Origin of the sequence: Janthinobacterium leeuwenhoeki (assembly GCF_051380795.1) — a bacterium.
Lineage (GTDB): Bacteria > Pseudomonadota > Gammaproteobacteria > Burkholderiales > Burkholderiaceae_D > Janthinobacterium.
This window is the reverse complement of record NZ_JBNYXT010000012.1, coordinates 1-55488: the sequence shown is the minus strand read 5'-3', so window position 1 is coordinate 55488 and position 55488 is coordinate 1. Positions and strand designations below refer to the sequence as shown.

Sequence of the window (55488 nt, the reverse complement as noted above, 5' to 3'; positions counted from 1 at the left end):
AGCGGCCGCGTGCTGGTCGATGGCCTCGATTGCCACCGCGAGGGCGCCGCCGTCAAGCGCAAGGTGGGCTATCTGCCCGACACCCCCATCTTTTACGATTATTTGCGGGGCCGGGAAATCCTGCAATTCGTTGCCGAAATGCATGGCTATGCGCGCGCGGAAGCGGCCGCCCGCGCGGCGCGGCTGCTGAGCGAATTCGGCCTGGACGAAGCGGGCGAGGATTTCGCCGTCAATTACTCGCTGGGCATGAAGAAAAGACTGGGCCTGGCCTGCGCACTGATCCACGATCCGGCCGTGCTGATCCTCGATGAACCGATCAACGGCCTGGACCCGCGCGCCTCGCGCGAAGTACAGGAACGGCTGCTGCGCATCGCCGCCGCCGGCACCACCATCTTCGTTTCCACACATTTGCTCGACATGGCGGAAAAGCTGTGCAGCCGCGTGGCCATCATCCACCGTGGCACGCTGGCGGCCACGGGCAGCCTGGACGAGATTCGCCGGCAGCTGGCCAGCGACGGCAGCCTGGAAGAACTCTTCCTGCAGCTTACCGATGAAACGATCGCCGCATGACGCCGGTACCGCTCACCGCCTGGCGCGCCATCTGGCTGCTGACCCGCTTGCGCCTGCAGCGCCTGCTCAACGTCAGCGGCCGTGGCTTTTCCTTCAAGAAAAACAATAAAAGCCGCCCCGCCACGCCGGGCAAGCGTGGTGGACGCTGGCTGCTGGGTGCGCTGCTGTTACTGCCCATGCTGTTTTCCTTCGGCAGCATCGCCCGCCATAGCGTACTGAACATGCATTGTTTGCTGGACCAGGTCGCCGCCTGCCAGGCACGCGGCAGCCTGCACACAAGCGACCTCCTGCTCGATTCCGTCATCGCGCAACTGATGGCCGCGCCCTTCAGCACTGCGCTGCTCGGCGGCCTGACCCTGCAACTGGCGCTGCTGTGGCTAGTCAGCGTCTTGCTGCCGCTAGGCATGGGAGAACTGGCCAAACCGGACTGGGACCTGGAATGGCTGGTCACCTTGCCGGTCGACAAAGCCACGCTGCTGTGGGCACGAGTGCTCGAACGCACGGTCGTCAATCCGACCGGCCTGCTGGCCTTGTGGCCCAGCACCACCATGCTCGCCTGGTATTCGGGCCAGAGCTGGTTTTCTCCGCTGTCCGGGCTGGCGGCCAGCCTGCTCCTGCTGGCCCTGGCCGCCATGCTGCGTACCCTGGTCGATACGGGCCTGCGCCTGTCGCTCAGTCCGGCCCAGCTGGGCAACCTGCAAGCACTGCTCTCGGTGGCCGGGGTTTTTCCCATGTATATGGGCATGTCTTTTGGCATGGGCACGGGCGGCTTTGCCCATGGCTGGGCCGCTGCCATGCCCGCCTGGAGCAGCTGGACGCCGCCCGGCCTGCTGGTGCGCCTGCTCAATGCCGCCAGCCTGGCAGCCGCACTGTTGCCGGCCTGCCTGCTGCTGGCGCAAGTGCTGCTGTTGATGCTGCTGGGCATGGCGATGCTGCGCCGCCAGTTGCGCCACGGCGTGGCGGGCACCGGCCAGCGCGAAGCCAGCCGCAAGCCTTCCCCGGCGGCGCTGCCCGCTGGCCAGTGGCGCGCCCGCATCGGCACGGTGATCCAGCGCCGCGAATTGACCCTGCTGATGCGCGACCGGAATTTCATGGTGCAAACGCTGCTGATGCCGCTGCTGATCCTCGGCGGCCAGGCTTTTTTTTCGGGTCAGGCGCGCGACATGCACGCCCTGCTGGCCAGCCCCGCCCTGCTGGCATCGACCGGCTTTTTCCTCGGCAGCTATGTGCTGATGATGTCGGCCTTCCAGACACTGAACAAGGAAGGCGGCGCGCTGTGGCTGTTGTACACGTTTCCCGTTTCCGTTGAGCAAGCGCTGCGGCAAAAGGCGCAATTGTGGGCCGTGCTGGCCCTGCTGTATCCCCTCATCCTGTTTGGCGCGGCGCTGGCCTGGCTGCCCGCATGGCGCTGGGACATGGCGGGACTGATGCTGCTGGCCCTGGCCGGCATTCCCCTGTATTCGATGATCGCCGTGGCGCTGGGGGTGTTTGCCAGCGATCCGCTGGCCACCGAAGCGACGGCGAAGATACGCCCCACATATATGTACCTGTATTTGCTACTCACCGGCTTGTACCTCGCCGCGCTGGCGGCCGGCAGCGTGGCGCAGCAACTGGTGTTTGTCGTGCTGACGGTGGCGCTGGCCCTGGCACTGTGGCAAAAGGCGCGCGACGAGCTGCCGTACCTGCTCGATCCGGCCGCCTCGCCGCCGGCCAGGGTGTCGGCCTCGGATGGCTTGATCGCCGCCATGCTGTTTTTTATCCTGCAGACACTGGCCTTGATTCTGCTCAAGGACGCGGCCGGCGCAACGCTGGCGCACGTGGCCATCGCCTTCGGCAGCGCGGGCGCGCTCACCTATGTCCTGATACGCCTCGTCTACTGGCGCAGCAAGACGGTAGGCGTGCCGCGCATCGGGCCAGGCAGGCAACCGTGGCGCCGGGGCGCGGCAAGCGCGCTGCTGGCGGCCCTCTTCGGCATCAGCTACCTGGCCATCGTGCAAGCCAGCGGCTGGTCACCGGTGCGCACGCCGCTGGCGACCGGGGCGGGCTGGAACGGAGTCTGGCTGGCAGGATTGACGCTGCTGGCCGCGCCCTTGTGCGAGGAATTCATTTTCCGTGGCCTGATCCAGGGCGGCTTGCGCCGCTCGCTGCCCGCCTGGCAGGCGACCGGCATCGGCGCGGCCATCTTTGCCATCGTGCATCCGCCTGTCTCCATGCTGCCCGTCTTCGTGCTGGGCCTGTGCGCGGGCGCCGCCTATGAACGCAGCCGTTCGCTGCTGGCGCCCATGCTGGCGCACGCCGGCTACAACGCGGCCATCCTCGCGGTGCAACTCTATGCATGAGCATAGGCAAGTTTGCTAGAATCGCAGACGTTTCCGTCCGTATCCCAAGCAATGACTACGCACAGATCACGCATGAAGCCACGCTTGTTCGCCCCATTTATCCTCGTTACGCTGCTGAGCGGCTGCACGGTACTCGCCCTGCGCCCCAACAGCGGCGTCGAAAACCGCACGTTTACCGTGCAGGAAACCCCGCGCCTGCGCATCGACGCGCCCAAGGCGCGCATCCAGAGCCCCATGCCCAACGACCACTTCATCGGCATCGCCCTGTCCGGCGGGGGCAGCCGCGCAGCCAATTTCTCGGCCGCCTCGCTGGAGCAGCTGGAACAGTTCGGCCTCGTCAGCGGCGCCTCGGCCATCTCTGGCGTGTCGGGCGGCGCCATCGCGGGCGGCTACTATGCGCTGCATGGCAAGCAGACGGACTGGCCCTTGCTGCGCAGCAAGCTGAAAACGGATTTCTTTGGTCAGACCATCTTGAAACCCGCCAACCTGACGACGATGTTGTTGACAAACAAGACGCGCACCTCGTTCCTGTCCGACGTGCTGGACGATGTGCTGTACGACAAGAAAACCTACCAGGACTTGCCGCACGACGGCCCCATCTTCCTGGCCAATGCGACGGACGCCACCGATGGCGGCAAGCGCGTGGTGTTTTCCTACGAGTATTTCTACAGCACCCTGCATTCGCCGATCCAGGATATCCGCCTGGCGACGGCCGTGGCCACCTCGGCCGCCTTTCCCGGCGTGTTCGATTCCGTCACCTTCGAGCGTTTTCGCCCGAAAAACAGTTTCGTGCCGGAACTCGGGTCCGAATCGCGCGAATCGCCGTCCTACGTGCACCTGTTCGATGGCGGCGCGGCCGACAACCTGGGCGTGGAAACCCTGTGGGACGTGGCCCTGACGCAGCTGTACGGCAACGACATGGCCGTCGTGCCGGTGCGCCTGAACAGCAAGCCCTTCATCCTCATTTCCATCGATGCCAACGCGCCCAATTCCAGCGCCGTCTTCGAAAAGATGTCGGACGAGCGCCAGCCACTGGACCGCATCTTCAACAAGAATATCTACGATGCCGTCGACGCCCTGTTTTCGCGCCAGCGCAAGGAAAACCTCGTCAAGATGGGCTTTGGGCAAGCCCGCTTCGATACCATCACGCATGAAAACTTCGGCGACTTGAGCCAGAAGTTCGTCAAGGGCAAGCGCACTTCGGCCTTTGCCATTCCCGTGCTGTGCCGCTCCCACCTGGGCCAGTACCGCTGCGAAGTCGATGCGGCCGATCCTTTGCCGGGCCAGATCCGCACGCGGCTGGAAGGCTTTGCCTGGCATATCTCCATCGACCAGATCGCCTCGCTGGCGCTGCGCCTGGCCAGCGAGGACGCGCAAATCGACGGTGCGCGCAAGGAAGAGCGCGCCGCCCTCGTCAAGCTGCAACGCCTGGCTACGCAGACGAAAACCCATTTGAAGCTGACGGGCCCGGAGAATTGCAGCCCGGAAGTGCTGCAATCGGCCCTGTACAGCGCAGCGCGCGTGCTGATCCTCGATGACGAGGAGTCGCGCTTCGCCCTGTGCGACTACATGCTGGCGGGCCAGCTGATCAATGACGACACCGTCTGCAAGCAGCGCTATGTGCACGCCGTGCCCCGCTTCGCCATCGAAAGCGAAGATTTGCAGTACCGCAACCTGAGTTCGGACGGCAATTCCGTAAACGTGCCCATCCGCTGCAAGAAGTGAGCGCGCACAAAAAAGCCCGCATGATCGCTCGTGCGGGCTTTAGCGCAAGGATTCCTGGCGCCCGGCTGATTTAGATCAACCGACTACGCCTGCGCATGTAGCTGCGGCTTAACGCACCTTCCAGTTCCTGCTCCGTTTTATGCTGGTTCACCGTGTACAGGGCCCACAGGGCCGCCGGCGCCCAGCCGATCACAGTGCACTGCAAGATCAAGGTGGCGGCACCGGCCAGCGGGCGCCCCAGCATGAAAAATGTGAGACACGGAAGTAGCAAGGCTATCAGCAATCGCATCACGACATACTCTCCTTCAAAATAGAGCAGCGGACGAGGGCCGGTATCCGGTCCGTCCCCCGCCCGCTGCGTACTGCTCCTTAATAACGTCTGGCAAAATCGTCGCGAGCGAATGCGAGTTGTGGCCGAGAAGCGCAGCTGTGCGAAGGCACAGTGAGCATCACAGGCCGCAAATCGCGGCGCGCAGCAGATTTGGCCTGACGTTTATAGATGCACGGCAATTTGCGGCATCAAGTCGTCAAAGGTGCGACCGTTGCCGTTTTCGCCGATGGCGTGCATCTTCCATTCGCCGTTATGGCGGTACAACTTGGCCATGATCTGTGCCGTGTGAGTACCTTGCACAGACAGGTTGAAACGCGCGACTTCCTGGTTATTGCTGGCATTCAAGATGCGGCAATAGGCGTTTTCCACCTGCGAGAAGTTCTGGCCAGTAAAGCTGTTGACGGTGAAGACCAGGCTTTTCACGTTCGCCGGCACTTTCGACAGATCGACATTGATCTGTTCGTCGTCGCCATCGCCCGCGCCCGTGCGGTTGTCGCCCGTGTGAACGATACTGCCGTCCTTGCTTTTCAGCTGGCGGAACCAGACGATGTCCGACGTACCCTTGTTTTCATCGAACATGACGCACGAGGCGTCCAGGTCGACGGCTTCCGTCTTCGAACCGAAGCCAAGGAAACCCTTGGTCTTGGCCGCATCCCAGCCCAGGCCCATGGTGATACGGGTCAGGGTGGTACCAGCTTCTTTGTCCAGAGAAATCTTCTGGCCTTTGCTCAAATTGACAGACATACGCATAGCTCCTGTTTGCTTAGTTACATTGACTGCTCTTACGCCGGCTTGCTTTGGGTCCAGGCGAGGAAGGCCGCGCGGTTGCGCGAGCACACGAGGATTTTTCCCGTGCCTGAAAACTTCAGTACCATGCCCTCGCCGCTGGTCTGGCTATTGATCAAATTACCCAGAAAGCCGCCGCTGCTACCGGTCGTCATGGAAATTTCGTATTGCAGGCGGTTGTCCCAGCAAACGACGTGCGAATTATCGATCACCACGTCCTTGCCAGGCGTCACTTCCAGTATCGACATCGCGCCAAAACCGGACACCGCCAACTGGCCGCTGCCTGCCGTCTCGGTGATGAAAAAACCACCGCTCTGGGCAAACAGCGCATTGCCAAGGCTTTGCGTACGCACCTTCAATTCCACGCCAGCACTGGCGGCCACGAAGGCGCCATCGCTGATCATGTATTGTTGGGCGCCAACCTCGAGCACCCGCATCGCGCCGGGCAAGGTGGGTGACAGCAGGCAATCGCCGTCGCCCCGCATGGCCTCGATATGCTGCTGAAAGAACGACTCCCCGTTGGCAAAGGTGCGCATCAGCGCAGCGCCTATGCCGCCAGTCATCTTGCCTTTCAGCTCAAGATTGGTTTCCATCATCACCATCGCATTGGATTCGCAATAAATCTTCTCGCCCTTGGCAAGCGACACATGCAGGAACGGGTCGACGTCCCCGGTAATATTGAAAACTGGCATACAACTGTTCCTTCCTCAACTCGGTAATGATGGGGGTGGCCCGCACTGCGGACCGCCTTGACTGCTTACAACTTAAACACCTACACCAAAGGAGGCAGCCAATGGGCCCAGACCGCCTTTATAACCCTGGCCGATAGCCTTGAATTTCCAATCGGCGCCATTGCGGTAGATTTCACCGAAGACCATGGCCGTTTCCGCCGAACCGTCTTCCGACAGGTCGAAGCGGGCGATTTCCGTGTTGCCGTTGGCATTCACGCAACGTACATACGCCTTCGATACCATACCAAAGTTTTGCTTGCGCGCTTCGGCATCGTGTATCGTCACGCAGACGGCGATCTTGTCGATCTCGGCTGGCACCGTGGCCAGGTCAACGATGACGGTTTCATCATCGCCGTCGCCGGCGCCGGTGGTGTTGTCGCCCGAGTGGGTGACGGAGCCATCGCTCGATTTCAGGTTGTTGTAGAAAATCATGTCGACGTCGGCGCGTACCTTGCCGTCGGCCTTCAACAGGAACACGGAACCGTCGATGTCGAATGCGGCGCCATCGGTGGCGCGGGCATCCCAGCCCAGGCCGATGATCATTTTCGAAATGCCAGGGGCTTCCTTGCTCAGGTTGACGTTGCCGCCTTTTTGCAGACTGATTGCCATGATGTATTTCTCCTATGTGGATTGTGTATGACCAAACACCTGGCGTCCTCCACCGGCCTGACTCCCCAGGCCGGCGGCGACGCTTGCTACAACTTGCCGACAAACCGGTGTAGTCGTTTGCCGCGCATTCTTTAGGCTACTGTTGCCTTGACTGGTTCCAGCGCTTCCATCTTGCCTTCTTCGAGGGCCATCCTGCGCTTGTAGCGGATCGACGACCACAGCGAGGCGAGAATGAAGGCTACCCCGATCAGACCCGTGAAAATCTCGGGAATGTGGAACTTCATGCTGACCAACATGATCACGGCCAGGATACCGATCGCATAGTGCGCGCCGTGCTCCAGATAAACGAACTCGTCGAGCGTACCCTTGCGCACCAGGAACACCGTCATCGAACGCACGAACATCGCACCGATCGCCAGGCCCAGCATGATGATCACGACATCCTTGGTGATGGCAAACGCGCCGATCACGCCATCAAAGCTGAACGAGGCGTCGAGCACTTCCAGGTACAGGAAGCCGCCAATACCGCCACGCTTGATGATGTCGCCCATGTTGCCGTCGCCGTTATCGCCTTCCAGCAAGCCACTGATCACATCGACGCCCACGTAGGTCAGGATACCCCACAGGCCGGCCGTCAGGACCACCAGTTTCTGGCCTTCTTCGATCATCGACAGGCTGGCCATCAGGGTGCCCAGCGCGATCATCACGGAAATCGAGGAAATCTTGCCCAGCGCGCCCAGTTTTTCTTCAATACGGCCCAGCCAATGCGTTTCTTTTTCCGAGTCCAGCAGGAAATTCAGGAATACCAGCAGCAGGAAGATGCCGCCGAAGGCCGCCACTTCCGCATGGTGGTTCGTCAGGTGCATCGAGTATTGTTCCGGATTGCTCAATGCCAGATTCCATACTTCCAGCAAGCCCAGGTCCGCCGCTTGCGCCACGATGACCAGCGGGAACAGCAGACGCATGCCGAAGACGGCGATGATGATACCCACGCCCAGGAACAGGCCCTGCCAGAACTTGTCCCAGTTCTTCAGCACCGAGGCGTTGACCACCGCGTTGTCAAACGACAGCGAGACTTCCATCACGCCCAGGATCACCGCAATGCCCAATGCCGACAGCATGGTCGACACGCCGCCGTGCGTGTAACCCCACCAGGCGGAAATGCCCAGGCAGATAAATGTCACTAAAAATGACACTCTGAAATGTTTCATCGATAGTTCCCCTTTATCCAAATTCAATGAAACGTAGTATAAGGACATGTGACACATTTAAAAATGGAAGATAATGGAAGTATTACTTCGTAAAAACAGAAGATAGGATGATGCGATGAAAACGACCGGCTTCAATTACCGCCATTTGTACTTCTTTTGGGTGGTCGCCAAGGAAGGCGGCGTAACGCGCGCGGCCGAGCGCCTGGGACTGGCCGTGCAAACCATCAGCACCCAGCTGGCCCTGCTGGAAAAGGAACTGGGCAAGTCCCTGCTGCAGCCGCAGGGACGGCGTTTGGTGCCGACGGAAGCGGGCCGGCTGGCGCTCGGCTACGCGGACCAGATTTTTTTGCTGGGCGAACAGATGCAGGAAGCGCTGGCAGACACGGACGCGGAAAAGATGCGCCTGACGGTGGGCATTTCCGATTCCTTGCCGAAACTGATGGCGTATCGCATGCTCGACGCCACCCGCAGCCTGGACAAGCCCGTCAAACTGGTGTGCCTGGAAGACGAATTCGAATCCTTGCTGGCCGACCTGGCCCTGCACAAGCTGGACCTGGTCTTGACGGACCGCGCCGTGCCGGCCGGCGCCAGCCTGCGCGTCTCCAGCCATTTATGGGGCGAAAGCGCCATGAAGCTGTTCGGCATCCCCGCGCTGGCGCAACAATACCGCGACAATTTCCCGCACAGCCTGCACGGCGCACCCTTCCTGCTACCGGCGCGCAACAACGCCTTGCGCGGACGCATCGACGAATGGATGGTGCAGCAAGGCGTGCGCCCCGACGTGGTCGGCGAATTCGAGGACAACGCCATGCTCAACGCCTTCGGCCGCAAGGGCCTGGGCCTGTTCTTTGCATCGGCCAGCCTGGCGGCCGACATCGAGGAGCAATTTGGCGCCGTGCTGGTCGGTGACGCCTCGTCCCTGCGCGAGCAGTTTTATGTGATTTCCAACGAGCGCAAGATCATGCACCCGGCACTCGATGTCATTTTGGCAGCCGTGCCGAGCCGGCACTGATCAGTCGCCCAGGTCGGCAGAGATGGCCGCCAGCCAGGCCGCTTGGTCCGGCTCGCAACTGTCCACATTCGCCAGCTGGATCACGGACAGGCCCGCCTCGGGCACGCGCAACAGCAAGGCACGGAAACCCCACAGTCCGCCGTCATGGAACACCACCGTGCGCCCGCCATGCTCGATTTGCTCCAGCCCATAGCGGTAGGACCAGCTCCGGCCATCGGGGCCCGGCGTTTCCGCCAGCTGCGCGCGCAGCAGACTGGACGGATCGCGGTACTGGCGCTGCCAGTCGCGCTCCCACAGGGCCAGGTCATGCAAGGATGCATACACGCCGCCATCGCCTACCGTATTCGCATTGCCCAGGTGCTGGCGATAGCCGCCCGCCTGCGCGGCATCAACGGTATAGCTGCGCGCACGCTGGGGCATGACAGCTTGCCGGTCGACATCGAAGGCCGTGGCGTGCATGCCCAGCGGCGCGAACAGGCGTTCGCGCGCCTGCGCCGCCAGCGGCTGGCCAGCGAGCGCTGCCACCAGCTTGGCCAGCAAGATGTAATTGCAATTGCTGTAGGCATGCGCGCTACCGGGCGGAAATGTCAGATCCTCTATCCGCGCGATCAGGCGCAGCAGCAGCGCATTGTCAAAATAATCGCTGTCGTGGCGGCCCAGCTGGCACGCCAGGTAGTCGAAATAATCGGGAATGCCGCTGGTGTGATTCAACAATTGACGCACCGTGATGATGGCGCCGAATTGCCGCACTTCGGGCAGATGGGGCGCCACGTCGTCGTAGAGGCCGATGGCGCCCTGGCGCACCAGGTCGAGTACGCAGGCGGCTGTAAATTGCTTTGATTCCGACGCCAGGTAGTAGCGCGACTGCGCCGTCAGGGGCACGCCCAGTTCCAAGCACGCCAGGCCGTGATGCAGCTCCAATAAGGACTCGCCGTCGCGCTGGATCAGCGCGCTGAAACCGGGGCCGTGCGAGGGCAGGCTGGCTTGCAAGGCCAAAAAGTGGTTAACAAGATTTTTCATGGCGCGATCTTAGCATACAGGCAAGATTACTTTTGCGCCATACTCATTAGCTAATCCGATAAATCCATTCGAAAATAACGTTTGAATTATCAATCAAAAGCGATTGTAATAAAGCCTGGGACAAACACGCGCCTGTCCCTCGCTGGAAAGGCGCGATCATCATAAAAAAACAGGAGCGGCACCATGTCCACGACAGGCAAGACCATCGATATTCCCGATCTCATCAATAACAACAAGATCGGCTCCTTCCAGATCGGCATGCTGATCCTGTGCGGGCTGTGCGTCATCATGGATGGCTTCGACGTGCAGGCGATGGGCTATGTGGCGCCCGCCATCATCGCCGACTGGCATGTCAGCAAGGCCAACCTGGGGCCCGTGTTTGGCGCGGGCTTGCTGGGCATGCTGGTCGGCTCGCTCGTCTTCAGCATCACGGCCGACAAGTTCGGCCGCCGCCCCGTGCTGATCGGCTCGACCATCTTCTTCTCGCTGTGCATGCTGGTCACGCCGCTGGCGACGAACATCGAGCAATTGCAGCTGATCCGTTTTATCACGGGACTGGGCCTGGGCGCCGTGATGCCGAACGCCATGGCGCTGGCTGGCGAATACAGCCCCCTGCGCAAGAAAGTCACGCTGATGATGCTGGTCTCGTGCGGCTTTACCCTGGGCGCCGTGCTGGGCGGATTGCTGTCGGCGGCGCTGATTCCTGCATTCGGCTGGCAATCCGTGTTTTACGTGGGCGGCGTGGTGCCGCTGCTCATCGGCGTACTGATGTTCTTCCTGCTGCCGGAATCGATGCAATTTCTGGTATTGAAACAACGCAAGCTGGACAAGGTGGCGCAATGGTTGAAACGCATCGATCCGACGGTGAGTATCACGGCCGAGACGCAATACGTCGTGCACGAGAAGGAGCACAAGGGCGCGCCCGTGCTGCAATTGTTTACGGGCGGCCGCGCAAAGATGACGATTTTGCTGTGGGTCATCAACTTCATGAACTTGCTGAACTTGTATTTCCTCTCGAACTGGCTGCCGACGATTGCCAAGGAAGCGGGCCTGTCCACGGCCAACGCCGTGCTGGCCGGCACGGCCCTGCAAGTGGGCGGCACCATCGGCACCCTGGTCATGGGCCAGCTGATTGACCGCTCCAGCTTCCGCCGCATCCTGCTGCCGTGCTTCCTGGTCGCCGCCGTGGCCATTGCCCTGATCGGCCGTCCGGACGTGTCGCTGGCCTTCCTCTTCATTACCATCTTCATCGCCGGTTTTTGCGTAGTGGGCGGCCAGCCGGCCGTCAACGCGCTGGCGGCCAGCTACTACCCGACCACGCTGCGCTCGACGGGCATCGGCTGGAGCCTGGGCATCGGACGCATCGGCTCCATCATCGGCCCCGTGCTCGGTGGCGAGCTGATCCGCCTGAACTGGCCCAACAGCACGATTTTCCTCGTCGTCGCCATCCCGGCGCTGGTCTCGGCCGCCATGGTCTTTGCCATGCGCGGCAGACCGCAAACGGCCGCCGAAACGTGACGCCACCGGCCGCGCGCCCGCCGCTACCCGGCGTGGCACGCGGCTAAATTAGGCTATGGCGCCCTTCGTCGTTTAAGATGACGTTTTTACAGCCCGTCTTCCGCGCCCCCATGCACAATGCCTCGCTAGTCCTGCTCGCCCTCTTCCTGGTCGCGCTGAACGGTTTTTTTGTTGCCGCCGAGTTTGGCATCGTCACCTTGCGGCGCACACGCATCCGCGCCATCGCCAAAACGCAGGGATTGCGGGGCAGCATCCTGGCCAAGGTGCATGGCCAGCTGGACGCCTACCTGTCCGCCTGCCAACTGGGCATCACCCTCGCTTCGCTGGGCCTGGGCTGGGTCGGCGAACCGGCGTTTGCCAGCTTGCTCGAGCCGCTCTTCGGCGCCATCGGCGTCACCTCGCAAGAGCTGATCCACGGCGTCTCGTTTATCGTCGCCTTCAGCGTGATTTCCTTCCTGCATATCGTCGTGGGCGAACTGGCGCCCAAATCGATGGCCATCCGCAACCCGGAAGCCGTCGGCCTGTGGTGCGCGATTCCCCTGTATGGCTTCTACTGGGCCATGTACCCGGCCATCTACCTGCTCAACGCCAGCGCCAACTGGGTGCTGCGCATGGCAGGCCTGTCCGGCAAGGGCGGCCACGATGCCCATTACTCGTCCGAAGAGCTGAAACTGATCCTGCGCACCAGCCAGCCCGGCGAGAAATTTACGCGCGACGAGCGCAACATCCTGGCGCAGTCGCTTGATTTCGAACAGATGACGGTATCGGACCTGATGCGTCCGATCAATGAAGTGATCGCCCTGCACGCGTCAAACACCCTGGAAGAAAACCTCGACACGGTGCTGCGCAACCGCTTCAGCCGCTATCCGTATTTCGACATGAATGAAGACGATGTACTGGGCGTGGTGCACTTGAAAGATTTGTTCTTCGCCCAGCAGGCAGGCAAGCCGATCACCTCGCTCACGCCGTTTCTGCGCCCCGTGGACATCATTTCCGCACGCACGCCAGCACTGGAACTGTTCCGCCGCTTCCGCGACGGCGCGCCCCACTTTGCCCTGATCGGCGAAAAGGGCAAGCGCCCGCTGGGTTTCATCACCCTGGATAACTTGCTCGGCGCCATGGTCGGCGAAATCCGCGACGAATTCCGCCGCAATGAAAACGACTGGCTCAGGCAAAGCGACGGCACCCTGATCGGCAAGGCCAGCCTGCCCATCTTCTCGCTCGAACGCATCCTCGGCATCGATATCGAAAACGAGGAACTGGGCCTGGACGACGTGGAATCGGTGGGTGGCTTGATCATGGTCAAGCTGGGTGACATTCCGAAGCAGGGCCAGCGCATCACCTTTGTCGACTTCGACATCGTCGTCAAGAAGATGAACGGGCCCCGCATCGTGCTGCTCAAGGTGATCCCGAAGCAGGAGCGGGATCTGGATGCGGATTTAAGAGACTGATTACTTCTTGCGCGTCAGCGTATCTTTGCCCTGCGGCACGGTGGTCTCGCCCACCGTCCACGTCTGCAGCAGGCTGTACAGCACGGCCAGCAGGGTCGGGCCAATGAAAATGCCGACGAAGCCGAAGGCCAGCACGCCGCCCAGCACGCCCAGCAGCACCAGCAGGAACGGCAGGCTGCTGCCACGGCTGATCAGCATGGGTTTCACGACGTTATCCACGCCGCTGATCAGCAAACCGCCCCATACCAGCATGAAGATGCCCCAGCCCGTCTGGCCGTCATTGAACAGCCAGATGGCGGCGCCGCCCCAGATCAAGGGCGGTCCCACGGGAATCAGCGAAAAGATGAAGGTGGCCACGCCCAGCAGCGCCACGGCCGGCACGCCGGCGATCAAAAAACCCACCACCGCCACCAGGGCTTGCGCCAGCGCCGTGCCCAGCAAGCCGTACATGACACCGCGCACGGTGCGGCTGATGGTCAGGCCCACGCCGGGCGCGCTGTCGCCGATGATGCGGCCAGCGCCCGTCATCAGGGCACGGCTCAATTGCTGGCCGTCGCGGTAGAGGAAGAAGCTGACGAACACGGCCAGGCTGGTCTGCGCCAGCCCCGTACCCAGCAAGATACCGCCCGAGGCGAGGAAATGGCGCGCCGGCTCCAGCATCGTCTTGCCCAAATTCAGCAATTCCTCGCGGTCTTCCAGCAGACGCTGCAGATAACCGTCGATGCTTACGCCCACCACGGGAATACTGGCCAGCCAGGCCGGCGGATGCAGGCCGCCCGATTCCAGCGCCGTGCGCAACTGTTCATAGATGCGCGACACATTGTCGGCCAGGTTGTAGGTGACGAGGGCCAGCGGCAGCACGATGACCAGGATCAGGGACAGGGTCATGATGGCGGCGGCAAGGTTGCGGCGACCTTTCAGGCGGTCGAGCAGGAGGATATACAGGGGCCAGCTGGAAATGCCCACGCAGGCGGCAAACAGCATGGCGGCGAGGAAGGGCCGCAAGACGAAAAAGCAGCCGATCAACAGGAAGATGATGGCTGCCAGGCGGGCGTGCGGCTCGAAACGTTTATCCATGTACTGCGTATCCTGAAGATGGCGCCCGGGGCGCGATCAGGTCAGGATAGCAGAAGTTTAAGGTCGTGCGCGATGGCGGCCGGCTTTTCGCCGTGACGCACGAACAGGCGGATCTTGCCTTCGCGGTCGAAGACATAGGTGCCGGCCGTGTGGTCGACCGTGTAGCTCTCATCCGTCTCGCCCTCGACCTTGGCGTAATACACCTTGAATTCCTTGGCCACCTTGGCTGTCGCGGCCGCATCGCCATACAGGCCCACGAAACGCTTGTCGAAGGCCGGTACATATTCGGCCAGCAACGCTTGCGTGTCGCGCTCGGGGTCGACGGTGACGAACAGCACTTGCACCTGCTCCGCCTGCGGCCCCATTTCCTGCATCACCTGTGCCATGTCGGCCATGGTGGTGGGGCAGACGTCCGGGCATTGCGTGTAGCCAAAAAACATCAGCACCAGCTTGCCCTTGTAGTCGGCCAGCGTGCGCGGGTGGCCCGTATGGTCCGTCAGCGCGAACTCGCGCGCATAACCGAGGCCCGTCACGTCCGTGTTCTTGAATTCCAGCTTGGGTGCGGCCGGCTTGCCGCAGCCGGCCAGGACGGCGACCAGTGCGGTCGCCAACAACAGGGTCAGGGTTTTTTTCATGTGCCGAGGGGAATGTAGTGGTCGACCAGCAAAGCCGCGAACAGCAAGGCCAGGTAGATGATGGAATACGTAAAGGCTTTGCGCGCGATCAAGTCCGTGTAGTGACGGTACATCTTCCACGCGTAGTACAGGAAACCGGCGTTGAGCAGCACGGCCGACACCAGGTAGATCAGGCCGCTCATGCGCACGGCGAACGGCAGCAAGGTGGTGGCGGCCAGCGCGATCGAGTACAGCCAGACGTGAAATTGCGTGAATTTCAAGCCGTGCGTAACGGGCAGCATCGGCAAGCCCGAGCGCGCGTAATCGTCGCGGCGGTACATGGCCAGGGCCCAGAAGTGCGGCGGCGTCCAGACAAAGATGATCAGGACCAGCAACCACGCCTGCATCGGCACGTCGTTGGCCACGGCGGCCCAGCCCAGCGCGGGCGGCATGGCGCCGGACAGGCCGCCGATGACGATGTTTTGCGGCGTGGCCGGTTTCAGCACCATGGTGTAGATCAGGGCATAGCCGACAAAGGTGACAAAGGTCAGCCACATGGTCAGCGGATTGACGAGGTGGTACAAAATCGCCATGCCCAGGCCGCCGATCACCAGCGCGAACACCACCGTCTGCTTCACCGTGATGTCGCCCATGGCCATGGGCCGGCGCGCCGTGCGGGCCATGCGCGCATCGATTTCACGCTCGGCCAGGCAGTTGACGGCAAACGCGGCGCCGGCCAGCAGCCAGATGCCGATGGTGCCGAATACCACCGCGCGCCAGTCGGGCAACTCCTCGCTGGCCAGGAACATGCCGATGACGGCGCAAAACACGGCCAGTTGCGTCACGCGGGGCTTGGTCAGCGCCCAGTACTGGGCGATGCGGGGGGATGGTTTACGGCGGATGGTCTGAGTAGTCATTTATGCGATACGGGAAGGACTGGCTGGTGCCGAGGGCACTGGCGTGGAGGCGCAAGCGCGCTGAACATTACGCGCTACATCGAGTTGGAATTTAGCCTTGTAGTTTAACATGGTCAGCAATAACACGAGCAGCGCCGCCCCGCCGTTATGCATGACGGCAATCGACAATGGCCAGCTCAGGTAGATCGTCGCCAGGCCCGTGGCCGCCTGCAGAACCAGCACCAGCGCCACCCAGCGCGCCGTGCCGCGCAAGGACGGCAGCTTCCACGCCCGAAACACGGTATAGCCGATGCCGGCCAGCACGATGAAGGCGAAATTGCGGTGTACCCAGTGGATCGCCGTCAGCGCGGAAAACGGCAAGTAATGGCCGGCAGCCGTCTTGCCCAGTTCGCGCCACAGATGGAAACCATGTTCGAAATCCATCTCCGGTATGACTTTGCCGCCGCACAGGGGGAAATCCGTGCAAGCCAGAGTGGCGTAGTTGGTGCTCACCCAGCCGCCCAGCGCGATCTGCACCGTGAGCAGCACGAGAGAAAAAATGGCCAGCGCGCGCACGGGGCGCAGCACGGCGGCGTCCGCATCGGCGCGCAGCACGGGTTTGACGGCATGATCCTGGCGTCCGCCCAGCCACGTCAGCATGGCCAGCAAGCCCATGCCCAGCAGCAAGTGGATGGTGACGATCACCGGTTGCAGCTTCAAGGTGACGGTCCAGGCGCCGAACGCGCCCTGCAGGCAGACGAACAGGAACAGCGCCGTCGGCAGCGCCGGGGCGAACTCTGCGCGGCGGCTTTTGCGCCACTGGCGCCACGCCTGCACCATCATCGCCACGATCAGCACGCCTATGGCCATGGCCAGGTAGCGGTGCGTCATTTCGATCCACGCTTTCACCACCGTCACGGGGCCCGTCGGCATCAAGGTTTCCGCCGCCACGATGTGCTCGTGCGCGAGGAAAGGATTGGCCGAGCCATAGCAGCCGGGCCAGTCCGGACAGCCCAGGCCGGAATCGGACAGGCGCGTAAAGCCGCCAAACATGATCAGGTCGAGCGTCAGGAAGACGGCGATCCATACGAGCTTGCGGTATTTATTCGCGTCCGCGGACACCCAGACCATGGTCAGCGGCAGCAGCGCCACCAGCAAACCAGTCAAGCCCAGCTGGGCCAGCGCGGAGAGATGCATCGTCGGCATGCAGACTCCTCAACCGATCGCCGAAGCTTTGAGCAGCTTGGCGATGTCTTTCTTGATCTTGTTCGGGTCCGCGTCCTTCGGGAAGCGCATCATCAGATTGCCCAGCGGATCGATCAAATAAAAATGGTCGCTGGTCTTGCCGCCCGGCTCCACGGGCAACCAGGCTTTCAAGGCGTCGTTATTCACGCGCAGCATGCTGGTGCCATCGAATTCGCGCATCACGAGGGTATCGAGCGGCTGGGCATCCGTCACCAGCCAGACCCGTTCCAGGCGTTCGCGTTCCTTGCCCTGCATGAGGCGCAGTTGTTGCATGTCAAACAATTGCTTCTTGCATGCTTCCTGGCAATCGGATGGCCCTGTTTGCAGCAGCACCCACTTGCCCTTGAATTGCGCCAGCGGCGACGCCTTGCCGTCCAGTTCCGCCACCTGCAGCTGGGCTTCGGGAATCGGATACAAACGCGGGTCGATCAGGGCGCCATAGTTATTGCGGCCCGTGGGCTTGATGATGTAATACGTGAAATACGAAGCGATGATGGGAAAGGCGCACACGGCCACCACCGCCAAGAGTTTCCAGCGTCCCGTATTTTGTGCCTTTTTATCGCTGCTGTCTTGCGTTGCTTCAGGGCTGTTTGTTTGCACGTCGAAATCCTGTAAAGACAAAAAATAGAAAAGCCATCAGTGCCAGTGCGTACCACTGGAATGCATAGCCGCGGTGCTTGTCGGCGCCCAGGTCGGGCGCCGGCCAGTCGCGCACGGGAAGCTGGCCAGATGCTGGCGCCGCCGCTGAAGGATCAACTGAATCAGCTGTTTGTTCGAGAATAAATGGCTGCAAGGCCAGGCTGCTGGCCTGTGCCAGCTGGGCGATATCGGCATTTTGCACGATGGCGTGCGGCGCCAGGGCTGGCGCCGTGCCCAGTTCCATCACATGGCCCGCGTTCAGGCGCGCAATGCCGGCAAGCGTGACCGTGCCGGTGGGCGTGGCGTAGTCGGGGATGCGCGTGCGCTCGGCATTGTTGCGCGGCAACCAACCCTGCGCCACCAACACGTGCATGGCGGAACCGTCAATTTGAAATGGCGTGAGCACGTGGAAACCGGCCTGGCCCTTGTAGGGGCGGTTGTCCAGGTACACCGTCCAGGCGGGCACGAAACGGCCCGTGACGGTGACGCGGCGATACTCGATCGCTTGCGCATCGGCCGGCAACAGGGGCGCGGCCGTCAAGGCCAGCGGCGCGGCGCGGTTGCCCGCTTCCAGGCGAGCGGCGCGGGCGACTTTCTCGTCGCCCCGGCGCTGCTGCCATTGCGCCAAGGAGACCCCCAGGGCCACCAGTAGCAGCATTGCAACAAATGGAATCCATCTAAAATGGAAGCGGATACGCATTACAATGAAACCTCCTCAAGCCTGGCGCTACCATCCATGAAAATCCTCGTTGCCATCGCCTTCATCCTGATCCTGGGCAGCCTGGGCTCGGCCCTGTTCTTCCTCATGCGCGACAAAGGCAAGAGCAACCGCACCGTGCAGGCGCTGGCCCTGCGCGTGGGACTGTCGATCACCCTGTTCCTGCTGATCCTGCTGGCGCATCATCTGGGCTACATTCAGCCGACGGGAATTCACTAAACCCAACCGCAAGGACTGGGGTCGATCCCTGCGGGATCGGAATCCGCCCCATTGGGGCGAATTCCCCCGTCAGGGTCCGACCCCGGCTTTACGACGGGTTTGACATCCACATTCTTGCCTCTATGGCAAAAAATCCATTCCTCAGAAAAAAAGCCGTACCCAGGATCTCCCGGTACGGCTTTTTTATGATGCCGGCGCAAGCGCTAACTGCGCGCCCCCTGCTCCGCCATTATAACCAATACACGACCACGTACAGACCCAGCCAGACGACGTCGACAAAGTGCCAGTACCAGGCGGCGCCTTCGAAGCCGAAGTGGTGATCCGGCGTGAAGTGGCCTTTCAGCACGCGGTACAGGATGACGGACAGCATGATGGCGCCCAGGGTCACGTGGAAGCCGTGGAAGCCCGTCAGCATGTAGAAGGTGGCGCCGTAGATGCCGGACGTCAATTTCAAATTCAGGTCGCTGTAGGCGTGCATGTATTCATACACCTGAAAGCCCATGAAGATAGCGCCCAGCAAGATCGTGGCGAACAGGAACAGGGCCGTCATGCCGCGGTGGCCAGCGCGCAGCGCGTGGTGCGAAATGGTCAGGGTCACGCCCGACAGCAGCAGCAAGGCCGTATTGATGGTTGGAATCCAGAACGGCGTCATGGTGGTAAATTCCTGCACCGTGCCGGCCGGACCCGTATTGCCCCATTGGGCGGCGAAATCGGGCCAGATCACCTTGTGGTCGAGGTCAGCCAGCCATGGCATCGAGATGCTGCGCGCATAAAACAGGGCGCCGAAGAAGGCGGCGAAGAACATGACTTCCGAAAAGATGAACCAGCTCATGCTCCAGCGGAAGGAGTGGTCGATGCGCTCGCTGTACAGGCCCTGCTCCGATTCGCCGATGGCGTCGCCGAACCAGAAATACAGCACCAGCAGGATGCCGGCCAGGCCGATGTAGTTCAGGTAAGGGCCCCAGGAGACGTCGTTGACCCAGGCCGAGGCGCCGATCATGGTCAGCAGCAGACTGGCGCCGCCCAGCATGGGCCAGCGCGACGGGCCGGGCACGAAATAATAGGGTACGGCGGCGTGGTTGGAACTCATCATCATCTCCTCAAAAACTTGTAGGGTGGTTTTTTATAATTTATAAAACGACGAATTTAACAATCGAAATCAAGATGCCGATCAGGCAAGCCACCGCCAGGAAGCCGGCGATGACGATGTGCACGGGATTGAGCTTGGCCGAATCCGTGTCGAAATCGCTCTTGCGGCGCAAGCCCGTGAATGACCACACGACGGCGCGCAAGGAATACAGGAACGACGCTTTTTCCGGCTGTTTGGATTCGCCCATGCCACTCTCCTATTGGACGGCCGGCGTCTGAGCCTGGCTCAGACCGGCAATCTCGAAAAACGTGTATGACAGGGTGATGGTTTTGACCTCTTTCGGCAGGGCCGGATCGAGGAAGAACACCACCGGCATCTGCCGCGCTTCGTGGGGTTTCAAGGTCTGCTGCTTGAAGCAGAAGCACTCGACCTTCTTGAAATGCGGCGTGGCACTCTGCGGCGCGTAACTGGGGATGGCTTGCGCATTGACGACGCGGTTTTGCGTGTTGACCACTTCATACATGACGGTCACCAGTTCGCCCGGATGCACCTGCATGCTCGACACGGTCGGGCGGAAGCGCCATGGTCCCTGCGCATTGCCGTCGAACTCGACGGTGATGCTGCGCGTCGTGTCAACCTGCGTATTGTTGTCGTAGGCCACCGTGCCATCTTTTTGCGTCAGCACGTTGATGCCCATCACTTCGCAAATCTGCTTGTAGACGGGAATCAGGGCATAGCCAAAGCCAAACATCAGCACGGCAATGACGATCAGTTTGCCCAGCATCTTGCGGTTCAGGCCGCGTGTTTCCTGTTGGTGGGGCGTCGTCACGTCAGAGCCACATGCGCTTGACGAATACGGACAGGAAAAAGAAGGCCGCCAGCCCCCCCAGTATCAGTCCTGTACGCAGGTTGTTGGGTTTTTTACGTTCGGTCATGACAGGCACTTTATTCAAGACGGGCCGCGGAACACGCCGGCCCGGGATACCTCATTTCACTGTCGGCGGCGTTTCAAACGTGTGGAACGGCGCCGGGCTCGGCACGGTCCATTCCAGGCCTTCCGCGCCTTCCCATGGCTTCGCTGACGCAGCCTTGCCGCCGCGGATGGTCGGCAAGACCACGAAGAACAGGAAGTACACCTGCATCAGGCCAAAACCGAAGCCGCCGATCGAGGCGATCATATTAAAGTCCGTGAACTGCGCCGGATAGTCGGCGTAGCGGCGCGGCATGCCGGCCAGGCCCAGGAAGTGCATCGGGAAGAAGGTCACGTTAAACGTGATCAAGGACAGCCAGAAGTGGATTTTGCCGCGCGTCTCGTTGTACATATGGCCCGTCCATTTCGGCGACCAGTAGTAGAAGCCGGCGAACAGGGCAAACAGCGAACCGGCCACCAGAACGTAGTGGAAGTGCGCCACCACATAATAGGTATCCTGCAGCTGGATGTCGATCGGCGTGACGGCCAGGATCAAGCCCGTGAAGCCGCCCATGGTAAACACGAAGATGAAGCCCACCGAGAACAGCATCGGCGTCTCGAACGTCATGGAACCCTTCCACATGGTGGCGATCCAGTTGAACACTTTCACGCCCGTCGGCACGGCGATCAGCATGGTGGCGTACATGAAGAACAGCTGGCTGGTCACCGGCATGCCGGTAGTAAACATGTGGTGCGCCCAGACGATGAAGGACAGGATCGCGATCGAGGCCGTGGCATACACCATCGAGGCGTAGCCGAACAAGGGCTTGCGGGCAAACGCGGGCAGGATCTGCGAGACGATGCCGAAGGCCGGCAGAATCATGATGTAGACCTCGGGATGGCCGAAGAACCAGAAGATGTGCTGGTACATGACGGGGTCGCCGCCACCTGCCGCGTTAAAGAAGGAGGTGCCGAAATGGCGGTCCGTCAGGGTCATGGTAATGGCGCCGGCCAGCACGGGCATGACGGCGATCAACAGATACGCAGTAATGAGCCAGGTCCAGCAGAACATCGGCATTTTCATCAGGGTCATGCCGGGCGCGCGCATGTTCAGGATGGTAACGATGATGTTGATCGAACCCATGATGGACGAGGCGCCCATCAGGTGCATCGCAAAAATGGCCATGTCCATGCCGGGGCCCATCTGCGTCGACAGCGGCGCATACAGGGTCCAGCCGGCAGCCGTGGCGCCGCCTGGCACGAGGAAGGACGTGGCCAGCAGGATGGCGGCCGGTGGCAGCAACCAGAACGAGAAGTTGTTCATGCGGGCAAAGGCCATGTCGGACGCGCCCACTTGCAGCGGGATCATCCAGTTGGCGTAGCCGACGAAGGCCGGCATGATGGCGCCGAACACCATCACCAGGCCGTGCATGGTGGTCAGCTGATTGAAGAATTCAGGGTGGAAAAATTGCAAGCCTGGGTGAAACAGTTCCGTACGGATCATCAAGGCCAGCACGCCGCCCGACAGCAGCATGATGAACGAGAACCACAGGTACAAGGTACCGATATCCTTGTGGTTGGTGGCAAACAGCCAGCGGCGGTAGCCAGTCGGGTGATCGTGGGCATGGTCGTGATCGTGACCGGCGTGGTCCAAGGTGCTCGTGCTAGTACTCATATGCGGCTCCTAATTACTTGCGTGCAGCCACGATTTCGGCTGGTTGAACGATGTTCTCTTCGGCCTTGTTCGACCATGTATTGCGCGTGTAAGTGATCACTGCGGCAATTTCCGTGTCGGACAGCTGTTTCCAGGCGGGCATTTCCGCTGGATACTTGCCGCTCTTTTGCCCGTTCAGCAAGACATGGATCTGTTCCGCTTTCGGACCGTTCACCAAGGCCGAGCCGTCCAGCGGCGCGAATGCACCTGGCACGCCCTTGCCTGTCGCCTGGTGGCAGACCACGCAGTTGGCTGCATACACTTTCTCGCCCTTGACCTTCAATTCGTCGATGGTCCACACCTTGCTCGGATCATCAGCCAATGCCGCCATTTCCTTTTGCTTTACAGCCACCCAGGCCTTGTAGTCATCATGTGAGACGACCTTGACGACGATGGGCATGAACGCGTGTTCCTTGCCGCACAGCTCGGCGCAATTGCCGCGGAAGGTGCCGATATGGTCAGCCTTGAACCAGGTATCGCGCACGAAACCGGGAATCGCATCCTGCTTGACGCCGAAGGCGGGCACGGACCAGGCGTGGATGACGTCGTTGGCCGTCAGCACCACGCGGATCTTCTTGTTGACCGGCACGACGACTTCGTTGTCGACTTCGATCAGATAGTTTTCGCCCCGTTTTTCCGTCGGCGGCACGCCGGGCGCGCCCACTTGCGAGCGCGGCGTGGCCAGGTTGGAGAGGAAGGAAATGCCTTCTCCCTCGCCTTTCAGGTAGTCATAGCCCCATTTCCACTGCATGCCCGTGGCCTTGATGGTGATGTCGGCGTTCGAGGTATCCTTCATGCCGACCACGGTGCGCGTGGCAGGCAGGGCCATGCCGATGACGATCAGGAAAGGCACGACGGTCCAGGCGATCTCGACGGTGGTGCTTTCGTGGAAAGTGGCCGGCTTGTGGCCCAGGGACTTGCGGTGCTTGAAGATGGAATAGAACATGACGCCGAACACGGCCACGAAGATCACCAGGCAGATGATCATCATCAGGGTGTGCAAATCGTAAATTTCATGGGCGATCTGTGTCGCCGGCGGTTGCAGATTCATTTCGAACGGCACGGGACCGCCGGTGCCGGGATAGGTGCCGGCAGCCGGTGCCGCCGTGGCCCATCGCCCGATGCCAAACGCTGTCAAAGACAGCCCGAGCAGCAACGATTGAAGTCGCTTTGCATGTGTCATGTTTTCCCCAACCACCCAAAAATAATGATATTTTAAACGGCTGCGGACTTCTCCGTACTGGACCGCTGCCGCTCCTCCATGAAAGCAACACGGCCAGAATACGGCCATGTGCGTCAAGCACCAGCGAATTCCATGCTGGCTGCCGCAGCAAAAACGGCGGCGCGCAACCATGCTGGAACCCTGTTTTTCTTCCCCACACTGAAATGGCCTCGTGTGGAAGATGGTTACTATACTAATGCAGTAACTTCGAATTAGTCTTGCTTTGTTTTTTTTATTTTGTATGCAGCCCTTGTTTTTTGGACTTAGTAATGCTCAGGAAATTATTGTAAATTTATGACGAACAGAACCGGATGCTATGCAAGGCGCCCGCTGCGACGCAGTGCGAGCACTGCTAGCAGTGGGCAACGCCGCAGAGCGCCGGTTATGGAAGTCAGAAATCACAATAATTTATTGGGGGTTACTTAACAAGCTGACAAACAATCAACGATTATAATCAAGTAAACTTGAATCCATCAAGCAATAATCGGCTTTGTGCGCGCCCATCTCCTTGCCGCCGCGCGCTTTGCAACGCTTGCTGCAACATTGACGCGCGGATGGCGACCAAGTGTCAGTTTCTTTGCGCTTTTATGTGGGTTTTCTCGGTAAATCAAAGCGGATAATCGCCTCGCCATTGCGCGTCACGCGCGGCGCGGGACGGAAGGCGTGGCCGTAGATCACCTCAAAACTCAGGCCCAGCTTGCCGTCGGGACGGCGCGTTTTTTCCAGCGCGGCCAGCATGCGCTGCCAGGCCGCCTTGCCCATCAGGCCGCGCCGGCGCGTGGTCAGCGGATTGCCGCCAAAGGCGCGCACGTCCGCCAGCAGTTTTTCCGCCGTGTCGTAGGTGACGGTGATGATTTCCATGTCCAGCACGGGCGTGGAAAAACCCGTCTCGACCAGCATGTCGCCAAAGTCATGCATATCGACAAAGGGCAAGGCATGCGGAGATAAGTCCGCCTCGGCAAAGGCGTCGCGCACTTCGCGGAAAGTGTCGGGACCGAAACAGGAAAACATCAGCAAGCCATCGAGACGCAGCGCGCGCCGCCATTCGGCAAACACGCGGTCGGGCTGGGCATGCCAGTGCAGCGCCAGGTTCGACCACACGAGGTCGATGCTGGCCTGCGCCAGCGGCAAGTCACCCAGGTCGCCGCACAACAAATCCACGCCCGCCTTGGCCGGCAGCAACTTGCTGAGGAAGTGGTTCAGGCTGGCCAGTTTCGACGCGGGCGCGCGCGCCGCCTGCACCATCGCTTGCGCTGCATCGAGACCGATAATCTGCGCGGCGGGATAATCCTTTTGCAGCTGCGCCAGATCCGCGCCAGGGCCGCAACCGGCGTCAAGCACGCGCAAGGGCGTGATTTTCACCAGCTCCAGGCGCTCGTGCATGCGCTTTGATACTTCACGGCGCAGGAAGTCCGACGGCGCGATGCGCGCCGGACGGGAAAAGAAATCGCGTACTTGCACCGCATCGATGGGCGCACTCATTTTGGGCGGACTGGTGGGAACTGGCATGTTGAAACCGGTGAGGTGAGATAATGTCGGCAGTGTACATGGAACGACGCCATCGCGATGCGCCACGCCGCCTGGCACGCTGGTAAGGCCGCCTGGCAGGCGCTGGGACGCTGGCTGGGCGCCACGGTGCTGCCGGCCCAGTGCGCGCTGTGCGGCATCGGCTGCCCGGAAGTGCTGTGTTCGCCTTGCCGGGCGCAGTATTTCGTACAACTTCGGGGGCTGCTGCGCCCCCGCTGCCGCCAGTGCGCCAATCCGCTCGCTGAGATTGAGGTGGCGCTGCTGTGCGGACGCTGCGTGCACCACAGGCCCGCGTACGACGCCACCGTCACGGCGTTTGATTATGCGGCGCCCGTCGACCAGTTGCTGTTGCAGCTGAAATTCGGCGCGCGCCTGCCGCTGGCGCCCCTGTTGGCAGAATTGCTGCATGCGGCCATTCAGCAACAAGCAGCCTGGGAGGCGCCGCAACTGCTGTGTCCGGTGCCGCTGGGCCCGGCCCGTCTGACCGAACGGGGTTTTAATCAGGCGCTGGAAATTGCCCGCCCGCTGGCGCGCCTGCTGGACGTCCCTTTACAGCCCCGCCTGGCGTTGCGCGTGCGCGAAACGCGTGCGCAAAGCGGCGTGGCGCCGCAGGAACGGCGAGCCAACCTGGCGCACGCCTTCGCCATCGCGCCGGAACACGCGCCGCTATTACAAGGATGTCACGTGGGCATCGTCGACGACGTGATGAGCAGCGGCCATACCGTCAACGCGCTGGCGGCCGCCTGCAAGGGCGCGGGAGCGGCCAGGGTAAGCATTCTGGTGGTGGCGCGCACGCCGCCGCATTAAATTCACTCTATATATGAGGAGAGCATCTTGTTTCACGTTGTTTTGGTAGAACCTGAAATCCCGCCCAATACGGGCAACGTCATCCGCCTGTGCGCCAACACGGGCGCGCAGCTGCACCTGATCGAACCGCTGGGCTTTCCGCTCGACGACGCCAAGATGAAGCGCGCCGGCCTCGATTACCACGATTACGCCAAGATGAAGGTGCACAAGAACTGGGCAGCGTTCCTGGCCGACACCCAGCCCGACCCGGCCCGCATGTTCGCCATGACCACGCGCGGCTCGCGCCCGTTCGGCGACGTGGCCTTCCTGCCGGGCGACGTGTTCGTGTTCGGTTCCGAGACGAAAGGCCTGGATCCGGCCCTGCGCGACGGTTTTCCGGCAGAGCAACGCATCCGCCTGCCGATGCGCCCCGACAACCGCAGTTTGAACCTGTCAAATACGGTGGCCGTCGTCGTGTACGAGGCCTGGCGCCAGCATGGGTACCAGGGCGGCGCGTAGGTCGGATTAGGCCCAAGGGGCCGTAATCCGACAACATTGTTGGCGTTAGTGGTGTTGTCGGACTACGCGGGGCTTTACCCCGCTAATCCGACCTACGCGTTTGCATACGGCAATCAGCGCAGCGCCAGCTGCGCGTCAACGCCCGTAGCCACATCCAGCATCACCAGCTGCGTGCGCAGGTCGCGCGTGGCGGCCAGCTTGCCGTTCACGTACAAATTCGTCTTGACGCCATACACGCCTTGCGACACGCCGGCCGGCAAGGTCAGCTCGAACGAGTTTTCAAAGCGCCCGCCCGACTTGTTGCTGCTGGCCAGGGCTTTCGAGCCGGACTTGAAGGGCTGGCCTTGCGGGTCGAGCACTACCAGCTCTTCGCGCACGTCGTTGACGCTTTGCGCGCTGCCGTTGACCAGCTCCACCACCGAAGTGACCTTGAACGGCTGGCCCCGCTTGACGGTCGACGCGCTCAGCTGCGGCGTGTACGACACCACTTGTGGCTCGCGCGGCAGCGCGCCGCGTGCGCGGATGTAGTCGCGGTCCGCCTGCGCCGCTGTCTTGGTCTGGCGCGAATTGACATTGATGGCCAGGCAACCGGCCGCCGCCAGGCCGCCGCCGATGGCAGCGCCCTTCAACGCGCCATTCTTGCCGCCCGCCAGCGCGCCCAGCAGCGCGCCCACGGCAGCGCCGGCAGCCGCCGTCGTGCCCACGCTGCACGGGTCCTCATCCGTGGCCGCCTGGGTTCCGCCTTGCGGATAGGAACTGTCCTGGCGCACGCCGTTCGGGTTCATAGTCGCCGTGGCGCAGCCGGCCAGCATGGCCGCGATGGTCAGCGCAGCGGCTGTGCGCAAGGTAGTGTGATTCAGCATGGTGATTCCCCAGATTTCTAATTGATCGTTGTTTCCGTCTGCAGCACTTGCCGTTCGCGCTCGCGGATGCGGCGCGACAGATTGTCGATGCGCGCATTGCCGGGATCGACACGGCGCGCGCTTTCCAGATACGTCTTGGCCGCATCGAACTTGCCTTCCAGCAAAGAACGCTCGGCATCGCGCAGGAACGACAGCGCCATCTCGTTGCGCATGGCCGCGCCGCTATCGACGGGCGACGTTTCCAGCGGACGGCGTTCGGCCACCGCTGAACGTTCGACCGTGCGCGCGGGCGCAGGTTCCGTTGGCACGACGCGGACCGGTGCCGTATCCACCGGCGCGGGGACCGGTGCCGGTGGATACGGCGTGGGCGCAGGTGCCGGGGCCGCCGACAGCACCTGCACGTCGGCCTTCAACTGCGGCAATTCCTCCGCTTCGCGGTCGATCGCTTCCAGTCTGGCGATGCCATTCCTTGCCGCCGTCGCATCCTTGCCATCGAGTGCCTGGCGCACCCCGACCAACACGGACGCGGCTGCCGCCTGCTGGCGCGCCAGTTGCTTGCGCACGGAATCCACGCTGGATGCGCCCGCGCAATCGGCGTCGAGCGCGGCAATGCCCTTGGCCGCGCTTTGCAATTGGTGTCCATCGATATTGCGCTCGATGGCGCGCACGCCGCGCTGGCAACTGCCAGACGCTGCGCCCGCCCTGCCGATCGCCGCCTGCAAATCGTCCGCCTTGGCGCTGGACTTGCCGGTGCACATATTTTTCGCCGTCGCCAGCTTCTGCCGGGCGCCGTCCAGGCTGCCATTCGCTACCAATTTGAGGCCGCTATCGATCGCGTCATTGCAAGCTGCATCATTCTTGCCGCCCGGCTTGCCATTCATGTAGACGATGACGGCCGCCAGCACGGCGATGCCGCCCAGCCAGCGCAGCCACTTGCGCGGCGCTGGCGGCGGTTCGGTTGACGCCGGTGAAGCAAGCGGCACGGGCTTCGACACAGCTTTCGGCTGGGCCGGCTTCGGCGGCGCTGGCTGCGGCACGGCAGGCGGCGCGGACACCGGCACGGGCGGCGGTTTCGGCGCAGGCGTAGGCGCCACAGGCACGGGAGGCGGCTTGGGCGCTACTGGCGTCACTGGCGGCGGTGCAGGCACAGGCAGCGGCGGCGGCACGGCCGCAGCCGGCCGGGCAGCGCCAGCCACCGCGTGACCACAGTACGGGCAATGGCTGACAACGGTCCACAGGCCCGTCTTGCATTTGTTGCAGATATCCAAAACTAATCCTTCATTCCAACGTCATTCCAGCATTCCAGCACTCAACCCAGAGGCGGCGGCATCAGCGGTGGCGGCGCGCTGAGGAACAAGGACGCCAGTTCGGGGAACTGGGCCAGGTCAGCCCAGGCCGGCAAGCCGGCGCGCCACACCTTGGTGGTGGCTGGCACAACCTGTCCCGCCTGCACGTACTGCACGATCTGCAGGGCCGTGAACGGCCCCTGCTGCTGGCCGTTGATGCCCAGGAAATACTGGTGCTCCACCAGCGGCGGCGGCATGCCGCCCAGTGGTGGCGGCAGGCCGAACGCGGCTGCCGCCGGTGCAGCAGCCGCACCTGCCGGGCGCAGCAATTGCTCGAGGCGCCCCGCTTCCAGCATTTCCCCCTTGATCGCATATTTCAAACGGGGCTGGCCGTCCGCTTCCGGTTCGCGCACTTCCCAGTCGTAAGCATCGCTGTCGGAGTCGCCGATGACGTTCGCCCACTCCTTCAAGCGTCCCAGCAAGGCTTGCACCGTGCGGTCAAGTTCATCGCTGGCCATGCCCTTGCGGCGCGCCGACTCGCGCAGGCGCGCGCCCACTTCGGCGGAAATGGCGCTGCCAAAGCCGATGTACGGCAGCTGCGAGCCATCGGCCTGCGCCACCAGCTTGGGTGCATATACGCCCCGCTCGTAGTATTTTGCCAGCGCCGCCATGGCCGCCGTCTGCACGGCGTCAAGCGCCGTCAATTTTTCTTCAATGCGCAGGGCGATATTTTTCTCGTACGAGGCGGGCATGCCGTTCTGGCGGATGGCCCGTTCGTTGCCGATGCGGCGCAAGTCGCCGGGCTCGACGGCAAACTGATACTGGCCCGGCGGCACGACCCGACCCGTGTGGCGCGTCAGCACGCCCAGCATGATCGCTTGCAGGAATTCGCCGAAATCTTCCGCCAGGCGCTTCATCTCGTCTGTGTTCGGCGCGATCGGGTGCGTGAATTGCGTCGGATCGATATGCGTGTGGGTCGGCGCCTTGTCGTTGTCGCCTTCCTTGCGGTAGCTGGTGCGCCAGCCTTCCAGGCCGCGCAGCACCGTCATCGGCACGCCGGCCAGTTCGCAATAGCAGACGGCGCGTCCGCGGATGCCCGTTTCGACGATTTCCAGCTGGCTCACCGTGATGCCTACCTGTGTCGGCACGCACGATTCGAGCTCGGCGCCGAACTTCGCCTTGAAAGCGGCCGCATTGGCCACGCCGATCACGCACTTGAACTGGTCCGACACGACCGTGAAGTCGCCCGCCATGTTGGCGTCGATCCATGGCATGGAGCAGGCCAGCAGCTTGCGGAAACGGTCCAGGCGTTCGGACACATCCATCTGCTCGAGCGCCTCGAACAAGGGGTCGGGCGTGCTCGTCGCGCCTTCGGCCAGGCCCGCCGTGGCGATCATGTTCTCGGCCATGCGCGTCACTTTGGCCAGGATCAAGCCCCGTTGCGCCGGTTCGCCCAGCATGGGGAACAGCGCTTTCGAGCCGCCCATGTCCTTGAACGCTTCATCGGCCCACTGGCGCAAAGTGGCGGCCGACGGCAGCGCTATGTCTTTTTCCGTGACGGGAATGACGATCAGGGTCGCGTGTTCCTTGTCCAGGTCCTTTTGCAGGATGGTATTCGCCGTTTTCAATTCCGCCAACATGGACAGCACGCCATCGCGGCCCGTTTGCAGCTCGCCTACCAGGCCATTCCACTGCGCGCGGCCTTGCGCATCGACGCCGATCCGGTTACCCAGCCAGCGCGACAGTTCGCCCAGCAGGAGGACGGACTCGTCCGCCGCCTTGGCGCGCAAATGGAATTTCAGCGCATTTGCCATTTCCGTGCGCAAATGGTCCATCACCACGCCCGCCTGCTTTTCGCCATTGCTGAGGAAGCCGAAGGTGCTGCGCGTCTGTTCCAGGTTATTCAACAGGCGCTCGTACTCGCGCGAGCGCACGGCTTCCTTGATTTCGCGATAGCGCTCGGCATTGTTGCCGATCTGCGCCGTCAAGCCGCTGCCCGGCGCCTCGATGCGGTCCTTGATCTGCTCCACCAGCGACAGCACGTATTCCAGGCCGCCGAATTCCTTGTTGTCCAGGTAGCCATACAGCTGGTCGCGCACGACGTTCTTGACATCCTCGAGCACTTCGCGGCGCCGCTTGCTGATGCGGTCTTCCGTCGTGTCGGCCGTGGAATCCTGGTCGCGCACGGCGTCGCGCTCCAGGTGCTTCATGGCATCGCGCACTTGCGCCGGCCATTCGCTGCGGTCAAAGCCCGTGCGGATATCGTTGATGCGCGTATTGACCCGGTTTTCCACGCCGGCCAGCAAGTGGCCGTGGCGGTCTTCCAGCAATTCATCGACGACGCGGAAATCGATGAAGTCGCCGCTGGAACGCTTCAGTTCAATGCTCTTGTCGGAAAACTCGGGGAAATCGCTGAAGGGCGTGCCCTTCAGGAACATATTGGCAGCGAGGAAATTATCGCGCTGCGTATCCGTGGCGCGATTGGCGCCCGCATCCGTGCCGCCCACGCCAAAGAACGCTTGCAGCATGGCGCCGGCCCAGCGGTGGGCCCGTTCGTCGCGCGCCGCTTCCTGGCGCGTATCGAGCACGGCCATGCCGAACGAAGAAAAGCGCTTCGAGAAATACAAACGCATGTCGCCGAAGCGGTCTTGCGGCACGGGCGCGTTGTACAGGGAATTCTTGTGCTGCGCCTGGTTGACGGCGATCGAGCGCTTGGCGCGCGCGAAGTCGGCCGAAGCGAAATCCTCGAACAGCGAATCGGCCACCATGTGGTAGACGTCGCTGACATCCTTGGTGTGCTGCTGGGCAAGATTACCCGAATCGATGAGGTACACCTCGCTGTACGGCTCGCGCGTCAGTTCCGGACGGTCATACGCATCCCAGCGCCCCACATAACCCTTGTTGCCCATCATCGCCGATTCCAGCTCCATCAGCGCCGCATAGCCGTTGGCCTCGACCCGGTCCTTGTTGGCCTTGGTGTAGCCGGTCGGCAAGAACAGCATCAGCTCGACATCGGCCGCGCCCACTTCGCTGCGCGCCAGCCAGCGCGCCAGCAAGCCCATGTCCAGGAAGGAACCGGAACCCGTGCCACCGGCCACGGAACCGACGATGACGATGCGGAAACGGTTCGTTTCCATGCGCAAGCCCAGCTCGGCCAGCTGGCGCTCGTGCGACAGGCCCGCCTTCAAGGCTTTCAATTTCAAGCGGATCTTGTCGCGGATCTTGGCATATTTATCGAAGAAATACAGGCGCGACACGGCGCGGATCTGGCCGGCGCCGCTGCTCATGTCGAAACGCAGTTCGCGGATGCGCTGCGGCGTCAACGGCAGCCATTCCTTGATGTGCGGATATTTCTCCAGAGAATCTTCATCACGGCTGTACTTGTCCATGTCGAACGATTCGACCACCTTGTCGTCATCCGTGAACTTCACCTGGTCGAACTGCAAGTCTTTCGCCTGCGATTCGCCGCTCTCGATCACGGCGCCATTGTCGAGGTCGAAATGGATGAATTGCGCGATGGGAAAGTCCGCCAGCCCTTCGATGCGCGTGCGGTTGCCCGCGCCGCCCCACAGGGTGTTGAGGATGCGCCGGCGCACGCGCATCAGCACCTGCATGCCCGTGCCGCCGATGCCGATGAACAGGGTCGGGCGCAGTTCGATGATCTTGTCCTGCTTGCGCTCGCTGGCGCCGCCGGTGATGGTTAGCTTCAGGTTCTCTGCCATGGTGATTCCTTCGATGGTGCGTACGACGGCGTGCGGCTTAGCGGCGGCTCGATGTAAAGGTCAACAGTAACGCAACCAGGCCCACCAGCACCAGCGGCCCCATGAACAGTGGCGCGAGGAATTTATGCGCGTTCAGGGCGGCCAGCACGACACCGGTGGCCAGGCTGGCCAGGAAGATGAACAACCACCAGCCCGAGGCATTGGCCTTGTTCGGCGGCACGCGCTTGGCCACCAGGCCATTCGCGTAGGCATTCTTGGCAAAGAAAAAGGCGATAAACAGCAGCAACAACACCACGCCGCTGACCAGGGTGTCGCGCGACGAGGTATCGGTCGTGCCGGCAGCGTCAAACGCGGGCGCAGGTTCGGTCGTTGCGGTGGTGGCGGACGCTGGTGCGCCCGGCGCATCGGCAGCCGGTGGCGCGGACGCCGGGGCCGTTACCGGGACCGGCAAAGTAAAACCTGCGTTGTCTTTGGGAGTGTCTTGCGCCATGGTATGCCTCTGATGGGTTTGAATAGTTTAAAAAGAAATACTTGTCAGGCCAGGCTCAAGGCATGGCCTTCGGCCACGCGCACGACGGCCGGCTTGCCCAGGCCCCGCTTGAGTTCGCCAATGTCGCGGCCGTCGTCGTCGCGGATCTGCACGCTCTTGAATGGTTTTAATAACACTTGCCGCTGCACGCCGTCGGCCATCACCTTGTAGCGCGTGGCGCGCGTGCCAAGCAAACCCAGCGCCAGCAAGCCCAGCACGAGCGCCAGGACGCCACCCAGCATCGCCAGCACGGGCAGCAGCGGATACTGTATGCGCACCAGCAATGGGATCGTCGCCTGCGACGCGCGCACGCTGTCGGGCGGCGTGAACATGCCAGAGATCGGGTCGCCGGGGAACAGTTCCTGCAAATCCTTGCCAAAACTGGACGCCAGCGCCAGCCGCTGTTCCGACAGACCCACCTGCGCCTGCATCGGCAGCATCACCTGCTTGCCCATGGCGGCGATCGCCTGCGCCGACCACGGCGACGGTATCTGCGCCATCGGCAGCGCAAACTGTACCTGCACCGACTGGCTGGCGCCCGGCTGCAACTGGCGGATTTGATCCGGCGCAACGTGCAGGGGCGCGTTCTGGCCGGCCAGGCTGGCGTGCACCCTGGCGCTGTCGATCACGTAGGGGAAAAACATGTTTTGCAATGACGCCTGGAGCACCACTTGCGGCACCAGGTTCGCCGCATCGACGTCGAGCACGATGGTGCGCCCGTCGCGGCCCAGGCTGGCTTGTACGTTGGCGCTGTTCTTGACGGACTGGGGCACGATGCGCACGGCATCCTGATCCACCGGTTTTAATCGCGCGGGCGGGCGCGTCAGTACTTGCGACAAACGCCCTTCGGCCAGGATACGGTTCAGGGCGTCAGAGGCCGGCTGGCCATACGCGAGCGCGTACACCATCAAACCCTTGGCGCTGTAAAGCTTGCCCTGCACGGGCATGCGCAGCGGAAACACCAGCGTCTTGCTGATCGACGGTTCCAGATGCAGCAAGCGGTAAAAGTCGCGGTTGCGCTCGGCCGTCTGGCTATCGTTGTTGGGGCTGTTCTTGTTATTGGTAAAGATCCACACGATGCCGGAGGCGGACTGGAACGGACCCGTGATGGTCTTGGTGACGGCTTCCTGGAAATCCGTGTCGGCCAGCGCGCCGCCGGCGCTCTTGCGCGCCAGGCCGAGACTGGCCAGCTGGCCCGCCACGCCGGCGCCGCCCTGCCCTTGCCCCAGCAGCGATGGCGATACATGCGCGCCGCTGCTCTGGCTGAAGGCCAGGGTATAGACCTTGTCGGAGGGGCTCGTGGCTGCCTGCGCCACGGCGCCGACCAGGGCCTTCAGTTGCGAATGCTCATCCGTGTAAAACGGCTCCATCCAGCCCGAGTTTTGCACGAGAAAGGCTTGCTGGATGCCGGCCGCCTGCGCGCCGGCTGCACTGAGCAAAGCGGCGCAGGCCGCGATCAGGACGCGCGCTTTCATGCCTGCAAGGCCCAGCCATCGATGCGCGACAGCAAGGGGTGATATGCCCACAAGGTGCTTTCATGCACAAACAGGCGCAGGCGCCACGGTTCGCTGACGGCAAAGGTATGAAACACGTTTTCACGCAATTCATCGTCCTGCACCAGCTGGGCTGCCAGGCGCTCGCTCGAGCGCAGCACGCTCGACAGGCCGGCGCTGGTGGCGAACTTCACGCCAAACACGCTGTTGCCAGCGTTCGATTCCAGCAAGGGCATGACGGCCTGGTTCTTGCCGCCATCATCGCCGTGTTCCGGTTCTTCCCACGGCGCCGTTTTCAGCTTGGTGGCGAAGCGGTAATTGAAGCTGCCCGAACACAGGCGCGGCGCCAGCGCGTCGGCCCGTTCGGACTGCGCGCCCAGTTTCACGTAGACATAGGTGCCACGGCTGCGCTCGAAGCACAGCTGCCACAGGCCGCCGTCGCGCGACACGTACGGGCTGCCGAATTCGAAATGCGGCACCAGTCCCTCGGGCCAGGGTGTGAACGAGGCGGCCACGTTGCCGTCCGGTTGCAGCTGCAAGCGCAGCTGGCCGTTGGCGCAGGGCCACACGGCCATGCGGTTGTAGGCCACGGGCGCGCTGACGGCGCCCAGGTCAAACAGGCCGTCGAGCAGCACGTCGCTGCCCGGCTTTTGTTGCGCGTCAAGGTTGACGAAGCGGATGCGGCCATCGTCGTCGCGCAGCGGCGCCCACAAACGGTTCTGGAACCAGACGGGCGCGGCCACGCACGGCGCGCCGCCCACGTGTTCGACCACGTAGGTCAGCGAAGGCACGTCGGGACGGATGCAGGCCAGGCCATGGCTGGTCGGCAAGACCAGCACGCTATTGAACTCAGGCACCAGCTCGGCGCGCCAGGCGCCGTGGGCCAGCTCCGATTCGGCCAGCAAGCTGTCGCTTTCCGGCTCCAGCGCCAGCCAGCGTTTCGAGGCAGGCAGCCAGGCGTGCAAGACGGCCTTGCGCGGCTCAAGCGCCAGCAGCGCGGGCGCGCTGGTGCCGAACCGGGCGGAAAAGAATTCGTATTCACCGGGCGGCGGCATGGGCAGCGAGGCATCGGCTTGCGCATGCTCTTCGCGCGCGCGCTGGTCGGCCAGTTTCAGGGGCACGCTGGCCTGGCGCAAGCCGGCCGGGCCGGCCGGCGGCACGTCGCTGACAGGATATGCGCCGTAGGGCGGCACCCAGGGCGGCGTGGCGGAAGTGTCGGGCGGCACTTGCAAGGCCGTGCCCGAGCCGGGGTCGAACGAGAATTCGGGCGGGAACTGCCGCACGGGCGCAGCGGCGGCTGCGGGCAGGCGCCGCGCGAGCATCAGCTTGCCGATATCGGCCTGGCTCACCAAGGGCGTGACGTTCTGGCCGTCCGCGCTGCGCTGCATGCTCCACGCGCCATCGTCATCCACGTGCCAGACGCCGGAGGGCAGTGGCCAATCCCCAGAAGTTTTATGATCCATTTATTTTCTATGACTAGCAATGCATTCAGACGGTGTAACGTGCTGGGGCTGACGCAACGCAGTCGCAGCCCTGGCAGTTCTCATAGTAACGTCTTTTTATCTGTATGGAAACATTGACGAGCTTCCTCAGCCCTGCTGCGTCCGCACTTTCGTCAACAGCTTGGTGGTCGAGCGGTCATGCGCGAAATCGATGGCCACGGCCTGGCCGCCATATGCCAGCACGGCCTTGCCTTCCGGAATGGCTGCCATGTCGTAGTCGCCGCCCTTGGCATAGATGTCCGGTTCGATCTCCTGCACCACTTCCAGGGCACTGTCTTCCGAAAACGGCACCACCAGGCTTACCGCTTCCAGCGCGGCCAGCACGGCCATGCGATCTTCGCAGCTGTTCAGGGGGCGGTCATCGCCCTTGCCCAGGCGTTTCACTGAAGCATCAGTATTCACGGCAACGATCAGCGAAGCGCCCAGCGCGCGCGCCTGCGCCAGGTATGTCACATGGCCGCGGTGCAAAATATCGAACACGCCGTTCGTCACCACCACCGGTGTCGGCAGGGCCGCGGCGCGGGCGCGCAGTTCGTCACGGCCGCACAGTTTGTTTTCAAAATCAGGCATGGCTATCTCTTGTAGGGTTAAATATGGTCACGACACGGTCACGCTCAGGCGTGGCTATCGTCATGGATGCCGCCGGCATCGCGGCGACAGCACAGCTCATTGCCGCGCGCCGGTTGCCTGGCACGCCAATGTGATCGCCGCTTCCAGCGCCTGCATCTGCAGTTCCACCACCCTCTGCCTTCGCCGCCCGCTCCCGCATTATAGGGGGCGATCCGCTACAATACGCCATCGGCACCACAGTTTCACGTTTGCGCCACCTTTCATTCATTGCAAGTAAGCACTTCCTGTGTTTCAATCAACCTATGACACTGACTGAACTGAAATATATCGTTGCAGTCGCGCGAGCGAAGCACTTCGGGCATGCCGCCGAAGCTTGCTTCGTTGCCCAGCCCACCCTGTCAGTGGCCATCAAGAAACTCGAAGACGAATTGGGCGTGGTCCTGTTCGAACGGGGCGGCGCGGAAATCTCCGTCACGCCCCTGGGCGCGCAAATCATCGCGCAAGCCGAGCGCGTGCTGGAACAGACGGCCGCCATCAAGGAACTCGCCAAGCAAAACAAGGACCCGCTGGCCGGCCCCCTGCGCTTGGGCGTGATCTACACGATCGGCCCCTACCTGCTGCCGCCCCTGGTCAAGGCCATGATAGACCAGGTACCGCAGATGCCTTTGATCTTGCAGGAAAACTTCACGGTTCGCCTGCTCGAATTGCTGCGCCAGGGCGAACTGGACGTGGCCATCATGGCCCTGCCCCTGCCCGACCACGGCATGGCCATGCAGGAACTGTATGACGAACCGTTTGTCGTGGCCATGCCGCGCCAGCATCCATGGACGGCGCGTGACAAAATCGCCGCGCAAGACTTGAAGTCGGAAACCATGCTGCTGCTGGGCAATGGACACTGTTTCCGCGACCAGGTGCTGGAAGTGTGCCCTGAAATGGCGCGTTTTTCCTCGCCCGGCAACGGCATGCAGCGTACCTTCGAGGGTTCCTCACTGGAAACCATCCGCCACATGGTGGCCAGCGGCATCGGCCTGACAGTCTTGCCGCGCGCCTCCGTGACCAATATGCACGCCACCGACGGCATGCTCGAATACCGGCCCTTCGCCGCACCCGTGCCATCGCGCAGGGTGGTGATGCTGTGGCGCAAGAGTTTTACGCGCAAGGCCGCCATCGATGCCCTGTGCGCGGCCATCGCCAGCTGCAACTTGCCGGGCATCACCCCTTTATGTGACGACGAAGACCAGCGCCCAGGCGCAAAATAGTACATTGACATACTATTTGCGATAATCGACCTTTCTCTTCAACAAGATCGAGTCTTCCATGAACAAGCTGGCGCTGTATTTCCGCCTGATACGGCTGGACAAGCCTATCGGCACCGTATTGCTGCTGTGGCCTACCCTTTGTGCGCTATGGCTGGCGCAACAGGGCGTGCCGGACTGGCGGCTGCTGCTCATCTTTACCCTCGGCACTTTCCTGATGCGCTCGGCTGGCTGCGCCATCAACGACTACGCCGACCAGGACATCGACAAATTCGTCAAGCGCACGGCCGAGCGTCCCATCACCAGCGGGCGCATCAGCGGCAAGGAAGCGCTGGCCGTGGCCGGCGTGCTCACCATACTGGCCTTTTGCCTGATCCTGCCCTTGAATGCGCTGACCAAGCAGCTGTCGGTGGCCGCCGTCATCATCGCCGGCACCTATCCCTACTTCAAGCGCTTCTTTGCCATCCCGCAAGCGTATCTGGGCATCGCCTTCGGCTTCGGCATTCCCATGGGCTTTGCCGCCATCACGGATTCCGTGCCCGTCGTCGCCTGGTTGCTACTGCTGGGCAATGTCTTCTGGGCCGTGGCCTACGATACGGAATACGCGATGGTCGACCGCGACGACGACTTGAAAATCGGCATCAAGACCTCGGCCATCACGTTTGGCCGCTACGACGTGGCCATCGTCATGTTCTGCTATGCCGTTTTCCTGCTGCTGTGGCTAGCCTGCGGCTGGTACCTGGGCTTGCGTTACTGGTTCGTCGCGGGTCTGGTAGTTGCGGCCGGTTGCGCCGTTTATCACTACACCCTGATCCGCGCACGCGAGCGTATGCCGTGTTTTGCGGCATTCCGGCATAATAACTGGCTAGGAGCAGCGGTGTTTGCGGGCGTGGTACTGGACTTTGCTTTCCGTTAAGCAATCATCCTTGCGCCGTGGCAGCCCTTGAGGCGGCGCAAGACATGCCTGGCCGCAGCTGCCTACACTGGTATTTCACTGTGCAGTTTCACTTCCATGAGGTAATACATGAGCTCGATACATACCGGAAAATCCAGCAGCGACAGCATCCTCGCCGACGCCGACAAGGCCCGCGACAAACTGGTCGGCGACCTGAAAACCGTCATCAATGAAGCGGAAGGCTGGCTCGATGGCGCCAAGGATCAGACGGGCGAAAATATCAAAGCCGTCAAGGACAAATTCATCGCCACCCTGGAAACGGCCAAGAAAGACTTGATCAAGCTGGAAGAAGACTTGCTCGAACGCACCAAGAAGGCGGCCAAGGCCACCGACGAATACGTGCAGGACAATCCATGGAAAGCTGTCGGTGCGGGCGCCGTCGTCGGCGTGCTGTTCGGCCTGCTGCTTTCCTCGTCACGCCGCTAGAGAGTAACGGCGCAGTACCGACGGCGCAGGCCGTCTCCTGACGCGAAAGGCAGCATATGGCTATCGTGCACCATGTCGCCCAAGTCGCAGCGACCCTCGCCGCCATCGTCCAGACCCGTCTGGCCCTGGCGGCCGTGGAAATGGAAGAAGAGTCGCTGCGCTTCCTGTCCTATCTGGCGCTGGCCATGCTGGCACTGATGTGCCTGTTTGTCGGCCTGGTATTGGTCGTGTTCCTCGTCATCGTGCTATTCTGGGATACGCACCGCATCGCCGCCATTGCCATCACGGCCGCCGTCTTCATTGTCGCCGCCATCGCCACCCTGCTGGGCGTGCGCGCCAGTTTCCGCAGCAAGCCGAAGCTGCTGTCCTTCACACTTTCCGAACTGAACAAAGACCTCGACAAGCTGCAATTGCTGGCCCGCCGGGGAAAGGAGCGGCCATGACCACGCATCCCACCAAGTTGTCGCATGTCCACACGGCCGCCAGCCTGGCGCAGCGGCGCGACGCGCTGCTGGCCGAATGCGCGCTGCAGCGCCTGGCCCTGGGCGTGCAGACGCGGCAATTGCTGGAACCGCTAACGGGCGGCAAGCTGCGCCACACCCTGGCCACGCGCTTCAAGATTCCCCTGATGGTGGGCGGTGCCGTGCTGGGCCTGCTGCTCGTGCGCCCGCGCCGTTTCCTGCCGCTGCTGCGGGCCAGCGGCGCGCTGCTCAAGCACGCCACGGCCGCCATGCCCGTCGTGCTGGCACTGGCGCAGCGTTTCAGCAAGAAAGAAACGCCGTCTTAAAATATTTTTACTTAGCTGCATCCAAATGGCAGGCACATGCGTAGTAATGGTATCAACCAGCCGGTTGAGCCAACTACCAGGAGTTCGCCATGCTTGCCACCATCGCCCCACGCCATACCGCCCCGTCGCTCACCGTGCTGTGCGCCGCCCTGCTCGTGGCCGCCTGTGCCCCCATGAGCGCCCGCTATTCGCAGGAACAATTGCCGAACGCCGTCAAGGTACCCGATGGCCATCAAGTCGCCATGCAAACGGTGGGCGTGGGCAAGATCGCCTACGAATGCAAGGCGAAAAAAGATATGACGGGCCATGAATGGGTCTTCGTGGGACCGGATGCGGCCCTGAACGACCGCGGCGGCATGCAGGTCGGCACCTATGTGGGACCACCTGCCACCTGGGCCAGCCTGGATGGCTCGAAAGTCACGGCGACGCAAGTGGCCGTGGCGCCGGCTGGCGCGGGTAATATTCCGTATCAGCTGGTGAAAGCCAATCCAGCCATGGGCAACGGCGCCATGCAGGGCGTCAGCTACATCCAGCGCGTGGCCACCAGCGGCGGCGTGGCACCAAGCAGCCCCTGCGGTATGGAGAGCATCGGCGCCAAGCAATGGGTGCCCTACCAGGCCGATTATATCTTCTGGAAAGCTGCATAAATCAGTGACAACGATGGTTGGCAAGCTGGTTTCTGGCCTATACTCGGTCTTAAAAACTTGCTAACCATTAACTACTTACTGACGATTGCGCCAACCTTGCCAACGCTAGCCACCCCTTACGATTACGATGCCGCCCTGCGCGCCTGCGCCAGAGGCGAGCAGCAGGCATTGCACGGCCTGTACCAGCAGGAAAGCCGCTACCTGCTGGGCGTGGCCCTGCGCATCGTGCGCCAGCGGGCACTGGCCGAAGACGTGCTGCACGACGCCTTCCTGAATATCTGGCGCCGCGCCGGCAGCTTCGACGCCACGCGCGGCAGCGGCAAGGGCTGGATCTATGTGGTGGTGCGGCACCAGGCGCTGAACGTGGCGCGCGCCCGCGCCCATGAAGTATCGGCCGACGAGGATACCGTGGAAACTCTGCTGCATGAACGCCTAAGTCACGATGCGGGCGAGGCCTATGCCGACCAGGCGGACCTGGGCAAGCTGCACGATTGCCTCGGCCACCTGGACGAGAGCAAACGCAACAGCATCCTGTACGCCTACGTCGATGGCTGCTCCCATAGCGAAATCGCGCAACGCCTGCAAGCGCCGCTGGGAACAGTCAAGGCCTGGGTCAAGCGGGGCCTGGCCGCCTTGCGGGAGTGCATGGGATGATGAATAGCGACGAGGAATTGCAAAGGCTGGCCAGCGAATATGTGCTGGGCACCCTGGAACTGGCCGAGCGCGCGGAAGTGGAACAGCGCTTGCCGCGCGACGCCGCCCTACGCGACGCCGTTGCTGCCTGGGAACAGCGCTTGCTGCCATTGACCACCCTGGCACCACCCGAGCAGCCATCGCCCCAGCTGTGGCCGCGCATCAGCGCCAGCCTGTTTACGCCCAAAACCGTGCGGCAGGCGGGCGGCTGGCAGCTTTGGTGGAATAGCCTGGCCTTCTGGCGAGTGCTGGCCGGCGGCGGAATGGCGGCCACAGCCGCGCTGGCCGTGCTGGTCACTACGCAACTGCAAGCGCCAGGCGGACCCGGCTATCTGGTGGTGCTGGTCGCGCCGCAGGATAAATCGCCGGGCTGGATCGTGCAGGCAGGCGGACGCGGTGGCAAGAACCGCGACCTGAGCCTGATCCCGCTGGGCCCGACCACCGTGCCGCAGCAAAAAGCCCTGCAATTCTGGACCAAGGGCAAGGACTGGGGCGCGCCCGTCTCGCTGGGTCTGGTCAAGCCGGGGCAAAGCCTCAAGTTACCGCTGGACAAACTGCCGCCGCTGCAACCCGATCAACTGTTTGAAATCACCCTGGAGCCGGAAGCGGGCTCGCCCACAGGCCGGCCGACGGGGCCGATCCTGTATATCGGCCGCGCCGTCAAGGTGATCTAATTACTTAGACAACTCGTCACCCATCTCGCGCCCCCGTTGCGCGGCCGCCTTGATGCCCTTGACGATGGCCGCCTTCACGCCGCTCTCTTCCATGCTGGTGAGTGCCGCATACGTCGTGCCGCCTTTCGACGTGACGCGCTCGCGCAGCAGCGACACAGGTTCGCTGGAGTTCGCCGCCAGCTGCGCCGCGCCCGTAAACGTGGCAATGGCCAGCTGCGTGCCCTGCTCGGGCGTGAGACCCAGTTCGGCAGCGGCCTGCTGCATGGCTTCGATAAAGTAAAACACGTAGGCGGGACCGCTGCCGGACACGGCCGTCACAGCGTCGATCTTGGCCTCGTCAGCTAGCCAGACGGTCTGGCCGACGGCGCGCAAGATGGCGTCCGCCGTTTTCTTTTGCTCGTCGCTGACGCCGCTGCTGGCCACCATGCCCGTGATGCCCATGCCGATCAGGGCCGGCGTATTCGGCATGCAGCGCACGATGGCGCGGTAATCGCCGAGCCAGCGCGACAGGTCTTGCGCGCGGATGCCGGCCGCGATCGACAGGATCAATGGCGCCCGTTCCCCGTCGAGGAAGGGCAGCAATTGCGCCCCCACCTCGCGCATGCTTTGCGGTTTCACGGCCAGCACGATCACGTCCACGCCGCGCAGCGCCTCGCCGGCGGAAGTGGCCGTCGTGACGCCGAATTGCGCCTGCAGTTTTTCCAGCGCCGGCGCATGCGGGTCGATCACGTGGATGTTGCCGCCCAGGGTCAGCTTGCCCGCCAGGCCGGCGATCAGGGCCGCCGCCATATTGCCGCCGCCTACGAAGGCGATATTCAATTCTGTCGTCATGCTTGCTCTCTCTTCATCAGGAATAGTTGCGGGAACCGAAGATGGCACTGCCCACGCGCACGATGGTGGCGCCTTCCAGCACGGCGGCGCGCAAGTCGGCCGACATGCCCATCGACAGGGTATCGAGCGCCAGTCCTTCGGCCTTCAATTGTTGGTACAGCACGCGCAATTGCGCAAACGCACGGCGCTGAAGGGTGACATCCGTCTCCGGCTCGGGAATGGCCATCAGGCCGCGCAAACGCAGGCGGGGCAGCTGCGCCACGGCATGTGCCAAGGCCGGCAAGTCAGCCGGCGTCACGCCGCTCTTGCTGGCTTCGCCGCTGATATTGACTTGCAGGCAGATATTCAGATCCGGCAAGCCGGCAGGACGCTGCTCGGACAGGCGCGCGGCGATCTTTTCCCGCTCTACCGTGTGCACCCAGTCAAAATTTTCGGCGATGGGGCGCGTCTTGTTGCTCTGGATGGGGCCGATAAAATGCCAGACGGGTGCGCCTTGCGGCAGCGCAAGCTTGACGGCGGCGATCTTGTCGAGCGCTTCCTGCAGATAATTTTCGCCAAACGCTGCCTGCCCCGCGCGCATGGCTGCCAGCACGGCATCCGCGCCGAAGGTCTTCGAGACGGCCAGCAGGGTCACGTCGGTCGGCGCGCGCTGCGCGTCAGCGGCGGCCTGCGCAATACTCTCGCGCACGGCTTGCAAGTTCTGTTCGATTGTGGACATAATCATTTTCTAGTGTATAGGGGCGGCGGCACAGTGCGCCAGCCCATCAATGCAGGCACAGGGATTATAAATGGACATTTCCGAACTACTCGCTTTCTCCGTCAGCAACAAGGCTTCCGACCTGCACCTGTCTTCCGGCCTGCCGCCGATGATACGCGTCCATGGCGATGTGCGCCGCCTGAACGTGGCCCCGCTCGAGCACAAGGAAGTGCACAGCATGATCTACGACATCATGAACGACAGCCAGCGCAAGGCCTATGAAGAAGCGCTGGAATGCGATTTCTCGTTCGAAATTCCCGGCCTGGCCCGCTTCCGCGTGAACGCCTACAACCAGGAACGCGGTGCCTCGGCCGTGCTGCGCACGATTCCATCGAAAGTGCTGAGCCTGGACGAACTCAACGCGCCGCGCATCTTCGGCGAACTGGCCATGCGCCCGCGCGGCCTGGTGCTGGTGACGGGGCCGACCGGTTCCGGCAAGTCGACCACCCTGGCGGCGATGGTGAACCACGTCAACGAGCGCCTGAACCACCATATATTGACCATCGAAGACCCGATCGAATTCGTGCATGAACCGAAGAAATGCCTGATCAACCAGCGCGAAGTCGGTTCGCACACGCATTCGTTCAGCAATGCGCTGCGCTCGGCCCTGCGCGAAGACCCGGACGTGATTTTAGTGGGCGAATTGCGCGACCTGGAAACCATCCGCCTGGCGCTGACGGCGGCCGAGACGGGCCACCTGGTGTTCGGCACCCTGCACACCTCGTCGGCGGCGAAATCGATCGACCGCATCATCGACGTCTTCCCCGCCGAGGAAAAGGAAATGGTGCGCGCCATGCTGTCCGAATCTTTGCAAGCCGTCATTTCGCAGAACTTGCTCAAGACCAAGGATGGCGCGGGCCGCGTAGCCGCGCATGAAATCATGCTGGCCACGCCGGCCGTGCGCAACCTGATCCGCGAGGCGAAAGTGGCGCAAATGTATTCGGCCATCCAGACGGGCAGCAATGTGGGCATGCAGACCCTGGACCAGTGCCTGTCCGACCTGGTGCGGCGCGGCACGATCTCGGCGGAGACGGCCCGCTCGGCCGCCAAATCGCCTGAAAACTTCCCCGGATAAACCATGCAGACGACGCACGAACACTATGGCGCCATGCACGCGCTGCTGGCGCAGATGCGCGCACGGGGCGGCTCCGACCTGTTCATCACGGCCGGCTTTCCCGCCGCCATCAAGCTCGACGGCAAGCTGACGCCGCTGGCGGGTAGCGCACTCGACGCGGCACAAGCGGCCGGCTACGTGCGCGCCGTCATGAACGCGCGCCAGGCGGCCGAGTTCGAAGCCAGCCGCGAAGCCAATTTCGCCATCAGCCCGGACGGACTCGGGCGCTTCCGCGTGTCCGCCTTCGTGCAGATGGGCCAGGCAGGCATGGTCTTGCGCTTGATCAATACCGCCATCCCCACCCTGGACGGACTGGGTTTGCCTGCCATCCTGCAAGACATCGTGATGAGCAAGCGCGGGCTCGTCATCATGGTGGGCGCCACGGGTTGCGGCAAGTCGACCACGCTGGCCGCCATGGTGGGCCACCGCAACGCGCACAGCCACGGCCACATCATCACCATCGAAGATCCCGTGGAATTCATCCATCCGCACGGCAACTGCATCGTTACCCAGCGCGAAGTGGGCGTCGACACGGACGACTGGGGCACGGCCCTGAAAAACACCCTGCGCCAGGCGCCCGACGTGATACAGATCGGCGAAATCCGCGACCGCGACACCATGGACCACGCCATCGCGTTTGCCGAGACGGGCCATCTGTGCCTGGCGACCTTGCACGCGAACAACGCCAACCAGGCGCTGGACCGCATCATCAACTTCTTCCCCGAAGAGCGGCGCCAGCAGCTGCTGATGGATCTGTCACTCAATTTGAAGGGCATGATTTCCCAGCGCTTGATCCCCAACAAGGAGGGCGGCGGGCGCAAGGCGGCGCTGGAAATCCTGCTCAATTCGCCGCTGATGAGCGACCTGATCTTCAAGGGCCAAGTGCACGAGATCAAGGAATTGATGAAAAAATCGCGCGAGCATGGCATGCAAACCTTCGACCAGGCCCTGTTCGACCTGCACGAAGCGGGCGCCATCAGCTATGAAGACGCGCTGCGCAATGCGGACTCCGTCAACGACCTGCGCCTGACGATCAAACTCAAGGGCGCAACGACGCCGGAACCCTCCCCGCAAACGGGCGCCACCAGACTGGGCCTCCTCTGACATGGCCAGCATCCACGATTTCCAAGCCGAGGCGCTGGACGGCACGCCGATCGATCTGGCGCAATACAAAGGCAAGGTACTGCTGATCGTCAATACGGCCAGCGCCTGCGGCTTCACGCCGCAATACCAGGGCCTGGAAGCACTGTACCGCGAATTTCACGACCAGGGCCTGATCGTGCTGGGCTTTCCCTGCAATCAATTCCGCCAGCAGGAACCGGGCTCGAACGGCGAAATCAAAGCCTTTTGCGAGAAAAACTTCGGCGTCACCTTTCCCCTGTTTGCCAAGGTTTACGTGAATGGCGCGCATACCCATCCCTTGTTTGCGCAGTTAAAACAGGCAGCGCCCGGCATATTTGGCACGCACTCGATCAAATGGAATTTCACCAAGTTTTTGGTGCGCAAGGATGGCCGCGTGTTTCGCCGCTACGCAACGGCCAGCAAACCGGCCAGCCTGGCGGCCGACATTCGGCAATTACTACAGGAATAGCGATGCGACGCTTTGATTAATAACAATAATTGCTGAAATCAATCAATTCGTATTTATTTCATGCTTGATATCAATATTGTGTTTCCAATAGCAAATTTCGGTGATAATGTTGACATAATTATTCGCAGATATCGATCAAAAAACGATGCCAGTCTTTGGGAAAATATTATCTTCATGGATGCGGATGGGCACTTATTCCCGCTTATTCATTCCTATTTTCTTCCTGATACTCGCCGTTTCCGCCGTCCGCTATCACGCCCTGCTGGGTACGGAAACGGCACTGGCCAATGCGCGCTACCAGCGCGATGCCCGGCAACTTGACCTGTTCCTGGCCAATAGCGTGCTGCCGCTGGCTGTCCATACGGACAGTCACGCGATGCACGACAGCGTGCGGCAAGTGCTGCGCAGCGCCCTGCCACTGAACCGCAGCCTCGCCTCCGTGCGCTGGGATACGGCTGGCGGCCATGTCGAAGTGCTGGCCGACAACAAGCTGAGCGACACACTGGCCGACGGCGTGCCGGCGTGGTTTGCGCGCCTGACGGGCATGGCGGCCATCCGCAGCCGCCTGACGGTGGCGCTGCCGGATGGCGGCGACGGCATCCTCGACCTGCACTACACGCCTGGCCGGCCCCTGGCGCAGGTATGGAACAGGGTGCGCGAGCAGGCCGTTCTCAGCACCATCAATATCGTGCTCGTCTTCGTCCTGCTGGGCTTGGTTCTGGCGTCGCACCGCAAGCTGCTGGCGCGGCTCGTGCAAGCGACCGACCGCTTCCGCGATGGCAACTTTTCCGTGCGCCTGGCGGCCGGCGCGACGCCCGAGGCGCAAGCCGTGTCGCGGTCGTTCAACGGCATGGCCGGCGATATCGAAGAACTGCTGACCTCGCTGAAGACCAGCCAGCGCCAGCTGGGCGAACAGCTCAACGAAACCGTGCACATGCAGCAGGCACTGCAAAAGCTGTCGTGGCAAAACTACAATGACGTGCTGACGGGCTTGCCCAACCGTGCCGCGCTGGCCGCCCGTTTCGAACAGGAACTGTTCCTGGCGCGCGAACGCCAGCGCCTGATGGCCGTCTGCCTGTTCGACCTCGACCATTTCCAGGCCATCAACGACCGCTATGGCGCCGAAGCGGGCGATGACATCCTCAAGCAGGTGGCCGGCCGCCTGCACGGCTTTACCGGGCAGATCCATTATGCGGCGCGCCTGGGCGGCGATGAATTCGTCATGCTGCTGTGCGGCCAGGCCAGCATCGCCAGCATCGAACAGAACATCACCCAATTGATGCAGGAACTGAGCCGCCCCTACCAGTGCGACCAGCAGGCGCTGCACGTGACGGCCAGCGTCGGCATCGCCGTCTACGCGGGCAAGGACCTGAATACGGAAAGCCTGCTGCGCCACGCCGATCACGCCGTCTACCAGGCGAAACTGACGGGGCGCAACCAATACCACTTCTTCGACACCAACCTCGATGAGGAAGTGCGCACGCACCACAACCAGCGCACGGAAGTGCGCCATGCCCTGATCAACGGCGAACTGCGGCTGTACTACCAGCCCAAGGTCAACATGCGCGCCGGTACGGTGGTGGGCATGGAAGCACTGCTGCGCTGGCAGCATCCGCGCCGCGGCGTGCTGGCGCCGGCGCAATTCCTGCCGCTGGTGGAGCAGACGGATCTGATCATCGACATCGGCGAATGGGTGCTGCGCCAGGCCCTGTGGCAGATGCAGCGCTGGGTGGCTTGCGGCAAGCACTGGGTGGTCAGCGTGAATATCGCGGCGCGCCACTTCCAGCAACCGGACTTCGTCTCGCGCCTGGAAACCATCCTCGGCGAATTTCCCGGCGTGCGCGCCAGCATGCTGGAACTGGAAATCCTCGAATCGTCTGCCCTGCACGACATCGAAGACCTGCGCCGCATCATCCGCGCCTGCCAGGCGCTGGGCATCACGTTCGCGCTCGACGATTTCGGCACCGGCTACTCGTCGATGTCGTATCTGAAACGCCTGCCGGCGAACATCGTCAAGATCGACCAGAGCTTCGTGCGCAATATGCTCAACGACCGCGACGACCTGCACCTGGTGCGCGCCGTCATCGGCCTGGCCCGTTCCTTCAGCCTGACGGTAATCGCCGAAGGCGTGGAAAGCGTCGAGCATGGCGCGCGCCTGATCCAGCTGGGCTGCGACCTGGCGCAAGGCTACGGCATCGCCCGTCCCATGCCGGCCGACGCCGTGCTGGAGTGGGCGAATAACTTCATACCGGCCCCGCAATGGCGCATTGCGCAATACAACGAAGCGCCTATTTGACGGGCATCAAGGCGGAGTCGATCAGTTCTATCCAGTGCCGCACGGGCGTCTGCGTGCCCGCCTGCAGGTGGCTCAGGCAGCCGATATTGGCCGACACGATCATCTCCGGCTCGCACGCTTCCAGGTTCGCCACCTTGTTGTCGCGCAGCTGCTGCGACAGTGCCGGCTGCAAGATCGAATACGTGCCCGCCGAACCGCAGCACAAATGGCTGTCGGCGCACAGGCGTACGTCGACACCGACGGCGCGCAGCACCTGCTCGACCTTGCCGCGCACCTGCTGGCCGTGCTGCAGGGTGCATGGCGGGTGATACGCCACCCGTTTGCCGATGCGCCCTTGCAGCAGCGCCACCAGCTGCGCTTCAAACGCCGGCATGATCTCGGACAAATCGCGCGTCAGTGCGGCGATGCGCCGCGCCTTCTCCGCATACTGCGCATCGTGCGCCAGCAGGTGGCCATATTCCTTCACCGTGGCGCCGCAGCCGGACGCCGTCATGACGATGGCTTCCGCGCTATCCACGTATGGCCACCAGGCGTCGATATTGCGGCGCATGTCGTCCAGCGCCGCTTCCTGGTCGTTCAGGTGATGGCGCAGCGCGCCGCAGCAACCGGCTTTCGGCGCGACGATCAATTGCACGCCCAGCGCATCGAGCACGCGCGCCGTGGCCGCGTTGATGTTCGGCGACATGGCCGGCTGCACGCAGCCGTCGAGCAGCAGCATGGTGCGCGCGTGCTGGCGCGCGGGCCATGCGCCGGCGGCGGCGCCGGGACGCAATTTGTCCTGCAAACTTTTTGAGAGCAAGGGCCGCAGCGCCTGTCCCGCCTTGTACACGGGCGTAAACAGCCAGCGGCGCGGCAAGGCTTCCTTCAGGGCGAAGCGCAGTGCGCGTTCGCGCAAGGGGCGCTGCACGCGCTGTTCGACGACGTTGCGCCCGATGTCGACAAGGCGCCCGTACTGCACGCCCGAGGGACAGGTCGACTCGCAATTGCGGCAGGTCAGACAGCGGTCCAGGTGCGTCTGCGTCTTGGCGGTGACGGGCGCGCCCTCCAATACCTGCTTGATCAGATAAATGCGTCCGCGCGGGCCATCGAGTTCGTCGCCCAGCAGCTGGTAAGTGGGACAGGTGGCCGTGCAAAAGCCGCAATGCACGCAGGCGCGCAGGATAGTTTCGGCTTCGTCGCCTGCCGGCGTATTCTTGATGAAATCGGCGAGATTGGTTTGCATGCGCGCTCAATACATTCTGTGCGGGTTGAAGATGCCAGCCGGGTCGAAAGCCCGCCGCAGGCGCTGGTGGATGGTGGCCACGGCCGGCGCCAGCGGCTGGAACACGCCCACGGCCTTGTCGCCGCCGCGGAACAGGGTGGCGTGGCCCCCAAGCGCAACCACCGCCTGGCGGATGTGACGGGCGCTATCAGCGTCGGCGTCGCCATCGAGCTTCAGCCAGCGCTGCGCCCCGCCCCACTCGATCAGCTGACGCCCCTTTAAAATCACGGCGCTGGCGTGCGGCGGCAGAGACAAGCGCCACAAGCTGCCCGCGCCCGCAAAGAAAGCGTGCGTTTGCTCGCGCACGGCCAGCCAGAAGGCGGCCGCGTCATCGGCTGCCAGCAGCTCGCCGCCCAGCGTGTGCAGGGCCGCCGACACGGCCGCCTCGGCGCCGGACAGGCGCACCGTCAGCACGCCATCGTGCCAGCAACTGGCGGAGATCGGCAGCGGCTTGCCTGCCCATTCATTGAGCATGCGCAAGGCGGCGATTTCCGCGCACGGCAAGCGAAAGGTCGCTTCGCGCAGCGGCAAGGGCAGTACCTTCAGCGACACTTCCAGGATCAGGCCCAGGGTACCCAGGGATCCCGCCAGCAGCCGCGAGACATCGTAGCCGGCCACGTTTTTCATCACTTGCCCGCCAAAGGCCAGGCGTTCGCCATGGCCATCCATCAGCACGGCGCCCAGCACAAAGTCGCGCAAGGCTCCGGCGCTGGCGCGGCGCGGGCCGGACAGCGCACTGGCAACGACGCCGCCCACCGTGGCGCCAGCACCGAAATGGGGCGGCTCGAACGCCAGCATCTGATTACGCGCGGCCAGCGCCGCCTCGATTTCAGACAGCGGCGTGCCGCAGCGGGCCGTGATCACCAGTTCCGTCGGTTCATAATCGATGATGCCGGCATACGCGCGCGTATCGAGCACGTCGCCTTCGAGCTGCTGGCCATACCAGTCTTTCGTGCCGCCGCCGCGCAGGCGCAAGGGCTTGCCCGCTGCGCTGGCGGCCAGTATCTGCTGCCTGAATTGTTCCACTATCGCTTGCAAAGGAGTCTCCGACGGTTAAAAACGGGGCAGCTTGGCGAATGGCAGGCGCCCCGCCGTCACATGCATCTTGCCGAATTCGGCGCAGCGGTTCAAGGTGGGAATCGCCTTATCCGGATTGAGCAAGGTATGGGGATCGAAGGCGCGCTTGACGGCAAAGAAGGCATCGAGTTCGGCGCGCGTAAATTGCACGCACATGGAATTGATCTTTTCCATGCCCACGCCATGTTCGCCCGTGATGGTGCCGCCGACAGCCACGCACAGGGCCAGGATGTCCGCGCCAAACGCTTCGGCGCGCTCGAACTGGCCGGGCATGTTGGCGTCGAACAGGATCAGGGGATGCAGATTGCCGTCGCCCGCGTGGAACACATTCGCGCAGCGCAAGCCATGCGTCGTTTCCATGCCGGCGATGCCGGTCAGCACTTCGGCAAGGCGCTTGCGCGGGATGGTGCCGTCCATGCAGTAGTAGTCGGGCGAGATGCGCCCGGCGGCGGGAAAGGCGTTCTTGCGGCCGGACCAGAATTTCATGCGCTCCGCTTCCGACTGCGACACGGCGATGGCGCTGGCGCCCGCCCCTTCCAGCACGGCCGTCATGCGGGCGATTTCCTCTTCCACTTCCTCGTGGGTGCCGTCCGCTTCGCATAGCAAAATGGCGGCCGCGTCGATGTCGTAGCCGGCCTTGACGAACGGTTCTACCATGCGTGACGACGTCTGGTCCATCATTTCCAGTCCGGCCGGGATGATGCCGGCGGCAATCACGTTGGCCACGGCGTTGCCGCCCGTGACGACGTCGTCAAAGGACGCCATGATGACGCGCGCCGTGGCCGGTTTCGGGATCAGTTTCACGGTCACTTCCGTGACGATGCCCAGCATGCCTTCAGAGCCGATGAAAATAGCCAGCAGGTCGAGGCCAGGCGAGTCCAGGCATTCGCCGCCCAGCTCCAGCACGTCGCCATCGATGGTAACAACGCGCACGCGCAGCACATTGTGCACGGTCAAGCCGTATTTCAGGCAATGCACGCCACCCGAGTTTTCCGCCACGTTGCCGCCGATGCTGCAGGCGATCTGCGAGGACGGATCGGGCGCGTAATACAGCGCGTGGGGCGCGGCCGCTTCGGAAATGGCCAGGTTGCGCACGCCCGGCTGCACCACGGCCGTGCGCGCATACGCATCGAGGCGCACGATGCGGTTCAAACGCGCCGTCGACAGCACCACGCCATCGGCAATCGGCAAGGCGCCGCCCGACAGGCCCGTGCCGGCGCCGCGCGGCACGATCGGCACCTTCAACTCGCGGCAGACGCCGAGGATGGCGATGACCTGTTCTTCCGTATCCGGCAAAGTCACCACCATCGGCAACTGGCGGTAGGCGGCCAGGCCATCGCATTCATACGGGCGCGTATCTTCCGCGTCGGACAGCACGCAGCGTGCCGGCAGCACGGCCAGCAGGGCCGCGACGACGGCTTGCTGGCGCGCGGCGGTCAATCCGGATTCAGGGGCGGCATTGAGCATATGATTGGGGGCAAGAGGCATGGGCGTGCAACGATTGTAAGCACAAAAGTGGCGCGCAGCGCGTTTTTTGTCCGATTTGCCCGCAAATCCGCAGCCAGGGGGCGCGCGGTGTCGTATGCTGCCCCCATTCTTCTTTACAGGACCGACATCATGGGCAACCGACTTTCGAAAATCGCCACGCGCACGGGTGACAATGGCAGCACCGGCCTGGGCGACGGCAGCCGCACCAGCAAGGACAGCGCGCGCATCCACGCCATGGGCGACGTGGACGAACTCAATTCAAATCTGGGACTGCTGCTGTGCGAAGCCATGCCCGACGCCTTGCGCGAGGAACTGGTGGCCATCCAGCACGACCTGTTCGACCTGGGCGGAGAAATCTGCATCCCCGGCTACCAGTTGATCAAGGAAGAGCACGTGCTGCGCCTCGATGACCTGCTGGCGAAATACAATGCGGACTTGCCGGCCCTCTCTGAATTCATCCTGCCGGCCGGCTCGCGCGCCGCTTCGCTGGCGCATGTGTGCCGCACCGTGTGCCGCCGCGCCGAGCGCAGCATCGTCGCGCTGGCCAATGCGGAAACACTCCACGAGCATCCGCGCCAGTACGTCAACCGCCTGTCCGACCTGCTGTTCGTGCTGTCGCGCGTGCTGAACCGCTTTGCCGGCGGCAGCGATGTGCTGTGGCGGCATGACCGCACGCGGGGCTAACGCCGCCAGCGCTGCATTTTTTATCGCCGCCCCATCACGCACCACGCTGCCCTGCCCTGCCCAATATCCGTACTGCTAGCGCTAAATGAGAACAATGCGCCATGGCAGTCATCACAGGACAGCGTACGGCTGCCCCTAGTCTGCGGCCTGCATCATTTTTTGCGGCGCCCCTTGCGCTTGAACTTCAACTTGCACATGCTCGCGCAGCAAGCCGCGCAGCAGTTGCACCTGGGCCACGGCATCGGCTTGCAGCGCAGTCAAGCCCTCGGCCGCACAGGGGCCGGGCGCACAGGCATCGGCTTCGCCGCGCAGCAGCGCATCGATTTCCCCGCTGACGGCGGCAATCCAGCGTTGCAATTCGGGCGGCGCCGGCTCGGCCTGGGGACTCAGACTGATGCGCGCCGTGCTGCCCGCCACGCGGCGCAGCAGCGGCAAGGTGCGCAGTGCCGCCAGGCCCACGCCGCTGCTGCGGTCCAGGCGGCGCTCGATGCGCAAGCGTTGCAGCACTTGTTCCGCGTTATTGCTGGCCAGCCCCGCCTCGCGGCGCAGGCGCGCGATGGCGCTATCCCACTTTCCGCCCGCCGCCAGCACGGCCAGCAAGTATTTCAGGTTGGCCGACACGGCTTTCGCCAGGCGCTGGTCCAGGTCGTCCGCCTCGCGGTCGGGCCACAGGAAAAACGTGGCCAGCAAGGCCAGCACGCAGCCCAGCACATTGTTGCCCAGGCGGCTCAGCGCGTACACCATCTCGCTGGCCGGCGCCGCATAGTCGGCCACCAGCACGAAGGCGGGCGTCATGAACAGCACATGCAGGCTGTAGCTGACGCGGCGCAAGGCCATGGTGGCGACGATCAGGGGAAACACCACCAGCGAGATCGCCAGCGGGGTGTGCACCGCCAGGCCGATCAGCACTGCCAGCACGGCGCCCAGCACGCTGCCCGCGACCCGCTCGATGCCGCGCGGCCAGGTGGTCGACACGGACGGCTGCAGTATCAGCAAGGTCGCCATGGTGGCCCAGTAGCCGAACGGAATGTGCAGCGCCTCGACCAGCAGGAAGCCGGCCGTCGTCGCCAGCGATACGCGCGCCGCGTGGCGCCAGCTCAGCGACTGCGGCGTGGCGTTGACTTTTGCCGTTTGCCACGCCTGCCCCAGCGCCAGGAAAGCCGCCTCGCGCCACGGCAGCTGCGTCGCGCGCGGCAAGCCCAGCTCGATGAAGTCCACGTTCAGGCGCAAGGGCAGCAAGGCGCCCAGCGCCGCTTCCAGGCGCCTTCCGCAGCCAGCCAGGCGGCGCTGCAATTCCAGGGGCGGCGTTTCCGGCTGGCGCTGCACGGCTTGCCCCAGGCGGCGCAGCAGCACGGCCATCACTTCCAGGCTGCGCCGCGCGCGCGGGTCCTGGCGCAGGCGCTGCTGCTCGCGCTCGCATGTATGCGTGACGGCGATCAAATAGGCAAAAATGCGCTCGGCGTCGCTGAGCGCCAGCAGCAAGTTGTCGTACAGAGCGCTGCGGCCCGCGCGTGCGGGCGGCACGGCGGCCAGCGCCACCCGCGCCGCTTCCAGCGCGGCGCGTGCCTGCGAACGGTAGCTGGCGCCATGCGCGGCGGCATCCGGCTGCGCCGGCCCCTGCTCGAGGAAGCGCGCATTGTCACGCGCGATGCCGGCCAGGCGCGAATACGCGGCGCGAATGGCGCGCCGGGCCGGGCTAAACGGGTGAATGCGCCAGACGGTAAAACTGAGCACCGTGGCAAACAGGCAGCCGAACATGTATAGCCCCAGGAATGGCGCCGTCTGCGTCATCGATTCCAATGGGTGCGTGACCATCACGACGCAGGCCGTGGCCGCCAGGATGGCCACTTGCGCCGTGGCCGCGCCCCAGATGCGCGCCAGCGCGCCGGCCCAGGAAAACAGCAGCACAGCAACGGCGGCGGCCGCCACGCCATGCCCGGCCGCCAGCGCCGTCAGGCCGCCAGCCACGGTGGACAGCAAGCCGAAGCCCAGCATCGAGACGAAACGCATGCGCCGCGTGCCGGCCGCGTCGGCCAGGCAGGTCCAGAAGGCGCCGATGGCGGCCCAGGAAAAATCGGGCTGGTCGAACAGCAGGCCCAGGAGCAACATGGCGCTGGAAGCACAGGCGGCCCGCAAGCCCTCGGACAGATTCGTTTCGTCGATGGCCAGGCTGACCATCCACAGGGGACGGCGCTGCGCCAGCTTGTCGGTATAAGCGTGCATGCCCGTCAGCCAGCGGCCAGCCAGTGCGCGTGTACGGCGGTGAAATTTCCTGAAATGCAAGTTGGACTTTGAAAGGGTATCAAAGCGTCATCGTAGCATTCCCGGACGAAGAATGTTGCAGTGCAGCGTAAAATCCTACCAGACGAAAAAAAACGGCACCGCAGTGCTAATGCCGTTCAGTTAAGCAGGTTTTCGTAGAACGCGCATGGCATAGCGCTTTGGTTTTGCCTTGACGGCCCGGTCGAATTTTCGATCGGGCCGTTCGTCATTGAGAAGACTAACCA

The 55488-nt window shown here is 62.9% G+C and carries 54 protein-coding genes (1 of these 54 only partly in view); 22 read left to right on the top strand and 32 right to left on the bottom strand.

Features of this window, described 5'->3' with window-relative positions; genetic code table 11:
- The 3 genes from ACQ4WS_RS12215 to ACQ4WS_RS12205 all read left to right on the top strand — a co-directional run.
- On the top strand, positions 1-570 hold the 3' portion of the coding sequence (locus ACQ4WS_RS12215) for an ABC transporter ATP-binding protein (protein ID WP_436476558.1). 162 nt of this gene lie to the left of the window's left edge; only the last 570 of its 732 coding nucleotides appear in the window; its start codon lies beyond the left edge, outside the window; the stop codon is at positions 568-570.
- Positions 567-2909, top strand: a complete 2343-nt coding sequence (locus ACQ4WS_RS12210; protein ID WP_436476556.1) for a CPBP family intramembrane glutamic endopeptidase — start codon at positions 567-569, stop codon at positions 2907-2909. The genes ACQ4WS_RS12215 and ACQ4WS_RS12210 overlap by 4 nt, the downstream gene beginning before the upstream one ends.
- A 72-nt stretch (positions 2910-2981) precedes the next feature.
- Positions 2982-4634, top strand: a complete 1653-nt coding sequence (locus ACQ4WS_RS12205) for a patatin-like phospholipase family protein (protein ID WP_436476555.1) — start codon at positions 2982-2984, stop codon at positions 4632-4634.
- A gap of 70 nt (positions 4635-4704) precedes the next feature.
- Here the strand turns inward: ACQ4WS_RS12205 and ACQ4WS_RS12200 are convergent, their stop codons facing one another.
- From ACQ4WS_RS12200 to ACQ4WS_RS12180, 5 genes are all read right to left on the bottom strand, one after another.
- A complete protein-coding gene (locus tag ACQ4WS_RS12200; RefSeq protein WP_436476553.1) occupies positions 4705-4878 on the bottom strand; it encodes a YqaE/Pmp3 family membrane protein in 174 nt (57 codons plus the stop codon).
- Positions 4879-5127: 249 nt separating this feature from the next.
- A complete protein-coding gene (locus tag ACQ4WS_RS12195) occupies positions 5128-5709 on the bottom strand; it encodes a TerD family protein (RefSeq protein ID WP_278317785.1) in 582 nt (193 codons plus the stop codon).
- Positions 5710-5747: 38 nt separating this feature from the next.
- Positions 5748-6443: a TIGR00266 family protein gene (locus ACQ4WS_RS12190; protein WP_219330112.1), complete on the bottom strand. Its 696-nt coding sequence runs from the start codon at positions 6441-6443 to the stop codon at positions 5748-5750.
- Positions 6444-6515: 72 nt separating this feature from the next.
- Positions 6516-7091, bottom strand: a complete 576-nt coding sequence (locus ACQ4WS_RS12185; protein WP_034784897.1) for a TerD family protein — start codon at positions 7089-7091, stop codon at positions 6516-6518.
- 131 nt (positions 7092-7222) lie between these two features.
- Positions 7223-8302: a DUF475 domain-containing protein gene (locus ACQ4WS_RS12180; RefSeq protein WP_436476551.1), complete on the bottom strand. Its 1080-nt coding sequence runs from the start codon at positions 8300-8302 to the stop codon at positions 7223-7225.
- A gap of 115 nt (positions 8303-8417) precedes the next feature.
- Between ACQ4WS_RS12180 and nhaR the strand changes: the two genes are divergently transcribed.
- Complete coding sequence (nhaR, locus tag ACQ4WS_RS12175) at positions 8418-9314, top strand: transcriptional activator NhaR (protein ID WP_436476549.1); 897 nt, start codon at positions 8418-8420, stop codon at positions 9312-9314.
- Here nhaR and ACQ4WS_RS12170 read toward each other — a convergent pair whose 3' ends face one another.
- Positions 9315-10334, bottom strand: a complete 1020-nt coding sequence (locus ACQ4WS_RS12170; RefSeq protein WP_436476547.1) for a serine hydrolase domain-containing protein — start codon at positions 10332-10334, stop codon at positions 9315-9317.
- 183 nt (positions 10335-10517) lie between these two features.
- Here ACQ4WS_RS12170 and ACQ4WS_RS12165 point away from each other — a divergent pair, with 183 nt between their 5' ends.
- Positions 10518-11852, top strand: coding sequence for an MFS transporter (locus tag ACQ4WS_RS12165; RefSeq protein WP_436476545.1), 1335 nt, complete (start codon positions 10518-10520; stop codon positions 11850-11852).
- A 110-nt stretch (positions 11853-11962) separates the two neighbouring features.
- Complete coding sequence (locus ACQ4WS_RS12160; protein ID WP_436476666.1) at positions 11963-13303, top strand: hemolysin family protein; 1341 nt, start codon at positions 11963-11965, stop codon at positions 13301-13303.
- Here ACQ4WS_RS12160 and ACQ4WS_RS12155 read toward each other — a convergent pair whose 3' ends face one another.
- From ACQ4WS_RS12155 to ACQ4WS_RS12130, 6 genes are read right to left on the bottom strand one after another with little or no spacing between them, the layout of a single operon-like run.
- Positions 13304-14380 (bottom strand): AI-2E family transporter, encoded by a 1077-nt coding sequence (locus tag ACQ4WS_RS12155; RefSeq protein WP_436476544.1) that lies wholly within the window; start codon positions 14378-14380, stop codon positions 13304-13306.
- A 41-nt stretch (positions 14381-14421) separates the two neighbouring features.
- Positions 14422-15015 (bottom strand): SCO family protein, encoded by a 594-nt coding sequence (locus tag ACQ4WS_RS12150; protein WP_436476542.1) that lies wholly within the window; start codon positions 15013-15015, stop codon positions 14422-14424.
- Positions 15012-15911 carry a heme o synthase gene (gene cyoE / locus ACQ4WS_RS12145; protein ID WP_436476540.1) on the bottom strand — a complete coding sequence of 300 codons (900 nt, stop codon included), beginning with the start codon at positions 15909-15911 and terminating at the stop codon, positions 15012-15014. Before cyoE ends, ACQ4WS_RS12150 begins: the two co-directional genes overlap by 4 nt.
- Positions 15912-17087, bottom strand: coding sequence for a COX15/CtaA family protein (locus ACQ4WS_RS12140; RefSeq protein WP_436476664.1), 1176 nt, complete (start codon positions 17085-17087; stop codon positions 15912-15914).
- Between the two features lie 18 nt (positions 17088-17105).
- Positions 17106-17735 (bottom strand): SCO family protein, encoded by a 630-nt coding sequence (locus ACQ4WS_RS12135; protein ID WP_436476538.1) that lies wholly within the window; start codon positions 17733-17735, stop codon positions 17106-17108.
- On the bottom strand, positions 17716-18474 hold the full coding sequence (locus ACQ4WS_RS12130) for an SURF1 family protein (protein WP_436476536.1): 759 nt from the start codon (positions 18472-18474) through the stop codon (positions 17716-17718). Before ACQ4WS_RS12130 ends, ACQ4WS_RS12135 begins: the two co-directional genes overlap by 20 nt.
- A 36-nt stretch (positions 18475-18510) precedes the next feature.
- Between ACQ4WS_RS12130 and ACQ4WS_RS12125 the strand changes: the two genes are divergently transcribed.
- Positions 18511-18711 (top strand): twin transmembrane helix small protein, encoded by a 201-nt coding sequence (locus tag ACQ4WS_RS12125; RefSeq protein ID WP_046683386.1) that lies wholly within the window; start codon positions 18511-18513, stop codon positions 18709-18711.
- 229 nt (positions 18712-18940) lie between these two features.
- Here ACQ4WS_RS12125 and ACQ4WS_RS12120 read toward each other — a convergent pair whose 3' ends face one another.
- The 7 genes from ACQ4WS_RS12120 to ACQ4WS_RS12090 form a co-directional block, all read right to left on the bottom strand.
- Positions 18941-19801 (bottom strand): cytochrome c oxidase subunit 3, encoded by an 861-nt coding sequence (locus ACQ4WS_RS12120; protein ID WP_436476533.1) that lies wholly within the window; start codon positions 19799-19801, stop codon positions 18941-18943.
- 40 nt (positions 19802-19841) lie between these two features.
- The gene (locus tag ACQ4WS_RS12115) at positions 19842-20048 is read right to left on the bottom strand and encodes a DUF2970 domain-containing protein (RefSeq protein ID WP_131387350.1); all 207 of its coding nucleotides are present in this window, start codon (positions 20046-20048) and stop codon (positions 19842-19844) included.
- 9 nt (positions 20049-20057) lie between these two features.
- Positions 20058-20630, bottom strand: a complete 573-nt coding sequence (locus ACQ4WS_RS12110) for a cytochrome c oxidase assembly protein (protein ID WP_081344910.1) — start codon at positions 20628-20630, stop codon at positions 20058-20060.
- 1 nt (position 20631) lies between these two features.
- Positions 20632-20736: a cytochrome oxidase small assembly protein gene (locus ACQ4WS_RS12105; RefSeq protein WP_223278996.1), complete on the bottom strand. Its 105-nt coding sequence runs from the start codon at positions 20734-20736 to the stop codon at positions 20632-20634.
- A gap of 51 nt (positions 20737-20787) precedes the next feature.
- Positions 20788-22386, bottom strand: a complete 1599-nt coding sequence (gene ctaD, locus ACQ4WS_RS12100) for a cytochrome c oxidase subunit I (protein ID WP_436476532.1) — start codon at positions 22384-22386, stop codon at positions 20788-20790.
- Between the two features lie 13 nt (positions 22387-22399).
- Positions 22400-23608: a cytochrome c oxidase subunit II gene (gene coxB / locus ACQ4WS_RS12095; protein WP_436476531.1), complete on the bottom strand. Its 1209-nt coding sequence runs from the start codon at positions 23606-23608 to the stop codon at positions 22400-22402.
- Between the two features lie 624 nt (positions 23609-24232).
- Positions 24233-25156: a methyltransferase domain-containing protein gene (locus tag ACQ4WS_RS12090; RefSeq protein WP_436476529.1), complete on the bottom strand. Its 924-nt coding sequence runs from the start codon at positions 25154-25156 to the stop codon at positions 24233-24235.
- 57 nt (positions 25157-25213) lie between these two features.
- On the opposite strand from ACQ4WS_RS12090, the gene ACQ4WS_RS12085 reads away from it, so the two are divergent.
- Positions 25214-25981 carry a phosphoribosyltransferase family protein gene (locus ACQ4WS_RS12085; protein ID WP_436476527.1) on the top strand — a complete coding sequence of 256 codons (768 nt, stop codon included), beginning with the start codon at positions 25214-25216 and terminating at the stop codon, positions 25979-25981.
- A 27-nt stretch (positions 25982-26008) separates the two neighbouring features.
- Positions 26009-26479, top strand: coding sequence for a tRNA (uridine(34)/cytosine(34)/5-carboxymethylaminomethyluridine(34)-2'-O)-methyltransferase TrmL (trmL, locus tag ACQ4WS_RS12080; RefSeq protein ID WP_099395651.1), 471 nt, complete (start codon positions 26009-26011; stop codon positions 26477-26479).
- Between the two features lie 113 nt (positions 26480-26592).
- Here trmL and ACQ4WS_RS12075 read toward each other — a convergent pair whose 3' ends face one another.
- From ACQ4WS_RS12075 to rfaE2, 7 genes are all read right to left on the bottom strand, one after another.
- A complete protein-coding gene (locus tag ACQ4WS_RS12075) occupies positions 26593-27342 on the bottom strand; it encodes a hypothetical protein (protein ID WP_436476524.1) in 750 nt (249 codons plus the stop codon).
- Between the two features lie 17 nt (positions 27343-27359).
- On the bottom strand, positions 27360-28610 hold the full coding sequence (locus tag ACQ4WS_RS12070; protein WP_436476523.1) for a hypothetical protein: 1251 nt from the start codon (positions 28608-28610) through the stop codon (positions 27360-27362).
- Positions 28611-28651: 41 nt separating this feature from the next.
- The gene (locus ACQ4WS_RS12065; protein ID WP_436476521.1) at positions 28652-32350 is read right to left on the bottom strand and encodes a tubulin-like doman-containing protein; all 3699 of its coding nucleotides are present in this window, start codon (positions 32348-32350) and stop codon (positions 28652-28654) included.
- 37 nt (positions 32351-32387) lie between these two features.
- On the bottom strand, positions 32388-32840 hold the full coding sequence (locus ACQ4WS_RS12060; protein WP_436476519.1) for a hypothetical protein: 453 nt from the start codon (positions 32838-32840) through the stop codon (positions 32388-32390).
- Positions 32841-32884: 44 nt separating this feature from the next.
- Positions 32885-34354, bottom strand: a complete 1470-nt coding sequence (locus ACQ4WS_RS12055; RefSeq protein WP_436476517.1) for a hypothetical protein — start codon at positions 34352-34354, stop codon at positions 32885-32887.
- Positions 34351-35835, bottom strand: a complete 1485-nt coding sequence (locus ACQ4WS_RS12050; protein ID WP_436476515.1) for a hypothetical protein — start codon at positions 35833-35835, stop codon at positions 34351-34353. The genes ACQ4WS_RS12055 and ACQ4WS_RS12050 overlap by 4 nt, the downstream gene beginning before the upstream one ends.
- A gap of 126 nt (positions 35836-35961) precedes the next feature.
- Positions 35962-36444 carry a D-glycero-beta-D-manno-heptose 1-phosphate adenylyltransferase gene (gene rfaE2 / locus ACQ4WS_RS12045; RefSeq protein ID WP_436476513.1) on the bottom strand — a complete coding sequence of 161 codons (483 nt, stop codon included), beginning with the start codon at positions 36442-36444 and terminating at the stop codon, positions 35962-35964.
- A 302-nt stretch (positions 36445-36746) separates the two neighbouring features.
- Between rfaE2 and ACQ4WS_RS12040 the strand changes: the two genes are divergently transcribed.
- From ACQ4WS_RS12040 to ACQ4WS_RS12005, 8 genes are all read left to right on the top strand, one after another.
- Positions 36747-37703 (top strand): hydrogen peroxide-inducible genes activator, encoded by a 957-nt coding sequence (locus ACQ4WS_RS12040; protein ID WP_436476511.1) that lies wholly within the window; start codon positions 36747-36749, stop codon positions 37701-37703.
- 58 nt (positions 37704-37761) lie between these two features.
- Complete coding sequence (gene ubiA, locus ACQ4WS_RS12035; RefSeq protein WP_436476510.1) at positions 37762-38616, top strand: 4-hydroxybenzoate octaprenyltransferase; 855 nt, start codon at positions 37762-37764, stop codon at positions 38614-38616.
- Between the two features lie 108 nt (positions 38617-38724).
- Positions 38725-39081 carry an ElaB/YgaM/YqjD family protein gene (locus ACQ4WS_RS12030; RefSeq protein ID WP_436476508.1) on the top strand — a complete coding sequence of 119 codons (357 nt, stop codon included), beginning with the start codon at positions 38725-38727 and terminating at the stop codon, positions 39079-39081.
- 56 nt (positions 39082-39137) lie between these two features.
- Entirely contained in the window at positions 39138-39524 is a 387-nt protein-coding gene (locus tag ACQ4WS_RS12025) for a phage holin family protein (RefSeq protein WP_436476507.1), read from the top strand.
- On the top strand, positions 39521-39868 hold the full coding sequence (locus tag ACQ4WS_RS12020) for a hypothetical protein (RefSeq protein WP_436476505.1): 348 nt from the start codon (positions 39521-39523) through the stop codon (positions 39866-39868). Before ACQ4WS_RS12025 ends, ACQ4WS_RS12020 begins: the two co-directional genes overlap by 4 nt.
- An 89-nt stretch (positions 39869-39957) precedes the next feature.
- Entirely contained in the window at positions 39958-40515 is a 558-nt protein-coding gene (locus ACQ4WS_RS12015; RefSeq protein WP_436476503.1) for a DUF3455 domain-containing protein, read from the top strand.
- A 96-nt stretch (positions 40516-40611) separates the two neighbouring features.
- Complete coding sequence (locus ACQ4WS_RS12010) at positions 40612-41169, top strand: sigma-70 family RNA polymerase sigma factor (protein ID WP_436476501.1); 558 nt, start codon at positions 40612-40614, stop codon at positions 41167-41169.
- Positions 41166-41882: an anti-sigma factor gene (locus ACQ4WS_RS12005; protein WP_436476499.1), complete on the top strand. Its 717-nt coding sequence runs from the start codon at positions 41166-41168 to the stop codon at positions 41880-41882. The genes ACQ4WS_RS12010 and ACQ4WS_RS12005 overlap by 4 nt, the downstream gene beginning before the upstream one ends.
- On the opposite strand, the gene proC is transcribed toward ACQ4WS_RS12005, so the two are convergent.
- Together proC and ACQ4WS_RS11995 are read right to left on the bottom strand one after the other, a co-directional pair.
- Positions 41883-42713: a pyrroline-5-carboxylate reductase gene (proC, locus tag ACQ4WS_RS12000; protein ID WP_436476497.1), complete on the bottom strand. Its 831-nt coding sequence runs from the start codon at positions 42711-42713 to the stop codon at positions 41883-41885. It abuts the gene before it with no gap.
- 16 nt (positions 42714-42729) lie between these two features.
- Entirely contained in the window at positions 42730-43431 is a 702-nt protein-coding gene (locus tag ACQ4WS_RS11995; protein ID WP_436476496.1) for a YggS family pyridoxal phosphate-dependent enzyme, read from the bottom strand.
- A gap of 70 nt (positions 43432-43501) precedes the next feature.
- On the opposite strand from ACQ4WS_RS11995, the gene ACQ4WS_RS11990 reads away from it, so the two are divergent.
- From ACQ4WS_RS11990 to ACQ4WS_RS11975, 4 genes are all read left to right on the top strand, one after another.
- On the top strand, positions 43502-44545 hold the full coding sequence (locus tag ACQ4WS_RS11990) for a type IV pilus twitching motility protein PilT (RefSeq protein ID WP_436476494.1): 1044 nt from the start codon (positions 43502-43504) through the stop codon (positions 44543-44545).
- Between the two features lie 3 nt (positions 44546-44548).
- Complete coding sequence (locus tag ACQ4WS_RS11985) at positions 44549-45688, top strand: PilT/PilU family type 4a pilus ATPase (protein WP_436476492.1); 1140 nt, start codon at positions 44549-44551, stop codon at positions 45686-45688.
- A 1-nt stretch (position 45689) separates the two neighbouring features.
- Complete coding sequence (locus ACQ4WS_RS11980) at positions 45690-46175, top strand: glutathione peroxidase (RefSeq protein ID WP_436476491.1); 486 nt, start codon at positions 45690-45692, stop codon at positions 46173-46175.
- Between the two features lie 184 nt (positions 46176-46359).
- Positions 46360-48471 (top strand): putative bifunctional diguanylate cyclase/phosphodiesterase, encoded by a 2112-nt coding sequence (locus ACQ4WS_RS11975; RefSeq protein ID WP_436476489.1) that lies wholly within the window; start codon positions 46360-46362, stop codon positions 48469-48471.
- On the opposite strand, the gene glcF is transcribed toward ACQ4WS_RS11975, so the two are convergent.
- The 3 genes from glcF to ACQ4WS_RS11960 are packed head-to-tail and all read right to left on the bottom strand — an operon-like array spanning position 48464 to position 52276.
- Complete coding sequence (glcF, locus tag ACQ4WS_RS11970) at positions 48464-49693, bottom strand: glycolate oxidase subunit GlcF (protein WP_436476487.1); 1230 nt, start codon at positions 49691-49693, stop codon at positions 48464-48466. The genes ACQ4WS_RS11975 and glcF overlap by 8 nt on opposite strands.
- A gap of 6 nt (positions 49694-49699) precedes the next feature.
- Positions 49700-50770 (bottom strand): glycolate oxidase subunit GlcE, encoded by a 1071-nt coding sequence (gene glcE, locus ACQ4WS_RS11965; RefSeq protein ID WP_436476485.1) that lies wholly within the window; start codon positions 50768-50770, stop codon positions 49700-49702.
- Between the two features lie 15 nt (positions 50771-50785).
- A complete protein-coding gene (locus tag ACQ4WS_RS11960) occupies positions 50786-52276 on the bottom strand; it encodes an FAD-linked oxidase C-terminal domain-containing protein (RefSeq protein ID WP_436476662.1) in 1491 nt (496 codons plus the stop codon).
- A gap of 150 nt (positions 52277-52426) precedes the next feature.
- On the opposite strand from ACQ4WS_RS11960, the gene ACQ4WS_RS11955 reads away from it, so the two are divergent.
- Complete coding sequence (locus ACQ4WS_RS11955) at positions 52427-52981, top strand: cob(I)yrinic acid a,c-diamide adenosyltransferase (RefSeq protein ID WP_436476483.1); 555 nt, start codon at positions 52427-52429, stop codon at positions 52979-52981.
- Between the two features lie 135 nt (positions 52982-53116).
- On the opposite strand, the gene ACQ4WS_RS11950 is transcribed toward ACQ4WS_RS11955, so the two are convergent.
- Entirely contained in the window at positions 53117-55204 is a 2088-nt protein-coding gene (locus tag ACQ4WS_RS11950; protein WP_436476481.1) for an FUSC family protein, read from the bottom strand.
- Positions 55205-55488 lie beyond the last annotated feature (284 nt).

Excerpts from the sequence above, each read along its gene's own strand:
- ACQ4WS_RS12210 (WP_436476556.1), top strand. The coding sequence starts at position 567 with ATGACGCCGGTACCGCTCACCGCCTGGCGCGCCATCTGGCTGCTGACC.
- ACQ4WS_RS12205 (WP_436476555.1), top strand. The coding sequence starts at position 2,982 with ATGAAGCCACGCTTGTTCGCCCCATTTATCCTCGTTACGCTGCTGAGC.
- ACQ4WS_RS12200 (WP_436476553.1), bottom strand. The coding sequence starts at position 4,878 with ATGCTGGGGCGCCCGCTGGCCGGTGCCGCCACCTTGATCTTGCAGTGC.
- ACQ4WS_RS12195 (WP_278317785.1), bottom strand. The coding sequence starts at position 5,709 with ATGTCTGTCAATTTGAGCAAAGGCCAGAAGATTTCTCTGGACAAAGAA.
- ACQ4WS_RS12190 (WP_219330112.1), bottom strand. The coding sequence starts at position 6,443 with ATGCCAGTTTTCAATATTACCGGGGACGTCGACCCGTTCCTGCATGTG.
- ACQ4WS_RS12185 (WP_034784897.1), bottom strand. The coding sequence starts at position 7,091 with ATGGCAATCAGTCTGCAAAAAGGCGGCAACGTCAACCTGAGCAAGGAA.
- ACQ4WS_RS12180 (WP_436476551.1), bottom strand. The coding sequence starts at position 8,302 with ATGAAACATTTCAGAGTGTCATTTTTAGTGACATTTATCTGCCTGGGC.
- nhaR (WP_436476549.1), top strand. The coding sequence starts at position 8,418 with ATGAAAACGACCGGCTTCAATTACCGCCATTTGTACTTCTTTTGGGTG.
- ACQ4WS_RS12170 (WP_436476547.1), bottom strand. The coding sequence starts at position 10,334 with ATGAAAAATCTTGTTAACCACTTTTTGGCCTTGCAAGCCAGCCTGCCC.
- ACQ4WS_RS12165 (WP_436476545.1), top strand. The coding sequence starts at position 10,518 with ATGTCCACGACAGGCAAGACCATCGATATTCCCGATCTCATCAATAAC.
- ACQ4WS_RS12160 (WP_436476666.1), top strand. The coding sequence starts at position 11,963 with ATGCACAATGCCTCGCTAGTCCTGCTCGCCCTCTTCCTGGTCGCGCTG.
- ACQ4WS_RS12155 (WP_436476544.1), bottom strand. The coding sequence starts at position 14,380 with ATGGATAAACGTTTCGAGCCGCACGCCCGCCTGGCAGCCATCATCTTC.
- ACQ4WS_RS12150 (WP_436476542.1), bottom strand. The coding sequence starts at position 15,015 with ATGAAAAAAACCCTGACCCTGTTGTTGGCGACCGCACTGGTCGCCGTC.
- cyoE (WP_436476540.1), bottom strand. The coding sequence starts at position 15,911 with ATGACTACTCAGACCATCCGCCGTAAACCATCCCCCCGCATCGCCCAG.
- ACQ4WS_RS12140 (WP_436476664.1), bottom strand. The coding sequence starts at position 17,087 with ATGCATCTCTCCGCGCTGGCCCAGCTGGGCTTGACTGGTTTGCTGGTG.
- ACQ4WS_RS12130 (WP_436476536.1), bottom strand. The coding sequence starts at position 18,474 with ATGCGTATCCGCTTCCATTTTAGATGGATTCCATTTGTTGCAATGCTG.
- ACQ4WS_RS12125 (WP_046683386.1), top strand. The coding sequence starts at position 18,511 with ATGAAAATCCTCGTTGCCATCGCCTTCATCCTGATCCTGGGCAGCCTG.
- ACQ4WS_RS12120 (WP_436476533.1), bottom strand. The coding sequence starts at position 19,801 with ATGAGTTCCAACCACGCCGCCGTACCCTATTATTTCGTGCCCGGCCCG.
- ACQ4WS_RS12115 (WP_131387350.1), bottom strand. The coding sequence starts at position 20,048 with ATGGGCGAATCCAAACAGCCGGAAAAAGCGTCGTTCCTGTATTCCTTG.
- ACQ4WS_RS12105 (WP_223278996.1), bottom strand. The coding sequence starts at position 20,736 with ATGACCGAACGTAAAAAACCCAACAACCTGCGTACAGGACTGATACTG.
- ctaD (WP_436476532.1), bottom strand. The coding sequence starts at position 22,386 with ATGAGTACTAGCACGAGCACCTTGGACCACGCCGGTCACGATCACGAC.
- coxB (WP_436476531.1), bottom strand. The coding sequence starts at position 23,608 with ATGACACATGCAAAGCGACTTCAATCGTTGCTGCTCGGGCTGTCTTTG.
- ACQ4WS_RS12090 (WP_436476529.1), bottom strand. The coding sequence starts at position 25,156 with ATGCCAGTTCCCACCAGTCCGCCCAAAATGAGTGCGCCCATCGATGCG.
- ACQ4WS_RS12085 (WP_436476527.1), top strand. The coding sequence starts at position 25,214 with ATGCGCCACGCCGCCTGGCACGCTGGTAAGGCCGCCTGGCAGGCGCTG.
- ACQ4WS_RS12075 (WP_436476524.1), bottom strand. The coding sequence starts at position 27,342 with ATGCTGAATCACACTACCTTGCGCACAGCCGCTGCGCTGACCATCGCG.
- ACQ4WS_RS12065 (WP_436476521.1), bottom strand. The coding sequence starts at position 32,350 with ATGGCAGAGAACCTGAAGCTAACCATCACCGGCGGCGCCAGCGAGCGC.
- ACQ4WS_RS12060 (WP_436476519.1), bottom strand. The coding sequence starts at position 32,840 with ATGGCGCAAGACACTCCCAAAGACAACGCAGGTTTTACTTTGCCGGTC.
- ACQ4WS_RS12055 (WP_436476517.1), bottom strand. The coding sequence starts at position 34,354 with ATGAAAGCGCGCGTCCTGATCGCGGCCTGCGCCGCTTTGCTCAGTGCA.
- ACQ4WS_RS12050 (WP_436476515.1), bottom strand. The coding sequence starts at position 35,835 with ATGGATCATAAAACTTCTGGGGATTGGCCACTGCCCTCCGGCGTCTGG.
- rfaE2 (WP_436476513.1), bottom strand. The coding sequence starts at position 36,444 with ATGCCTGATTTTGAAAACAAACTGTGCGGCCGTGACGAACTGCGCGCC.
- ACQ4WS_RS12040 (WP_436476511.1), top strand. The coding sequence starts at position 36,747 with ATGACACTGACTGAACTGAAATATATCGTTGCAGTCGCGCGAGCGAAG.
- ubiA (WP_436476510.1), top strand. The coding sequence starts at position 37,762 with ATGAACAAGCTGGCGCTGTATTTCCGCCTGATACGGCTGGACAAGCCT.
- ACQ4WS_RS12030 (WP_436476508.1), top strand. The coding sequence starts at position 38,725 with ATGAGCTCGATACATACCGGAAAATCCAGCAGCGACAGCATCCTCGCC.
- ACQ4WS_RS12025 (WP_436476507.1), top strand. The coding sequence starts at position 39,138 with ATGGCTATCGTGCACCATGTCGCCCAAGTCGCAGCGACCCTCGCCGCC.
- ACQ4WS_RS12020 (WP_436476505.1), top strand. The coding sequence starts at position 39,521 with ATGACCACGCATCCCACCAAGTTGTCGCATGTCCACACGGCCGCCAGC.
- ACQ4WS_RS12015 (WP_436476503.1), top strand. The coding sequence starts at position 39,958 with ATGCTTGCCACCATCGCCCCACGCCATACCGCCCCGTCGCTCACCGTG.
- ACQ4WS_RS12005 (WP_436476499.1), top strand. The coding sequence starts at position 41,166 with ATGATGAATAGCGACGAGGAATTGCAAAGGCTGGCCAGCGAATATGTG.
- proC (WP_436476497.1), bottom strand. The coding sequence starts at position 42,713 with ATGACGACAGAATTGAATATCGCCTTCGTAGGCGGCGGCAATATGGCG.
- ACQ4WS_RS11995 (WP_436476496.1), bottom strand. The coding sequence starts at position 43,431 with ATGTCCACAATCGAACAGAACTTGCAAGCCGTGCGCGAGAGTATTGCG.
- ACQ4WS_RS11990 (WP_436476494.1), top strand. The coding sequence starts at position 43,502 with ATGGACATTTCCGAACTACTCGCTTTCTCCGTCAGCAACAAGGCTTCC.
- ACQ4WS_RS11985 (WP_436476492.1), top strand. The coding sequence starts at position 44,549 with ATGCAGACGACGCACGAACACTATGGCGCCATGCACGCGCTGCTGGCG.
- ACQ4WS_RS11980 (WP_436476491.1), top strand. The coding sequence starts at position 45,690 with ATGGCCAGCATCCACGATTTCCAAGCCGAGGCGCTGGACGGCACGCCG.
- ACQ4WS_RS11975 (WP_436476489.1), top strand. The coding sequence starts at position 46,360 with ATGGGCACTTATTCCCGCTTATTCATTCCTATTTTCTTCCTGATACTC.
- glcF (WP_436476487.1), bottom strand. The coding sequence starts at position 49,693 with ATGCAAACCAATCTCGCCGATTTCATCAAGAATACGCCGGCAGGCGAC.
- ACQ4WS_RS11960 (WP_436476662.1), bottom strand. The coding sequence starts at position 52,276 with ATGCTCAATGCCGCCCCTGAATCCGGATTGACCGCCGCGCGCCAGCAA.
- ACQ4WS_RS11955 (WP_436476483.1), top strand. The coding sequence starts at position 52,427 with ATGGGCAACCGACTTTCGAAAATCGCCACGCGCACGGGTGACAATGGC.
- ACQ4WS_RS11950 (WP_436476481.1), bottom strand. The coding sequence starts at position 55,204 with ATGCACGCTTATACCGACAAGCTGGCGCAGCGCCGTCCCCTGTGGATG.